44 protein-coding genes and 1 pseudogene are annotated in these 57,671 nt (G+C 45.5%); 40 read left to right on the forward strand and 5 right to left on the reverse strand.

Annotated features, from left to right (window positions below; translation table 11 throughout):
- Positions 1–274 precede the first annotated feature (274 nt).
- From BJR36_RS14225 to BJR36_RS14240, 4 genes are all read left to right on the forward strand, one after another.
- On the forward strand, positions 275–1,189 hold the full coding sequence (locus BJR36_RS14225; RefSeq protein ID WP_091235537.1) for a sugar phosphate isomerase/epimerase family protein: 915 nt from the start codon (positions 275–277) through the stop codon (positions 1,187–1,189).
- A 33-nt stretch (positions 1,190–1,222) separates the two neighbouring features.
- Positions 1,223–2,185, forward strand: coding sequence for an EFR1 family ferrodoxin (locus BJR36_RS14230; protein ID WP_091235538.1), 963 nt, complete (start codon positions 1,223–1,225; stop codon positions 2,183–2,185).
- A 155-nt stretch (positions 2,186–2,340) separates the two neighbouring features.
- The gene (locus BJR36_RS14235) at positions 2,341–3,291 is read left to right on the forward strand and encodes a flavodoxin family protein (RefSeq protein WP_091235540.1); all 951 of its coding nucleotides are present in this window, start codon (positions 2,341–2,343) and stop codon (positions 3,289–3,291) included.
- A gap of 52 nt (positions 3,292–3,343) precedes the next feature.
- Positions 3,344–3,538 (forward strand): DUF2798 domain-containing protein, encoded by a 195-nt coding sequence (locus BJR36_RS14240; protein ID WP_207648878.1) that lies wholly within the window; start codon positions 3,344–3,346, stop codon positions 3,536–3,538.
- A gap of 135 nt (positions 3,539–3,673) precedes the next feature.
- On the opposite strand, the gene BJR36_RS14245 is transcribed toward BJR36_RS14240, so the two are convergent.
- Positions 3,674–4,447, reverse strand: coding sequence for a MurR/RpiR family transcriptional regulator (locus BJR36_RS14245; RefSeq protein ID WP_091235543.1), 774 nt, complete (start codon positions 4,445–4,447; stop codon positions 3,674–3,676).
- Positions 4,448–4,787: 340 nt separating this feature from the next.
- Here BJR36_RS14245 and BJR36_RS14250 point away from each other — a divergent pair, with 340 nt between their 5' ends.
- Together BJR36_RS14250 and BJR36_RS14255 are read left to right on the forward strand one after the other, a co-directional pair.
- Complete coding sequence (locus tag BJR36_RS14250; protein ID WP_091235545.1) at positions 4,788–5,561, forward strand: hydroxypyruvate isomerase family protein; 774 nt, start codon at positions 4,788–4,790, stop codon at positions 5,559–5,561.
- A gap of 25 nt (positions 5,562–5,586) precedes the next feature.
- Positions 5,587–6,672 (forward strand): Gfo/Idh/MocA family protein, encoded by a 1,086-nt coding sequence (locus tag BJR36_RS14255; protein ID WP_091235546.1) that lies wholly within the window; start codon positions 5,587–5,589, stop codon positions 6,670–6,672.
- A gap of 126 nt (positions 6,673–6,798) precedes the next feature.
- Here BJR36_RS14255 and BJR36_RS14260 read toward each other — a convergent pair whose 3' ends face one another.
- Together BJR36_RS14260 and BJR36_RS14265 are read right to left on the reverse strand one after the other, a co-directional pair.
- On the reverse strand, positions 6,799–9,246 hold the full coding sequence (locus BJR36_RS14260) for a GH39 family glycosyl hydrolase (RefSeq protein WP_169823710.1): 2,448 nt from the start codon (positions 9,244–9,246) through the stop codon (positions 6,799–6,801).
- Positions 9,247–9,270: 24 nt separating this feature from the next.
- Positions 9,271–11,703: a GH39 family glycosyl hydrolase gene (locus tag BJR36_RS14265; protein WP_169823711.1), complete on the reverse strand. Its 2,433-nt coding sequence runs from the start codon at positions 11,701–11,703 to the stop codon at positions 9,271–9,273.
- A 233-nt stretch (positions 11,704–11,936) separates the two neighbouring features.
- Here BJR36_RS14265 and BJR36_RS14270 point away from each other — a divergent pair, with 233 nt between their 5' ends.
- The 4 genes from BJR36_RS14270 to BJR36_RS14285 all read left to right on the forward strand — a co-directional run bounded on the left by BJR36_RS14270 (position 11,937) and on the right by BJR36_RS14285 (position 17,374).
- Entirely contained in the window at positions 11,937–13,490 is a 1,554-nt protein-coding gene (locus tag BJR36_RS14270) for an extracellular solute-binding protein (protein ID WP_091235552.1), read from the forward strand.
- A gap of 155 nt (positions 13,491–13,645) precedes the next feature.
- Positions 13,646–15,022, forward strand: coding sequence for an ABC transporter permease subunit (locus tag BJR36_RS20975; RefSeq protein WP_330387940.1), 1,377 nt, complete (start codon positions 13,646–13,648; stop codon positions 15,020–15,022).
- A 15-nt stretch (positions 15,023–15,037) separates the two neighbouring features.
- Entirely contained in the window at positions 15,038–15,937 is a 900-nt protein-coding gene (locus BJR36_RS14280) for a carbohydrate ABC transporter permease (RefSeq protein WP_091235553.1), read from the forward strand.
- A gap of 42 nt (positions 15,938–15,979) precedes the next feature.
- The gene (locus tag BJR36_RS14285) at positions 15,980–17,374 is read left to right on the forward strand and encodes a C-glycoside deglycosidase beta subunit domain-containing protein (protein WP_091235554.1); all 1,395 of its coding nucleotides are present in this window, start codon (positions 15,980–15,982) and stop codon (positions 17,372–17,374) included.
- 97 nt (positions 17,375–17,471) lie between these two features.
- On the opposite strand, the gene BJR36_RS14290 is transcribed toward BJR36_RS14285, so the two are convergent.
- Complete coding sequence (locus tag BJR36_RS14290) at positions 17,472–18,149, reverse strand: TetR/AcrR family transcriptional regulator (protein WP_091235556.1); 678 nt, start codon at positions 18,147–18,149, stop codon at positions 17,472–17,474.
- Between the two features lie 267 nt (positions 18,150–18,416).
- Between BJR36_RS14290 and BJR36_RS14295 the strand changes: the two genes are divergently transcribed.
- The 4 genes from BJR36_RS14295 to BJR36_RS14310 all read left to right on the forward strand — a co-directional run bounded on the left by BJR36_RS14295 (position 18,417) and on the right by BJR36_RS14310 (position 24,273).
- Complete coding sequence (locus tag BJR36_RS14295; RefSeq protein ID WP_091235558.1) at positions 18,417–19,562, forward strand: iron-containing alcohol dehydrogenase family protein; 1,146 nt, start codon at positions 18,417–18,419, stop codon at positions 19,560–19,562.
- 78 nt (positions 19,563–19,640) lie between these two features.
- Positions 19,641–20,807: an MFS transporter gene (locus BJR36_RS14300; protein WP_091235560.1), complete on the forward strand. Its 1,167-nt coding sequence runs from the start codon at positions 19,641–19,643 to the stop codon at positions 20,805–20,807.
- 390 nt (positions 20,808–21,197) lie between these two features.
- The gene (locus tag BJR36_RS14305; protein WP_091235562.1) at positions 21,198–22,253 is read left to right on the forward strand and encodes an NAD(P)-dependent oxidoreductase; all 1,056 of its coding nucleotides are present in this window, start codon (positions 21,198–21,200) and stop codon (positions 22,251–22,253) included.
- Between the two features lie 61 nt (positions 22,254–22,314).
- A complete protein-coding gene (locus BJR36_RS14310) occupies positions 22,315–24,273 on the forward strand; it encodes an oxidoreductase (RefSeq protein ID WP_408605723.1) in 1,959 nt (652 codons plus the stop codon).
- A 172-nt stretch (positions 24,274–24,445) separates the two neighbouring features.
- On the opposite strand, the gene BJR36_RS14315 is transcribed toward BJR36_RS14310, so the two are convergent.
- On the reverse strand, positions 24,446–26,008 hold the full coding sequence (locus BJR36_RS14315; protein WP_207648879.1) for a xylulokinase: 1,563 nt from the start codon (positions 26,006–26,008) through the stop codon (positions 24,446–24,448).
- A gap of 590 nt (positions 26,009–26,598) precedes the next feature.
- On the opposite strand from BJR36_RS14315, the gene BJR36_RS21050 reads away from it, so the two are divergent.
- The 26 genes and pseudogenes from BJR36_RS21050 (at position 26,599) to BJR36_RS14445 (ending at position 57,667) form a co-directional block, all read left to right on the forward strand.
- The gene (locus tag BJR36_RS21050) at positions 26,599–27,645 is read left to right on the forward strand and encodes a zinc-binding dehydrogenase (protein ID WP_242875584.1); all 1,047 of its coding nucleotides are present in this window, start codon (positions 26,599–26,601) and stop codon (positions 27,643–27,645) included.
- Positions 27,646–27,777: 132 nt separating this feature from the next.
- Positions 27,778–29,649: a BglG family transcription antiterminator gene (locus BJR36_RS14325; protein WP_091235567.1), complete on the forward strand. Its 1,872-nt coding sequence runs from the start codon at positions 27,778–27,780 to the stop codon at positions 29,647–29,649.
- A 257-nt stretch (positions 29,650–29,906) separates the two neighbouring features.
- Positions 29,907–30,725 carry a Cof-type HAD-IIB family hydrolase gene (locus BJR36_RS14330; RefSeq protein WP_091235569.1) on the forward strand — a complete coding sequence of 273 codons (819 nt, stop codon included), beginning with the start codon at positions 29,907–29,909 and terminating at the stop codon, positions 30,723–30,725.
- 221 nt (positions 30,726–30,946) lie between these two features.
- Positions 30,947–31,585 (forward strand): class II aldolase/adducin family protein, encoded by a 639-nt coding sequence (locus tag BJR36_RS14335; RefSeq protein ID WP_091235571.1) that lies wholly within the window; start codon positions 30,947–30,949, stop codon positions 31,583–31,585.
- A 195-nt stretch (positions 31,586–31,780) separates the two neighbouring features.
- Positions 31,781–32,875, forward strand: a complete 1,095-nt coding sequence (locus BJR36_RS14340; protein ID WP_091235573.1) for a Gfo/Idh/MocA family protein — start codon at positions 31,781–31,783, stop codon at positions 32,873–32,875.
- A 24-nt stretch (positions 32,876–32,899) separates the two neighbouring features.
- Positions 32,900–33,355: a C-glycoside deglycosidase beta subunit domain-containing protein gene (locus tag BJR36_RS14345; protein ID WP_091235576.1), complete on the forward strand. Its 456-nt coding sequence runs from the start codon at positions 32,900–32,902 to the stop codon at positions 33,353–33,355.
- Positions 33,356–33,372: 17 nt separating this feature from the next.
- Complete coding sequence (locus BJR36_RS14350; RefSeq protein WP_091235578.1) at positions 33,373–34,416, forward strand: apurinic/apyrimidinic endonuclease family protein; 1,044 nt, start codon at positions 33,373–33,375, stop codon at positions 34,414–34,416.
- A gap of 23 nt (positions 34,417–34,439) precedes the next feature.
- Positions 34,440–35,927 carry a C-glycoside deglycosidase beta subunit domain-containing protein gene (locus BJR36_RS14355; RefSeq protein ID WP_091235580.1) on the forward strand — a complete coding sequence of 496 codons (1,488 nt, stop codon included), beginning with the start codon at positions 34,440–34,442 and terminating at the stop codon, positions 35,925–35,927.
- A gap of 117 nt (positions 35,928–36,044) precedes the next feature.
- The gene (locus BJR36_RS14360) at positions 36,045–36,440 is read left to right on the forward strand and encodes a C-glycoside deglycosidase beta subunit domain-containing protein (protein WP_091235581.1); all 396 of its coding nucleotides are present in this window, start codon (positions 36,045–36,047) and stop codon (positions 36,438–36,440) included.
- Positions 36,441–36,457: 17 nt separating this feature from the next.
- Positions 36,458–37,510: a sugar phosphate isomerase/epimerase family protein gene (locus BJR36_RS14365; protein WP_091235583.1), complete on the forward strand. Its 1,053-nt coding sequence runs from the start codon at positions 36,458–36,460 to the stop codon at positions 37,508–37,510.
- Positions 37,511–37,552: 42 nt separating this feature from the next.
- Positions 37,553–38,788 carry an MFS transporter gene (locus tag BJR36_RS14370; protein ID WP_091235585.1) on the forward strand — a complete coding sequence of 412 codons (1,236 nt, stop codon included), beginning with the start codon at positions 37,553–37,555 and terminating at the stop codon, positions 38,786–38,788.
- Between the two features lie 351 nt (positions 38,789–39,139).
- Positions 39,140–39,706 (forward strand): DUF6155 family protein, encoded by a 567-nt coding sequence (locus BJR36_RS14375; protein ID WP_091235587.1) that lies wholly within the window; start codon positions 39,140–39,142, stop codon positions 39,704–39,706.
- 973 nt (positions 39,707–40,679) lie between these two features.
- Positions 40,680–40,763, forward strand: a pseudogene (locus BJR36_RS21055) (SEC-C metal-binding domain-containing protein); the annotation flags it as partial.
- A 20-nt stretch (positions 40,764–40,783) separates the two neighbouring features.
- Positions 40,784–41,287 (forward strand): pyridoxamine 5'-phosphate oxidase family protein, encoded by a 504-nt coding sequence (locus tag BJR36_RS14385; RefSeq protein ID WP_091235591.1) that lies wholly within the window; start codon positions 40,784–40,786, stop codon positions 41,285–41,287.
- 510 nt (positions 41,288–41,797) lie between these two features.
- The gene (locus BJR36_RS14390) at positions 41,798–42,007 is read left to right on the forward strand and encodes a heavy-metal-associated domain-containing protein (protein WP_091235593.1); all 210 of its coding nucleotides are present in this window, start codon (positions 41,798–41,800) and stop codon (positions 42,005–42,007) included.
- Positions 42,008–42,111: 104 nt separating this feature from the next.
- Positions 42,112–44,364, forward strand: coding sequence for a heavy metal translocating P-type ATPase (locus BJR36_RS14395; protein WP_242875585.1), 2,253 nt, complete (start codon positions 42,112–42,114; stop codon positions 44,362–44,364).
- A 15-nt stretch (positions 44,365–44,379) separates the two neighbouring features.
- Positions 44,380–45,054 (forward strand): hypothetical protein, encoded by a 675-nt coding sequence (locus BJR36_RS14400; RefSeq protein ID WP_091235597.1) that lies wholly within the window; start codon positions 44,380–44,382, stop codon positions 45,052–45,054.
- A 75-nt stretch (positions 45,055–45,129) separates the two neighbouring features.
- Positions 45,130–46,782, forward strand: coding sequence for an urease accessory protein UreH domain-containing protein (locus BJR36_RS14405; protein ID WP_207648880.1), 1,653 nt, complete (start codon positions 45,130–45,132; stop codon positions 46,780–46,782).
- Between the two features lie 116 nt (positions 46,783–46,898).
- Entirely contained in the window at positions 46,899–47,603 is a 705-nt protein-coding gene (locus tag BJR36_RS14410; protein WP_091235599.1) for a response regulator transcription factor, read from the forward strand.
- Between the two features lie 28 nt (positions 47,604–47,631).
- Positions 47,632–49,071, forward strand: a complete 1,440-nt coding sequence (locus BJR36_RS14415; RefSeq protein ID WP_169823712.1) for a sensor histidine kinase — start codon at positions 47,632–47,634, stop codon at positions 49,069–49,071.
- 303 nt (positions 49,072–49,374) lie between these two features.
- A complete protein-coding gene (locus tag BJR36_RS14420) occupies positions 49,375–49,653 on the forward strand; it encodes a type II toxin-antitoxin system Phd/YefM family antitoxin (protein WP_091235604.1) in 279 nt (92 codons plus the stop codon).
- Entirely contained in the window at positions 49,650–49,961 is a 312-nt protein-coding gene (locus tag BJR36_RS14425) for a type II toxin-antitoxin system RelE/ParE family toxin (RefSeq protein WP_091235606.1), read from the forward strand. The genes BJR36_RS14420 and BJR36_RS14425 overlap by 4 nt, the downstream gene beginning before the upstream one ends.
- Before the next feature lie 188 nt (positions 49,962–50,149).
- A complete protein-coding gene (locus BJR36_RS14430) occupies positions 50,150–52,603 on the forward strand; it encodes a S24 family peptidase (protein WP_091235608.1) in 2,454 nt (817 codons plus the stop codon).
- A 318-nt stretch (positions 52,604–52,921) separates the two neighbouring features.
- The gene (locus BJR36_RS14435) at positions 52,922–53,917 is read left to right on the forward strand and encodes a LacI family DNA-binding transcriptional regulator (protein ID WP_091235611.1); all 996 of its coding nucleotides are present in this window, start codon (positions 52,922–52,924) and stop codon (positions 53,915–53,917) included.
- Between the two features lie 390 nt (positions 53,918–54,307).
- Positions 54,308–56,188, forward strand: coding sequence for a PTS sucrose transporter subunit IIABC (locus tag BJR36_RS14440; protein ID WP_091235613.1), 1,881 nt, complete (start codon positions 54,308–54,310; stop codon positions 56,186–56,188).
- A 63-nt stretch (positions 56,189–56,251) separates the two neighbouring features.
- Positions 56,252–57,667 carry a glycoside hydrolase family 32 protein gene (locus BJR36_RS14445; RefSeq protein ID WP_242875587.1) on the forward strand — a complete coding sequence of 472 codons (1,416 nt, stop codon included), beginning with the start codon at positions 56,252–56,254 and terminating at the stop codon, positions 57,665–57,667.
- Positions 57,668–57,671: the final 4 nt, after the last annotated feature.

Here is a 57,671-nt window from a genome sequence, read left to right on the forward strand (position 1 = left end):
TCTCGCTTAGATGAAGACGTAGTGGTACGTAAGGACGCAGAGTACGCGTCCTAAGTACCAACGTCTTCATAAAGCTGCTCATTGAATCATGTTTTTCATCACTGTTTGATTGCTGGCGAAGGTGTGAAAATTGACGACGCCGGACGTTACACAGGGGTTTGATACGCTAATGTAAAGTAAGAGTCAGAATTAAATTTATAATTAGAATTTGAATTAAAATCAGAATCAGAATTAGAGATAGAGATAGAGATAGAGATAGAACAGGAGGACGAATATGAAATTAGGGTTTGTAAGTGCAATATTGGATCAGAGCAGTTTTGAAGAAGTAATCGATACGGCGAGCGAACTTGGGTTCGGGTGCGTGGAGCTGGCGTGCTGGCCGCAGGGAAAGGCGGAACGCCGTTATGCGGGCGTGAGCCATATAAATGCAGATGATTTGAGCGAAGAAAAGATTGCGTATATCAATGACTACTGCGCAAAGAAAAATGTACAGATTTCTTCACTGGCATATTATCCCAACGCAATGGACGGGGATCTGGAAAAAAGGAATGCAGCGATTGAACATCTGAAAAAACTGATCGTGGCAAGCAGCCGCCTTGGAATCGGAATGGTGACCACTTTTATCGGCAGGGACCAGACGAAAACGGTGGAAGAAAATCTCGAACTGTTCAAGGAAATCTGGCCTCCGATCATTAAGCTGGCAGAAGAGCATAAGGTTAAGGTTGCGATCGAAAATTGTCCGATGCTGTTCGGAGCTGACCAGTGGCCGGGCGGTCAGAATCTTGCGACCACTCCGAAAATCTGGAAAGAGCTTTTCGCAATCATTCCAAGCGAATACTTTGGTTTGAATTATGATCCTTCTCATTTTGTATGGCAGATGATCGACTATATCAAACCGATCTATGAGTTCAAGGATAAGATTTTCCACGTGCATTATAAGGATATCAAGGTCTACAAAGACAAGCTTGATGAAGTGGGCATCATGGCATATCCGTTAAGCTTTATGTCACCAAAGCTTCCAGGCCTTGGAGACGTGGACTGGGGAAAATACGTAAGTGCGCTTACTGACATCGGTTATACAGGATGCACCTGCATCGAAGTCGAGGACAAAGCGTTTGAAGGATCCCAGGAAGCGGTTATGAACAGCCTTAAGCTCAGCAAAAAATATATGGAGCAGTTTGTAATTTAATTAGAAAGTCGCATTATCTAAGGAGATAAAGACATGAAAGTTCTGATAATATATTTTTCGCAGAGTGGAAATACAAAAAAAATCGCGCACTCCATCGCAGAGGGAGCGCGAGGAGCAGCTGAAGTTGTTGACATAAAAAGTATCAAGCATGTGAATTACGAGATGATGCAGGACTATGACCTGATTGGACTTGGAAGCCCTGTTTGGAAGGCGGATCCGCCTAACATCAGAAGATTTTATGAAAATGCACCGGACCAGAAGGGAAAACACATATTCTCCTTTGCGACTCATGGAACAATGCCGGGATTTTACTTCCCGGTTGTACTGCCTAATTTAAAGAAGGCTGGATTTACGGTTATCGGCAGTGCGAGATGGTATGGAAATGTCGTAATGCCTGGAATGCCGGAACCTTATTATACAGCAGGCCATCCAGATGAGCAGGATTGTGAAGAAGCGAAGGAATTCGGAAAAGAAATGGTATTGCGAAGCAGGAGGATTTCAGCAGGAGAGACAGGGCTGATTCCTCCAATGCCGAAAAATGATATTGACCCTGATCAGGCAGTCGCAATCGTAAATATGCTCTTGGAGTATGGAAATCCACAGGGGAAGATTATCAGGGATCCGGAGAAATGCATCTATCCAAAATGCAGCTGCTGTATGGATTACTGTACCATGGATTATATCGACTTAAGCTGCACTCCGCAGAAATTTGGCAGTGAAGGCTGCTGTTGTGATGATAATCACGAATGTGCCTGGTGCTTTATGATATGTCCGACCGGTGCTATCCGCCTGGATCCGGATGTTTATGAGCACATCAAACCATCAATTGGCGTGAGAAAAACATTGTTTGAAAAAATATTGAATGAAGCTGAAGAAAAGGGAGATTTTCGCAGACATGTGCCTGCAGATGAGGTCGGTTTCAATACCCCGTATGTAATTGCACATCAGAAACATCCATACTTCAGGGTTCCGCCAATGAATCAGAACGAAGATTAATGAAACAAAAGGCCGGGGGAGAGGAAATACGAAAGTAGTACCAGGAATCCGGCAGGATAATAGTAAAAAATAAAGTAAAATAAAAATCAAAAATAAAAATAAAACCAAAACCAAAATCAAAACAAACCACCAACACTACGAATGGAGAAAATAGCATGAAAATTTTAGGAATTTCGTTTGGAAGAAAAACGAAAAACGGCGATATCATGGTAAAGCATGCCTTAATGGAAGCACAGGCGGCAGGAGCTGAAGTAAAATTCATCAATACAATGAGTATGAAAATCGGACACTGTGTCGCATGCGGAGCCTGCAGCAGGGGAAGAGACAACGGAAAACAGATCAAATGTATTTTGAAAGATGATTATCTGGAACTTGAGGAAGCGATTTTAGATGCAGACGGTATTATCGTTGCAGCTCCGGTATATTCCATTGCGCCGACCGGACAGATGAAGAACTACATCGACCGTTTCGGAGCAGCCCATGACAGGGCGGCAGCGCTTGCTGAACAGGAAAAACGTATCCAGAAAGGCAATGTCGAACTTCTCGATCCACGCGTTCTTGCGGACAAATATGTAGCTTATATCTCAGTCGGCGGAGCAAAGACGCAGAACTGGGTATCCATGGGCCTTCCTAATATGCATATTTTCGGAATTTCTACTGTCATGAAGACGATCGGACAGATCGATGCCTACAATATGGGAACAATCGTGAGCCCTGTTTTAGATGACGATTTAATGGACAGAGTAGGAAAGTTAGGCAGACATATGGTCGACTCCGTTGGCAAACCGTATGACGAAGTGGAATGGATGGGAGAGGAAGGCGTATGCCCAGTATGCCATAACTCTTTGATTACAATCGGAAAAACAACAGATGTGGAATGCCCAATATGTGGAATCAGCGGAAAAATCGCTATCGAAAATGATGAAGTGAAGGTTACCTTCAGCGAAGCAGAGCAGAAGAGAGCGAGAAATACCCTGGCCGGATTAGATGAGCATTACCATGAAATCCAGAACTTCGTGGCTGAGATAGGGCCAAAAATTGAAAAGAACAAAGAAAAGTTAGGAATGATGTTAGGAAAATATGAAAAATTTGAATCTACATATTAAAATTTCCAGGCAGAAATATAATACGCTATACAACATGGCTGTCGGAGTATGTATGCCGCTGGTGATGAGTACATTCGTTACATTGGCCAATAATGGCCTCAATTCGGGATTTGGCATCTACTACCTGCGTACTTATATTGTATCGGTTGTAATGTCAGTTCCGGTCAGCATGGTCTTGATGCCTCTGCTTACCAAGATAATGAGATTAATGATTGTGGTTAAAGAAGCAGAATTGAATAAGCAGTAATGCAAGATGGAAAAAACGGGAACAGCCGCAAAATCAGTGATTGATTTTGCGGCTGTTCCCGTTTTGTACGATGACTTCAAGCTGTGCATATGTTCAGGGCGGACTTTAACGCATTGCCAAGTGAGACAGATACCCTTATAAATAGAGTTCGCGAAATCGTATCGACAATAGATTCAAATACATAGAGAAGCGGTAATCATCTATTATACCAAGTGCTCCCTCGAAACAATAAATGTCGTCCGCGTATTTTTGAAATAAAGGATAGTGTGCATCCGTTAAGATAAATAATTGAACATTCTTTTCTTTTATCCGCTTCAAGATGTCATTGACACTGACAGCATCCTGAACCACTGGAAGCGTCATAATGATAAGGTCTTCCGGTCCCAGTTTTTTGATATCCTCCATTTGCTCAAGCGGTGATGTTTTGATTTCTGTAGCATGTCCTGCCATAATAAGATCACCTTGAAAACGGTATTCTGAAAAAATAATACCATTTGTATAAAAATGGATATTCCTGCAGGAATGAATCCAGCTTGCGCGGCGGTCCAGTTCTGCTACATTTAATTCTGACTTCAGTAATTCAATCTGAGTACTCAGTAATTCCAGATATGCTGTGATTCCATCTTTGTATTTCGCCTTATCGTTAAAGGATATATACCGATTCAGAACTTCGTAGTTTTTTACAGAATCAACTAAATTACTTTTGAATTCCTGGAAACTGCGATATCCCAATTTTCTGCTCAATCTGCTGATTGTGGTCGGTGAAACATAGCATATCTCGGCAACCTCATAAATTGTGGCTGATTCCATTTTTTCCAGATTATTCAATATAATACCAACCACGTCGTGGTAAATGTTACTTTTATTACTGCTGTTATAGTAAATCTGCAATCCTTCTAATGCATGCATTATTCTTGAATACTCCTCTTATATAATTTTTTTGCGATTATACTTTTCGCTAAACAAACGCTTTGATTTATCAGACATTCAAAATATCGATATCTATATCATTATAACATCATATTCGCCATTTGCTAACCATTTTGTAACTATTTCGGACTACTGGACTAATGAACAGTTTCCATATTTTATCCATTATCAGGTGTCTCAGCCGAGAGCCGCCAAAAAAGTTTCTGATACAGAAACTAGTAAGCATGTAAGGCGACTGAAAATCCAGTTTCCGGTGTTACTATTAGTTTAGAAACAATAAGCTTGAGCTTTAGAAAGCAGGCTGATAAAGGAGGAATATATGAAATATTCGGTATGTATAGATGCGGTATTTATGAACAAAGGTTCTTTTGCCGATGCAATGAAAAAGGTAAAAGAGGCAGGCTATCAGGCTATCGAATTCTGGACCTGGTGGGATAAGGATATTGAAGAAATTCAGAGACTGCAGAAAGAACTTGGTCTTGAGGTAGCAACGTTTTGCACAAAATTTGTAAATCCAGGCGATAAGGAATTTCAGGAAGAATATCTGCAGGGATTAAAGGAAAGCATTGTGGTAATGAAAAAATTAAACTGTTCGACTTTGATTGCCCAGGCAGGCTGGGAGTTTGACAGCTTTTCAAAGGAAATCACCAAAAAACAGCATAGGGAAACTTTTTTGGATACCATGAGAAAGGCGGCAGAGATGGCGGAGAAAGAGAAAATAACATTGGTCATTGAACCGCTGAACCTGTTGGTGAATCATCCAGGATATCATCTTTCCACTTCAGAAGATGCTTTTGATGTAATCGACAGGATTGGCAGCAGCAATGTTAAAATCCTGTTTGATATTTATCATCAGCAGATTACAGAAGGAAATCTCATTCAGAATATAACGGGAAATATAAATAAGATTGGACATTTCCATGCTGCTGGCAATCCGGGAAGAAATGAAATTACAAAAGGTGAAATCAATTACCGTAACGTATTTGAGGCAATCGGGAGGACAGGATACGAAGGATATATTGGGCTTGAATATATGACGGATGATAATCCAGTGGCAGGGTTAATTGAAGCAAAAAATAAGATATTAATTTAATCGAAAAAAAGAAAGAGGTAGAAAAATGAAGGACAACAAAACGATTTACAAAGTAGGTTTAATCGGCTGTGGATGGATTGCCGAAGATAAGCATATTCCAGGTTTGATAGCAAACAAGGATGTGGAAATTACGGCCTTATGCGATCTTGATGTGGAAAAGGCAAAAAAACTGGCAGGATTGTTCGGCCTTGAAAAGGCGCAGGTATACTCGGACTATAAAAAATTGCTGACAGAAGCAGACACGGATATCATCCTTATTGCTACACCGAATCCGCTGCATTGCGAAATGACAGTGGCAGCATTAGGGGCTGGAAACCATGTTTTATGTGAAAAGCCAATGGCAACGACTAAGGCAGAATGCGAAGAAATGATTGCAGCGGCAAAAGCATCAGATCGAAAACTGACTGTCGGGTATCAGTGGAGATATCGTCCTGAGGCTCTCTACATTAAGGAAATGTGCGAAAAAGGGGAGCTTGGAGAAATCTATTATGCAAAAGCGCATGCTGCCCGCTACAGAGCAGTACCAAAGTGGGGGGAATATTTATCTGGAAAGAATGGTGGAGGTGTACTAATTGATGGAGCACCGCATGCACTTGACCTGACACTGTGGACAATGAATAATTATGAACCAGCCAGTGTAAAAGCCCACACTTACCACAAAATGGCACAGAAACCAGAAGGAAATATATGGGGTGGCTGGGCAGAAGATGAGTTTAAAGTGGAAGATTCCGGTTTTGCAATCATTACGATGAAAAATGGCGCGACAGTGTATCTGGAAGCGGCATGGTTGATTAATATGCTGAGTGGCGATATGAAGACAACCTTATGCGGAACGGAAGCAGGCGTCGATATGTTTAATGACGGAGGGGTCCGCATTAATGGTATTGCGCATGGGAAGCCTTATGTATCAGAACCGGATATGAGTATCCCCGGAGCACCGTTTGCCATAAGGCCTGTAGCGCCGATGTACCGCGAGACACAGGAATTCATCAAAGCTATCCGTGATGATGAAGAGCCATTTATCAAACCGGAAGAAGCAATGGTAGTAACACAGATTATTGAAGGGATATACGAATCAGCAAGAAGTGGGAAAGAAGTATTTTTTGAGTAAGAGAGAGTAGGATTTCTTTTGGCTCTTTATCAGTTTTGGCATGGCTTTTGGGAGCTGCGCCAAAGCGGATAAAGAGCCAGTTTTATGTTCAGCTGGCAGATGTTTTTTATGTACAAAGGCACAATACTATAACGTCCTCGAAATACTGATATAATCGACTTCATGGGGATCAAGCGTAATCGAAATCCTTATGTTTCCATCCTCACAGTTCGTATAAGCGATATCCTGTCTGGGAATGCAGATGCTTTTATAATATTCCGTCTCTGACTTCTGCAGGTTCAGCATCATATACAGAAGCTCTTCGGGAGTGGAATTCCCGTGATCGAGAATTTCCAGGCACTCATCCAGGAAGCTTCCGTGCTGACGGTTGAGGATATGGGTTCTGATCTTGTATCTTCCCTGGGGAAGGTTTGTCAGTTCAAACTGAAGATTGTTCGGTTCAGCCTCACTGAATACGGTGTAGGTGTTCCAGAAGCTGATTTTCTCACGGCAGTTGATGCAATAGTATTTGTTGTAGTGCACGTAATTGTAAGCAAGCAGCTGATACTGGTTGTCATAGGAAGAGGTCATGATATGGCCCGGTCCCTGGCTGATCAGCTCATTTCCCAGCCTGGACAAGAACTCGTAGGCGAAATAGGAAGGCTTTTTGATCCCGTAATTATCAATCAGCCCGATTCCTGCTGTATTATTTGGTCTGGGATCTACAAATTCATTGGAGATGTCCGTGAAGATCCAATAGCCGATGCCATCTGCATCATGGAGCAGATCCAACATATTCTTGCAGATAAAGGCTGCCTGAAAGGCAGAGTTGGGGACAAACACTTCCGGAGAGAGGTTGGAATTGCATTCTGTCACATAGAGTGGAAGGCGGGCTGGAAATGTCTGCCGGATAAGGCCTTTCATATGCTGGAATGTGCGTCTGAACCTGTTCGGATCAGGCGAGATAATCTGAAAATGCGTGTCGTCAGTACGGTCTTTTGGTCCTGTATTCATATTTGGCTCGTATGGAAACAGATAGATGGAAATGAAATCGGGGACAGTCTTTTTCCGGACAAAAGCATTCAGGATAGCAAGGAAATTCTCAATGGATCCGCTGGTATTGAATCCCGGTCCGCCCAGCCAGGCAGTGGGAAGGTATTTCTTTATGACTGCCTTATAGGACAGAAATTTATCCAGATATTCTTCAGGTGTTTCCAGCGGAACCAGATATTCGTCCTGTTCCGACCACAATTCGAATTTCCAGCGGGATACGTAATCAAGGCCAAAACGGTTGATGCTATGTTTTAGCAGGGCTTCCAATGCATCCAGCCTGTAGGAAAGTGCAGCGGATGCCTTTACCGGGTCTTCGACGGAATGCTCCTGTTCAAGATCGTAGGAAGTCTTATCCGGCTTATTCCCTAATTCTATAAAGGGACAGATATCGTTCCTGTAAAATAAATTGATGATATCATCAAAATTCGTGAAATCGTAAACGGCCATATCGGGAATGCGGTAGAAGATTTTTTCGGAAAATACATTCTGGAAGCGGGCATACTGGAAGTGAAAACGGCTCTGACATTCTAAAAAGATTTCATAAAAATTGTGGGACAATACATTCTGTGCCAGTCCGACATTTAAGATCTGGAGCCAGGGAGATTTCATAGGCTCCCTACGGGCGGTATCCATGGTGATCAGATGGACGCCGCTGCCTGACTGCTTTGCATCGATGACTGGGGAGAACAGGCTTTTCAAATCCGTTTCCTGCTTATAGGGTGCCGTATCACTGGAGTCTGAGGGCTTCATTATATTCTGGCGATATGCGCTGGGAGTGGTGTTGTAGAATTCCCTGAATACCTTATTGAAAGCCGTAGTGCTTGCAAAGCCGTTGTTGAAGGCAATCGTGGTGACGGAATGATCCGTTTCCTTCAGTTCTTCCAGGGCGTGCTCCAGACGCACCTGATTCAGATAGCGGCTGAAGGTCATGCCAAAATTCTGCCGGATGAATTTGGACAGATATTGGGGAGTAAGGAACATATGGTCTGCAAGCGTCTGCTGATTTAGCGGAAGGATATAATTGGTGTTGATATAATTGGAGATTTTTGCAATCCGTTCAGCATGATGGAGCTCGTTGCTGGAACTGTTTTCCGAGCTTATGGGAACCAGAAGATATTCGTTGACGCAGTCTATCAGGGCATATAAAAGGGAACACATCTGCAGATTGTTATCTTCTTTCTGATAAGCCATGATCATATCCGTAAGCAGATTCTTCAATTTCGCATAGTCGCTCTTTCGTCCGATGGAGGAATTGCATACAACCTGACAGCCCGGTCTGATCATGCTCTCGAAGAGGCTGCAGGTCAGGCTGACATCCAGGATCTGATTGTCTGAAATAGAATCAAATTTGTACCGGATGCCGGGATGAATCAGGATAATATCATCCTTTTCCAGGATGTATTTCCCATCGGCATCTTCCATGGATATGGTCCCGTTTAAGATCATGCGGAAATGGTACTGGTCAGAACTGTATTGAAGAAATCTTTTTATAGTGAGAAACCCCATATCAATCGAGGTTGCAACATGGGAAAACAGATACATAATAGCCTCCATTCTTTAATTCGGTTACAGATGAAAATCGATTTCAAATAAAATGATATTGTTGATGGTCAGGTGACAGGATAACTCTAAAGTATCGGAAACTTCAGCCTTCGATATCTTGAGGTCCGGGATGCTGATCTGCTTCAGATAATCAATCTCGTCATTGCTCAGATCCCTGGGCGTATCCATCCGGAGCCATTCGTGCAGGATATTTCCGTGGTTTTGATTGACAGTGCTCTGCCGTATCGTATAGGTGCCGTCACGGAGCCCGCTCAGGCGGAAAGTCAGATCAAGCGGAGGGAGGGGCTCAAATGCAGAAGAAGGATTCCTCAGTATTTCAAATTCTTTCGGGTTATTGCAGAAACGCTCGTTAAAATAGCTGTAATGATAAGCAAGGATCTGAAAACTCTGGTCGGATTCCGCAGTGATGATATAATGGTCTCCTTTGCCGATCAGGCGGTCACCAAGCTTCTTCAATAAGAAAAAAGCATAATAGCTTGGTTTTTTAATTCCGTTTCTGCTCATCAGCCCGTTTCCACCAAACAGGATATCTGCGGAATCCCCGTATTCGATGGAGATATCGGAGAAAGTCCAATATCCAAGCGCATCCACCGCAGAAAAGTTATCCAGGGTTTCCTTGACGATAAAGGCAGCCTGGTAGGTGGAGTCGTTGATGTAATTTCGGGAAGAGATATGGGTGCTGTATTCAGTCGCATACAGTTCCGGCTTTTCTGTGAAATGCCTGTTGATCAGAGCCCTGATCTGGCTGATGTATTTTTTGTAGAGATCTTTATCCTTTGAAAGCAATATGAACGGTGCACCGGATTCCGTAAACTTAGGGGTCTCCGGGCGGATGTAGGGGTACAGGTAGAAGGAGATGAAGTCGGGTGCCAGATGGCGCCTGATCAGTTCCCTGATCGTGGATTCCAGACAGGAGACCGGGATAAAGGTGTTGAATCCCGGACCTCCGACCTTTGCGGAAGGAACAAAGCTTTTTATCGTCTGGTATACAAACTGAAAACGCTCGGCATAGGCCTGAGGGGGTTCGATAATGGTCATGATGCTGTTGTATTCCATCCATAACTCGAACTTCCATAGAGAGACCTCCTGGAAACCGTAGCGGTTGATGCAGTTTTTCATCAGCACGGGAAGAAACTCTTTCATGCGCCGGTTATAATCCACCTGGCTCCGGTTCAGGGACAGCTCGTCGATATGCTGATGTTCTTTATACATGATATGTGAGCTGTTTCCAAGATCAAAAAGAGGATACATATGAATGGAACGAAGAAAATCGATAATCCGGAAAATCTTGAGCATGGAGTAGGTGGTCGTGCCTTCGGAACTGTAGCTGTCAATCAGGTCGAGGATGCCCTGGATCCTTCCATACCGGAAATGAAGTTCCGACTGAAGCCCTGTCAGATGCTCACGGAAAGACGGCTTTTCAAAATTCTGAGGAAAGCCCAGATTAATCAGTTCCATCCAGGTCGGACGAATTGGTTTTGACTTGGAAATGGTTTCTTCCACTACCACTTTGAGGGATGATTCGGCGATGGAATTGCCGCCGTCGGCTGCATGGATATTGTCGGTGATAAAATCCTTTGCAAGGGCAGGCTCACTGATCACAGCGTCCTGTTTCAAGTCGGAGGGCTGTCTGGAATCTTCCAGGTTCTTCCGGTATTCGGAAGGGCTGAGGTCGTATGTATGGAGGAAAAGCTTCTGGAAGGCCGACAGATTCGGAAATCCACAGGACAGTGCGATTATATTGGGCGGAATAGAGGTATATTGAAGCTGTTCCGCCGCGGCCAGGAGTCGGATCTGGTTCAGGCACTCGTAGAAGGTCAGGTTCAGGTGCTGCTTCATAAAACGGACCAGGTATTGAGGTGTAATTTCCATATAATCGGCGAGGTCCTGCAGTGCGATGGAAGTAGGGTAATTCTGATGGAGATAGGAGAGCAGCTTCTGAAGTTTTTTCTCCTGTTTATTTTTTGGCTGGTCGTGATCCGGTATGGGACCGACAAATTCGGTACTGATGTAATGGAACAGCTGGTAGATGCTGGACAGCAGATGGAACCGGTTTTCAGATAAGTCGCTGTAGTGTACAAGGGCAATCTGTGCAATATACATGCGCAGGACAGAATAGTCCCGGTCCGTGTCGGCAGCAGAGTTGCATACGATGCGTGGGTAGGATTCTGAAAACGCCTCCTTAAAGAACAGATAGTCAAAATGGAGTTCTAATATCAACGCAGAGGCTTCGCTTTCCAGATGATAGGGTTTATCGGGCAGAATCAGCAGGACATCCCTGTCTGAAAGATGAAACAGCTGATGATCCAGCGTTATGATGGCATTTCCGGTCAGCATACATAAGAATGTAACGGTCTGGGAGGCATAGTTTACCGGAGCTGTTAATTTATATACAATCGCCTTGCTATTGGACTGGTTTTTGGTTAAATGATACACTGGACACCTCGAATGTGGATTTTTAAAGTAAAAACAAATGAATATATAAACATTATAGGATGGAAATGTTAACATTACAACAAAATTATGAACCTTTTTGAAAGGTATTGGGCCGAAGCTCCTGAGACACGAAAAAACAGCCGGCAATCTGCATGGAACTGATTATGGATGACGGTGTCGGAGCAGCCCTGATTTACTATAATGGGAATATAAAAATTTAGGAGGTATCATTTATGAAAAAGTTTCAAAAGCTATTGGCGCTCCTTTTAGTGGCAGCCATGACAGTGACCATGTTAAGTGCGTGCGGCAATTCAGAGAAGGCGGATACGTCTGCTGATACTGAGGCAGAAACAGAAGCAGCTTCAGATGATGAAGAGATGGCTGAGATCAATGTCATGGTTTTATCCCTTGGAGCCATGGGAGAAGGCAAGACGGAAGTCGAGAACCAGATCAATGCGATTACCGAAAAGGAAATCAATACCCATGTAACCTTGAATTATGTGGAAGTCGGCTCTTATTCCGAACAGCTGAACCTGGCGATTACCGGAAATGAAAAAGTAGATCTCTGTATGACTACCCCGATTCCGGGTTCAAACTTCGTGACACTGACTGCAAACAATCAGCTGCTTCCTCTGAATGATCTGCTGGACGAGTATGGCAAGGAAATGCAGGATGTGGTTGGAGATCTGGTAAAAGGTACAACTGTAAAGGGAAATATCTATGCGGTACCTGCTTACAGAAACCTCGTATCAAGCACCTATATCATTGCAAGAAAAGACCTGCTTGAGAGCACACAGCAGCTTGATGCCTTTAACAACATGAAGACATGGACAGAATATGAGAATATCATGAAAGCCGTTACAGCAAACAATGACATAGCTGGTATCAGCAACACGGATGCCCAGGGAACAGTCATCTCAGTGTTACAGTCATTCCTTGATGCAGAAAACATCGCAGATGCTTCTTCCTATGACGGACTTGGCGATGGCTATAAGCTTATTGCATGCGACGAAGATGGAAAGGTATTCAACTATTTTGAATCAGATGAATACAAAACCATGATCGAAAGAGTAAACAACTGGTATGAAGAAGGCCTGGTATATAAAGATGCCGCTACTTCAGACCAGACAGGTGATGAATTAATGAAATCAAATGTTTCTTTCTCATTCGTTGGAATGGCCGAGATTGGTGTCGAGTCATCCAAAAAAGGAGCAACAGGATATGATGTGGCAGTGCAGAAGCTCAACACGGCACCGATTACGACGAACAGCTGTACAAAATTTGACTGGGCTGTTCCTGTAAGTGCAACAGAAAAAGAAGCAGCTGTCAAATTCCTGAACCTGATGTATACAAACAAAGATATCGCAAATCTCCTTGCCTGGGGTGTTGAAGGAAGAGATTATGTTGTAAAAGACGGTGTTGCAGCATTTCCTGAGGGCGTGACCCGTGATAACGTACAGTATCATACTGCAGACTTCCTGTATGGCAGCCAGTTCCTTGTATATCCATGGGAAGGTTCACCTGCAACCCTCAGAGAAGAAGCAGCAGCAGAGATGAAAGATGGCGGCGTGTCTCCTTACCTCGGATTCAGCTGCGATACGACAGTGATTTCAAATGAACTTGCAGCAATCAGCAATGTAATCAGTGAATATGCACCTACATTGGAAAGCGGAACAACAATCGAATATTATGATGATTTTATCAAGAGTTTAAAGGATGCCGGTGCGGATAAGGTTATCGCAGAATATCAGACGCAGCTTGATGCATGGCTGGCAGAACAGAAATAGTAACTATTCAGGACTACGTCCTTCATAGTCACATGTGAGACAGGGGTTCTGAACAGTTACCAGAAATAAACAGATAACACAGCGGCATATCAGGATAGTCCGGATATGCCGCAACAATTAAAAGGGATTGAAATTCATTCATAAAGGAGAATGTTATGGATTGCGTGAGAGGAGATAGGATTGTGGAAAATGGTAGTTTATTTCATACAGAAAAAAAGAGTAAAGTGCTTTTTGATCTGATTGCCGCAGCTTTGGTTGCGTTAGCAAGCTTTGTCGCTCCATTCGCGTCCTACATATATAAAGGAAATACTTATACGATTTCAGGTTTTGAACTGCTGTCAGGAAAAACGATCATGGGTGGAAAAGTGGTGATCGATTCCTCAACCGTATTGTGGATTGCGATTGTAACTGCCCTTCTGATGGCATTGACAGCCGTTCTTTTTCAGAAGATGAAAGCGAGATCCGGTGGAGTAAGCGTCCTGATGCTTGGTATCGTTATGGCAATATGTACGGCGATATTCTCGAACCAGGTGGGCGAGATCCTGGTGGATACCAAAAATCCGAAGATGGGCTATGGAGCGCTGATGCTCATGGCTGCAGGATTGTTTTCGGTCATCAGAGGCCTGCAAATTCTGTATAAGCTGAAGGTGTTGACGGCGCTTGACTTCATGGTGCTGCCCGGACTTTTATACATTCTGGTCAACAACTATCTGCCCATGGCGGGCATTGTGCTTGCTTTCAAAAAGATCAATTTTGCAGTCGGAATATGGGAAAGCGAATGGGTCGGATTTGCAAATTTCAAGTATCTGTTTGCGACAAAAGATGCATTTATCATCACACGAAACACGATTTTATATAACATCACATTTATCATAGTGGGAAATGTACTGGGCATCCTTGTGGGAATCTGTCTGAGCGAAATCTTTTCGAAAAAGCTTCAGAAGTTCTTTCAGACGACCATACTTCTGCCGCAGCTGATCTCCATGATCATAGTTGCTTATATCGTATACGGATTTTTAAGCAATGAATCCGGATGGATCAACAACACGATCTTTGCAAATGAAGAGACAGTCAATTTCTATGCATCAAAAGCATACTGGCCGTTTATCCTGGTTTTTGTAAACACATGGAAGGGCCTGGGATACAGTTCCATTATCTTCATGTCGTCAATCATCAGCATCGACAGAAACTTATATGAAGCATCCTATGTAGACGGATGCGGAAGATGGCAGCAGATCAAACACATAACACTGCCGCTTCTGAAACCGACTATCATCACCCTTGTCCTGATTCAGGTAGGCAGAATCTTCTACTCCGATTTCGGCCTGTTCTACCAGGTTCCGATGGATTCGGGAACCCTGTTTTCAGTGACGCAGACTATCGATACTTATGTGTACCGAAGCCTGATGAAGACCAACAACATATCCATGGCATCGGCTGCAAGTGCATTCCAGTCCGTGGTAGGATTCACGATTATTATGATATTCAATGGAATTGTCAGAAAAGTAAATAAAGAAGATGCTTTATTCTAGAGAGGAGGAACTAAGATGGAATCAGGTGTAAAAGGAGCAAACGAGAAGGTTTTCCAGACCATTATTACGGCATTTCTGTTTATTTTGGCCTTGCTGGCAATTCTTCCCTTCATGTTGCTGATCTCTTCTTCCTTGACGGAAGAAAAATCATTGTTGTCAGAAGGCTATAACTTTATTACGACGCATTTTAGTGCCTATGCGTATAAGTATCTGTTCCTGTCAAACGGAGCTAAGATTTTCAGATCCTACGGGATTACATTTTTCATAACGGTTGCCGGCACAGCTGTCAGCCTGATTATCGGGCCGCTGCTGGCATACCCAATGTCCAGGGCAGACTACCCGAGGCGGAAAATCGTCACGCTGCTTGTCGTATTTACCATGCTCTTCAACGGCGGGGTCGTACCATCCTATCTGATGTGGACCCAGATCTTCCATTTGAAGAATACAATCTGGGCTTTGGTATTTCCGAATCTGCTTTTTAACGGATTCTATATCATACTTTATAAAAACAATTTCAAAGCCAATATCCATCCCGCTTTGATTGAAGCGGCAAAAATCGATGGCGCCGGAGAGTTTTTCATCTACCGGAAAATCGTTCTTCCGTTATCTACGCCGATACTGGCTACGATCGGACTGATGGTCGGCCTGGGATACTGGAACGACTGGACAAACGGTCTGTACTATATCAGCGACAACAGGCTCTACAGCCTGCAGCTGCTGCTGAACAGCATCATTAACAATATCAGCGCGCTGGCAACCATGAGCACTTCGGCGACACTGGGCCAGAGCGACATGCCTGGAACAGGAATCCGTATGGCGATGGCTGTAATAGGGGTTATCCCGATTATCATCCTCTACCCGTTTTTCCAGAAATACTTCATCAAAGGAATCGCAATCGGCGGCGTAAAAGAGTAGGAGAGCGGATAGCCGTGAAGAAAGCACGGTAAGGAGGAAGCCATGTTCGAAAAACATATGATTTATGATGAGGGCTTTTGCAATGTAGAAAAGAACGGGGAAATAACAGGCTTCCAGGTAGGCGTCCGGATTACCTACTACAGGGGCGTATGCCTGGCGGTGGTAGATAATTTTGAAGTGACGGTGGACGGAGTGCACTACACAAAGGACCAGATGACCTTTACCGTGAAAAACACGGCCTATCGTTTTGAGGAGATGGTTGGAAGAACGGATATACGCTGGGATTTCGGAGAGGTCGCCTATTTGACCATCGCCCTTCCCGGCGGCCTGTCAGAAGGCGAACATATCGTCAGGGTGGCAGAAGATATCCGGGTGGTCTATGGCATGATGCCCATGCGTATGTCAAACCATGCAGAATTGGAAAAAAAGATACGGTTAAGAAGGCCACATAAATTGCAGGCGGATATTAGAAGAGGGGTTTCCTTATACAGCTACCAGCAGGAATACTACCTCAGGCAGATGGATCTGGAAGACTGCATAAAAGCCGTGGCAGACATGGGGGCGGACGGAATTGAACTTATTTCGGAAGCCATGATCCCCAATTTTCCGAACCCGCCCCAGTCCTGGGTTGACAGATGGTTCAGCCTGATGGACAAATACCATACAGTTCCTACCTGTTACGATGCCTTCATGGACGGACAGATTTATGACGGAGTCTCAATCACAGATGACGAAGCGGTCGGGATGATGGAAAGGGATATCAGGCTTGCTGCAAGGCTGGGATTCAAGACAATGCGCGTCCTTTGCGCAGTGCCGCTGCGCATCATTGAACGTGCCCTGCCCTGTGCGGAAAGATACAATATCATTATGGGAATCGAAGTCCATGCGCCGTTTAAACTAGGCACCCCATGGCTGGACGAATACATCGATTTCATAAGGAAGACGGGCACGAAACATTTTGGAATCATCCCAGACCTGGGAATTTTCGTGGAGCGTCCTGTACGCATCCTGGAACGAAAACACATCCGCCACGGAGCCACACCGGAAATCGTAGAATTTATAAGCAGAAGCTATACGGAACGCAGGACAAGAGAAGATATCCTGCCGGAAATCATGAAGATGAATCCGAATGAAGAAGACTTAAAGTGGGCAAAGGAAGCCTTCGACTATACCTATTGCGATCCTGAACTGCTGGCAAAATACATTCCGTATATTGTCCATATCCATGGAAAAATGTACGAAATGGAAGACGGAATCGAATACAGCATTCCGACAGACAAGGTCATCCGCGTTTTGAAAGAAAACGGCTGGAAAGGCTATATCAATACGGAGTATGAGGGACAGAGGCATTATCATGATATTCCGGACTGGGATGTGGACAGCGTAATGGAAGTCCGTGAACATCATAAGATGATGAAGAGGTATATAGAGGGATAGTGAATATTGGTACCTGACACCATAAATTTTTTTTTATGGTGTCAGGTACCATAAATTTTTTTTTATGGTGTCAGGTACCGCAGCAGCCCTTCCTTTATTAATCCTCCAGGAACTTCATCTTCACATCGAAATCCGGAGAGGTGAGACGTTTGTAAGTAAGGTAGTTTGCACCCACACGCATGGTGTTCAGCAGATTGATGACTTCCGGTATAGAAAGGAAATCATCTTTATCAGAGTCCAGCCAGGTTCTGGCTGCAAGGAAATGCAGCTCCAGGTATATTTTGGTGAAATGGGAGCGGAGAGGGTCATGGGGCATGCCGTCGTCATCCATCATATGCTCGATATGTTCATTCAAAATGTGTTTCAGTTTTTTGACGAAGTAGGTATCTCCGTGTTTTGGGTCCAGCAGGACAGCGATTGCCTTCTTATGTTCTTTGCAGAAATCGAACCAGGCAAACAGTGCCAATGGCGGAGCATAATCAAATTTCGCCTCGAATAGTTCCGGAGGCAGGGGGGTGTGCCTCTCTTTTTGCAGGACCGTATATCGGTGGGTAATATCAGCCAGCAGTGAAGCTTCAATCTGCTCCATGAGGTCATAGATATCATTATAATACTGATAGAAAGTGCCCCTGGTGATGTTTACGGAGCTGCAGATTTCCTTTACGGAAATTTTATCCCATTTTTTATGGAGAATCAGATCCAGATACGCATCTGTAATTCTTTGTTTTGTCTGTTCGGATTTGGTGGTTCTGATGCCGGCAGATGGTCCTGTCATTTTGTGCCTCCTATTGCGCTTTATATATATGTTGGGGTCAGAATGTATTTTGCCCCCCTAATAGCTTCGATTAAAAACATGAAAATCAGACAGAAATAATGAAAGTGTTCTGTTGTCTGTTCATGCAAACATTTAAAATTAAGATAGGCAAGTTCCCAGGGAAATTATACAATACCAGAATCATTTAAGCAAGAAAAACGGGAATGGGAAGGGCGCTCCAGCAGAGTTTCATCTATTTAGGGTTGTAAAAGAAAAGGAGGAAAAACAATGAGTTATCATTTTTTTGTGCAAAGCGATATCGTATTCGGGAAAGGGTCAGCAGGTGAACTTCCCGGCATAATAAAGAGCCATGGTCTGAAGAACGTCATGATGATCTACGACGAGGGAGTTAAGGCCGCAGGGATTGCGGAAAAAGTGTTGGAGCAGGTGGAAAAAGCAGATGTGAAAATCATCATTTTCGATAAGGTACTCCCGAATCCGTCCAACGAACTGGTGGAAGAAGCGGCTGTGCTTGCAAAAGAGGCAGGTGTTGACGGTTTTGTTGCAGTTGGCGGCGGAAGCAGCATAGACCTTGCAAAGGCAGTAAATGTGCTGATGACAAATCCAGGGACAATCGGCCAGTATGGCGGAATCGGGAATGTGAAGAATCCGGTTCTCCCATTGGTGGCGATCCCGACAACAGCCGGTACTTCCAGCGAAATCACCAATGTGGTTGCGTTGACGGATACACAGGCAGTATGCAAATACGTCATTATCGACAACAAGATCACGCCTACAAACGTGATCGCAGATCCGGAATTCACAAGGACGATGCCGGCCTCTGTAACGGCAGCAACGGGAATGGATGCGATTACTCATGCAGTGGAAAGCTATATTTCAAATATGGCAAATCCGTTGACAGAATACAATTCTTTAAAAGGACTGCAGGTTTTATATAAGAACCTTCCAAAGGCAGTAAAAGATGGTTCTGATATGGAGGCAAGGGAACAGATGATGCTTGGATGCATCATTGCGGGATATGGATTTTCAAATGCCAATCTGGGACTGGTTCATGGAATTGCCCATACCCTGAGCGCTCATTTTCACCTGGCCCACGGCATGGCGAACGCGACGATCCTTCCATATGTCATGGAATTCAATGCCAAAAGCTGTCCGGAAAAAATGGTGGAGCTGGCGAAAGCGATCGATCTGCCTGTAACTGGAAATATGGAAGAGGATCAGTATCTTCTGGCAAAGGAACTGAAGAAGCTTGCAGAGGATATTGGAATCAGGACCTTGTCAGAACAGGGAATCGAAGAAAAAGATCTGGATATGCTTGCTGACGACGTATTGAAAGAACCGGTACTGAACTTCAATCCACGCAATAATATTACAAAAGAGCAGATTCTGGATATTTTACATAAAGCGTTTTAAAGGCACAAGGTTACAGGCAGGTATCGAAGACAGATTGCGGATATCGCCGTTAACCGGAAGAGAAAGGAATTACATCAATTGAACAAAGAAAAGAAAATCAAAATCATAATTTCCATAGTCGCAATTTCCTTTATTCAGGGACTTCAGTACAGCGTCTCGCCGGTATTGGGGCAGATACAGTCTTATTATGCGGGAGTGGACATCAGCCTGGTACAGATGCTGGTTACAGCCCCTGCCCTGCTGGCAATGATTGTGGCGCTTGTATCGGGATGGCTGGTGCTGAAAATCAGCAAAAAGAAGCTGCTTGTTTTTGGGTGCCTGGTAGCGGGAATAGCCGGATTTCTGCCGTTCCTGTCGGACAGCTTTGAACTGCTGTTTTTTTCAAGGACATTTTACGGAGTCGGCCTGGGACTTGCATGTGCTTTGAATACGGCTGTAGTAGCAGAATTTTTTGAAGGCGATGAAAGGGTGACAGTCATGGGAATCCAGGCTTCCAGCATCGGAGCCGGCATGGTGGTCATCTCTACACTGGGCGGAAAACTCGGCGCCTACGGATTCAGGGCTTCTTATTTTATCAATATAGTTGGATTCCTTTCTATGGTTGTGATTGCGCTGCTGCTTCCGGATACGGGAAAGGCAAGAGTGTCGGGCAAGGATAAGATCAGATTGAATAAAAAGGTGTTTGCCGTATCTTTTATTGGGATAGTGGAAGTCCTGTTTCTGATGTCCTACACCACGAACATTGCCATGCACATCAGTGGAAAACTGGCGGGCGATACGATGGTGTCAGGAATACTGACAGGGGTTTTTGCGGCGGCACAGATCGTTATGGGACTCCTTCTGGGACGCGTGACGAAAATTTTTGGAAACTATTCGCTGCCGGCTGCGATGCTGAGCTTCTGCGCAGGTGCAGTTATCGTGATGTGTTTTCCGTCTAGCTACCTTGGGCTGATTATCGGAGCTGTCTTTTGCGGATTTTCCCAGGGAATGTTTGTCCCCCAGGCAATGTGCGAGGTGTCAAATGCTGTAAAACCGGTGGCGGCAGCCATGGCGGCAGCGATTTTTACCTGTGCCCTGTGCATTGGGCAGCTGCTGTCTCCGATCGTACTGAACGCAGCATCAAAATTATTTTTTGGAAATGTGACGACCACTTATGTATTCCTGATTGCGGCAATCGGAATGGGTATAGCCGGAATACTCGTTAGTATTCGTCAATTTGCACAAGGTTCTGCAATGAGGACGTGATGTAAAACATGTTCATTCGCAGCGCGCTCTCGCTTAGATGAAGACGTAGTGGTACGTAAGGCCGCAAAGTACGCGGCCTAAGTACCAACGTCTTCATAAAGCTGCTCATTGAATCATGTTTTGCATCACTGAGTGTCAGAGGGCGGTGTGCAAATTGACGAAGCCGAGGTTTACGATGTGCTTTTGACACTCTAACCAAATTTTGTGACTATTCAGGACTGCGTCCTTCATAGTCACAGATGATGCACACGAATTGCAAAATCAGCAATTGGGAGCACACATGTCTCGGATTTCTATGCGAATTCAGCACAAAACACCTCGAGAGACAGGGATTCTGAACAGTTATCAAATTTTTATACTAATAAATATCAAATAATGGAGGTTTTTAAAATGAAAAAGAAATTAGCGTTATGCACACCGATTCCAGAAAAACAGATGGAATTGATCAAAGAATATTGTGACATTACTATATGTGGTGAATTAAAGCATGGAAAAGGAAATGTGACGGAAGAACAGACAAAGGAAGAATGCATGGGAAATGAGCTCGTTGTCCTTGGCGATGAATATGCCGGAGCAGATACGATTAAGGCATGGGCAGAAGCGGGAATGAAATTCATGGGAGTTGCAAAGGGGACACCTGCAACGGTGGATCATGATGCGATTGCAGAAGTGGGCCTGGAGCTCTCCTACACGCCTGGAAGGAACCGCGTGGCGGTTGCGGAATTCAATATCGGCCTTATGCTTGCAGCGGCAAGAAGAATCACCCTCAGCAGCACAGGACTGCAGAAAGGGGAGCATCTCGGGGAGCCTGTAGCGGATATCTATGATGTGCCGGATGTCAAGAATGTAATCTGGGGACCGCTTGACGAAAACCATCCTTTCATCGATTACGGCATCGGATTCGAGCTGTACGGAAAGACTCTTGGTATCGCCGGATACGGAGCAATCGGAAGAGAAGTCGCAGTAAGAGCCAAGGCATTTGGCATGGAGATCATTGCTTACGATCCATACTGCCCGGCAGAAAAGATCGAGGCGGACGGAGCGAAATCTGTGGATCTGGACACGATGTTAAGCCAGAGCGACATGGTCAGTATCCACCTGCCGGTCATTCCAGCAACAAAGGGAATGGTAAATAAAGACTGGTTCGCAAAAATGAAACCGACGGCATATGTCATCAATACAGCAAGAGCATGGGTAATTGAGCAGAAGGATTTTGTGGAAGCGCTGCAGAACAAGACAATCGCAGGTGCTGCAATCGACGTGTTCTGGCAGGAACCAGTTCCAGCCAACCATCCACTGCTATCCATGAGAAATGTAACACTGACCCCTCATATGGCGGGCCTTACTACAGATGTAGACGGCTGGTCAGGAACGATGATGGGAGACGAGGTAACTGCTTATCTGAAAGGCGAACCCAGAAAATATATCTGGAAGGTTCAGAAGTAAAAGCTGTGCGGCACCGGGCTACTGAAAAGCTGCTAAAAGAGTGATTTTTATAGGAGATGGAATGATGAAAGGGAAAGAAAAATATCCACATATATTTTCCCCAATTCGAATTGGGAATATCAGATTGAAAAACAGGATCATCGCAGCGCCTACCAGCCCGAGCATGATTACGACGGATGGACATTTTACGCCGGAGATGATCGCATATCTGGAGGAAAAAGCGCTGGGCGGTGCAAGTGTAGTAACTTATGGGGAATCGATCGTGCATTCCGCGACGGGAAAATCCCACAACAAGCAGCTGCAGCTGGATTCTTTCGGTGTAAAGCAGGGAATGGCCCAGGCTGCAAGGGCCATCCATAACGCAGGGGCTTATGCCAATATCCAGCTTTCCCACGGCGGGAAATACGGCGGCTTAACAAGCGTCGGGGGCGAGCATGGCTGCTCGGACGTTGCCTATGGACCGAGCCCAGAGACTACCCCAGCCGGAGAAGTGCAGGAAATGCCCAGGGAACTGATTCTGGAAATCATAGAATCCTACAGGGCCGGAGCCAGACTCTGTAAAGACTGCGGATTCGATATGGTTCAGGTCCATGCAGCCCATGGCTGGCTCTTTTCCCAGTTCCTGTCCCCTGTCATGAATCAGAGAACGGATGAGTTCGGCGGATCCCTGGAAAACCGCGCAAGGTTCCTCCTTATGGTGCTTGACGCTGTAAGGGACGGCGTGGGCCCAAGATTCCCTATTGAAATCAGGCTTTCCGGAGATGATCTTACGGACAGCGGACTGGGATTGGAAGATTGTATTGAAGTGGCAAAAATGGTGGATGACAAGGTGGATTTGTTCAACATTTCCTGCGGAAACCACGAGGATCCAGACATGTTCTGCAGGACCCATCCGTCTGCATTCTTCCCAAGAGGCGTGAACGTCTATCTGGCGGCAGAAATCAAGAAGCATGTGAAGACACCGGTGGCCAGTGTAGGCTCCCTGAAGGATCCTGAACAGATAGAAGAAATCATCGCAACAGGGCAGGCGGATATCGTGGAAATCGGACGCGCTCTGCTTGCGGATCCTTATCTTCCAAAGAAGGCATTGGAAGGAAATGCGGAAGATATTACGCCTTGCCTGAGATGCTATGAATGCTTCGGCGAAACCTCCAGGAGCGAAACCGTAAAATGTGCGGTAAATCCGACAATGGGGCAGCAGCTTTCAGAGAAGTGCGGCAGGAAAGATCCTGAAAGAAGGAAGAAAGTTCTCGTTGCAGGCGGAGGTCCGGCGGGAATGGAGGCAGCGATAACTGCGGCCAATAGAGGACATGATGTAACCCTGGTAGAAAAAGCAGGAAAATTAGGAGGGAACCTTCATCCGGCAGGAGCTGCCGACTTCAAGAAAGATATTGCCGATTTCTGCAGGGTTTTGATCAAGAGGGTAGAAGAAGCAGGCGTGAAAGTCGTTCTGAATACGGAAGTGACAGAAGCGTACATCAGGGAATTTGCACCGGACGTCCTGTTTGTTGCAATCGGTTCGAATGAACTGGTACCTCCGATCAAAGGAATAGATCTTCCCAATGTAATCATGGCAATTGATGCGGAACTGCACCCGGAGAAGCTCGGGAAAAAAGTCGTGATCATGGGAGGCGGCCTGGTTGGAAGCGAGGCAGCAATTTCATTCAGCCATGAAGGCAAAGAATGCTCCATCATAGAAATGAAAGGCAAAGTAGCCGAAGAGGTGAATTCCTTCTACAGAGGCGGCCTGATGGTAGAGGTTGAGAAGTCTGCATCCATCTATTTAAATACGACCGTGAAGGAAATCCTGCCGACTGGCGTATTATGCCAGAGGGATGGCAAGGAATTCATCGTGGAGGCGGATTCCGTTGTCTGCGCACTGGGATTCAGGGCGCCCTATGATAAAGTAGATTCGTTCTGCGATCTGGCAGACGAGTATTACATTATTGGCGACTGCAAGAATGTAGGACAGATCTATCAGGCGGTGAACAGCGCCTATTATGCAGCGCAACTGGTTTAAGTCAGATAGCAGCGCGTTTTGCGGGGTATATCTGAACCGCAGGCAGCAGCCTTACTTATAGTTTCGCAAATATAGAAGAAGAGTGGTCTGCAGTTTGCAGACCACTCTTCTTTCGGTAAGCAGGGAAAATTGGAAGGGACCAGGCATTCGGCCTGGTCCCTTCCAATTATAATTATTTCTGTATGTGTGCCATGGTCTCTTTCAGTTTTATTAAATCTGAATCCAAATGCTGATACATATCGATATAGAGTGGATACATCTGATCGTATACATCAGCCCATTCCTCCACAGGCTGGATGATTTCCTTTACCTGGATCAGTTTGCTGATGGTTTCCGTAAGGTCTGGGAACACTCCGACTGCATGGCCGGCAATCAGCGTATCGCCAAAAGGAACGTCACCTGATTTTTCATCCAGAATGTAGACCGGCATGCGGAGCATGGAGGCTTTGATCTGGCACCAGACACGGCTCTTCGAACCGCCTCCGGTGATGCGCAGGCAGTCTGCTTTTGCTCCGGTATCTTTGATTGTCGTCATGACATGGCGGAGGGCAAATGCAGTTCCTTCAAATACAGAACGGATGATGTCCTTGCGCTCGGTATCCAGAGACAATCCGATGAACATGCCTTTCGCATGGGAATTCCACAAAGGAGCCCGTTCGCCTAACAGATACGGGAAATAGATCAGTCCGCCGCTTCCTGGTTCTGATTCGGCAGCCAGCTGATTGAGATGCTCATAAACGTTGATGTTGTGCAGGGCGGCATAATCCTGCTCCGCCTTGCCGAAGGTGTCCAGATACCATTTGATGGATGCGCCGCTTGTATTGATCGGTGCGTCGAAGATATAAGGCATTCCGGTAATGGAGCAGGGTTTTGTTACAACCGGAAGGTCTGACTGGCTTGGTTTGTCATGCCCCACAAAAACAAGGGAAGTGGTTCCGGAAGATTCCCCGGCTTCCCCGATTTGGCTCAGGCCTGTGGCATACATGGACGCCATGGCATCGCTGGCCCCTGCAACGACGGGAATCCCGCTGACCAGTCCGGTTTCGGCGGCTGCGCTCGCTGTAACAGAACCGATGATTTCATGGACGGCTTTTGGCTGCGGCAGTATGGAATTCAGATCGACACCGATTACATCAGAGATTTCATCAGACCATTTCAAAGTATTGATATCAAGACACTGGCATCTTGCAGCCTGGTCGATATCCATAGTCATCTGACCGGTTAGTTTAAAATTCAGATAGGAGCTTGCCTGCATAATCCGGTAAGTCTTTGCGAAAAGTTCCGGCTCATTCTTTTTGAACCAGAGAATCTTATTCGGTAAAAATGCCACATCCGGCTGGGCACCGATGATAGAGACATATCTGTCAAAGCCGATGGTATCGATGATATACTGCAGTTCACCGGCAGAGCGTGCGTCCATCCAGATCAGGGCGTTTCTCAAAGGATTTCCTTCCCTGTCCAGCGGAAGCATGGTCACCGTCTGGGAACTGATGGAGATGCCCCGGATTTTTCTGACGATTTCAGGACCTGCCTGTTCTGTGACTGCACGCAGGATCTCTGCTGTATGTTCCCACCAGGCTCCAGGATCCTGCTCCACCATGCCCGGACCCGGAAAAATCAGCGAATTTGCTCTGGAAGCGGATGAGACGACAGTTCCGTGCTCATCCATGATGATTGCCTTTACATTTGTAGTTCCAAGGTCAATCCCAAGCAGATAGTTTTCAATATTACGCATGTATCATGTTCCTCCACATTTGTTTATTTAAAAGATAGTCAGCTGTTAAATAACAATCATGAGCACAATGATATAATCCTATATTTATGATAACAGAATCAGTAGAAATGCTCAAAAAGATATTTGCCGTTAGGAAGAGGAAATTCACTATCAGGAGTAGCGCGTCAAAAGCCCATTTACAGAATGGTATTCGTCAATTTGCACAAGTTTTAATAATGAGGACGTGATGCAAAACATGTTTATTCGCAGCGCGCTCTCGCTTAGATGAAGACGTAGTGGTACGTAAGGTCGCAAAATACGCGGCCCAAGTACCAATGTCTTCATAAAGCTGCTCATTAAATCATGTTTTGTATCACTGCATGATAGGTATCGAATGTGCAAATTGACGAAGCCGAACGTTACAAGAGGGCTTTTGACGCGCTAATCTTATCAGGGCAAAACGGAATTTTTTCCTTTATGTAGTGGCAATTAACGGTTTGAACCGGAAAAAAGAATTGCCTATACTTAGGGCAGAAATTGAAAAGTTTGATGTAGCTGTTCAGAAAATAGCCTGAATGGTTACGGTTTGATTTGAAAGGAGCATAAAAGATATGAAAATGAAAGCGGCAATGATGTACGGACCAAGCGACATTCGTGTAGAAATGGTGGAGAAGCCAGCTTGTCCAAAGGACGGTCTGATTTTAAAAATAATGGCGGTAGGATTATGTGGATCGGATATCCGTAACCTGACCTGCGATTCCAGAAAAGGAAAATATCCGTTTATATACGGCCATGAAATTGTAGGTATTGTAGATGAAATAGGTCCAGAAGAAACAAAATATAAAGTGGGTGACAGATTATTCCTCTTCCCGGGCACATACTGTATGGAATGTGACGACTGTATCAGCGGTCACAGCGAAAACTGTACGAATGTGGAAAAAGGAATTGCAGGAACAGGCGGATTCGCACAGTATGTTGCGGTACCGGCAAGAAAGATCGAACTGGGCGGCATCTATGAAATTCCGGAAGATGTAAGCTTTGAAGCGGCAAGCCTTGGAGAGCCGTTAACATCGGTATATGCCTGTGAGGAGAATGTAGGCGTCGGATATCCTGATACACTGGTAATCATCGGGGCAGGTCCGATTGGATGCTTTATGGCTCAGCTGGCGAAAATCAGAGGGGCCCAGAAGATCATCATGATTGATATCAACGATATACGTTTGAAAATGGCAAAGGATTTTGGCGTGGACGACACTATCAACAGCGCAAAAGAAGATCCTATAGAAGCAGTGAAAAAGCTGACAAATGGATTGGGAGCAGACAAAGTAATCTCTGCAAATCCCTCGAATGCGGCACAGGCACAGAGTATTTTTATGGTTAAAAAAGGCGGCCTGGTCGTATTCTTTGGCGGAGTTCCGAAAGGATCCCTGACGGAATTGGATACAAATTACATCCACTACAATAATATCTGGATCAAAGGACATTTTGGAGCTTCCTACATCCAGTCGAAAAGAGCATATGAACTGGCAATTTCAGATGCTTTCCCAACAGAAAAATTCATCACGCATAAACTGTCGTTAAGCAGGATCAATGAAGGGATCGAGCTGACAAGGACAGGCGAGGCGATCAAGGTCGTGCTGCTTCCCCAGGAAGATTAAGTGTTATGGGTTACTGCACGCTCAGTGAAAAGTAATACGCGAATCCTGATCCGGCAGGGAGCCTCCGTTAGCAAGTGTATATGGCCTGGAATCATGCTATAATAGGGGCATGATTTTAGCACGGAGGATACTATGGAAGAATACAAATTACATACAAGGCAGAGGAAGCTTCTTTACCTTTTAAACTGCAGGCATGGCATTGCAAATGGCAAAGAGCTTTCTGCAAAATTAGGCGTATCCGAAAGAACGCTCCGCAATGATATCGCAGCGGTCAACGAGGCGATGGAGGCATACGGATTACAGATAAAAGCAGTTCCTGGAAAAGGATATTATCTTCAGATGGAAGACCGTAAGGTGCTGCACGAACTGTTTTCAGGAAAAGAGAATATCCAGACAAAAGAAGACCGTATCAGGTATCTGATCATGAAGCTGGTGCAGAGCGAAGAAGGGTGCGACCTGCGGGATCTGGAAGACGATATGTTTATCAGCAGGACGACCCTGGAAAACGATATCAAAGAAATCAGGCTGCGGATTACGGAGAATAAGCCGTATCTGAACATGCACCGCAAAGGAAACTTTGTAAGTCTGGACAATGACGAAATCAAGAAGCGGAACATTCTGATCCGTCTCTATTGCGAAAACTGGGATTACGATTCCAGAGACGGAATCGTGTTGAAAGACGATGTCATCAATCAGGAAATTCTGAATCAGATCAGGACGGAAATGAAAGAAATTCTGAAAAAACATGAGATTGAACTGGATGATTTCGGATTGATTTATCTGATTCTGGCGATTGCAGTCTCCTATTCCAGGATGCTGGAAGATTACAGGCTGGATGCGTCAGACCGTATCTGCACGGAGCGGTCAGTCTGCGAAGCGGTCAGGGAGCTGATGGACAGGCTGCAGATATTATGGGAGCTGGAAATCGGAGAACCTGAATACGGGTGGATCGCAGCAATACTGGAGCAGCTGGTCCTGCTGAATTTCAATACCTATACAAAAGAAGAAGCAGCCAGCAGAACAGACCTCAGATGCAGCCAGCTGGTGGAGCAGCTATCAGGTGAAATGAAGGAAAGGTATCATCTGGATTTTTCACAGGATGACAGGCTTTATGCCGCTATGCTCATCCACGTACAGGCCTTGATGAACAGCATGATATCCGTTCAGATGCAGAGCCGGTATCTGATGGAAGAGCTTAAGATGCAGCATCCGTTCTTAGGTGATGTTTCCCATTATCTTTGCAGGCGTCTGGAGCAATTGTGCGATTTGAAGCTGGATCAGGAGGAAGAGAATTACCTGCTCCCCATGCTGATCACCGCCCAGGGTAAATTGCTTGAGAACCTGCGTGGAAAAGGGATCAAAACAGTGGTGGTCAGCCATCTGAACGCCAGTCTCACCTACTATCTGATGGACAGGATACAGAAGATGTACGCTGGGAAAGTGGAGCTGGAAGGACCGTTCCCGATCTATGACAGGGATAACATCGACAAGGTGCATCCGGCTCTTATCATCACGACTGTGCAGATGGATGTATTCCGACAATTTGACACACCGGTCATAACGGTTTCTCCGCTGATAGACGAGAAAGATCAGAAGAAAATAGAACAGCATATTCAGAAGGCGGAATCCGAATATCTGTATCCGAAGCTTCCGAATGCACAGGAAGCCTATTTCCGCAAGGATCTGATTCTTCAGATTGAGCGGAAGGCAGACCTGACAGAAGTGCTGTCAATTATGGAAGAGAACCTGAGAGGAAACATGTATGTCAGCGATGAAGTACAGCTTGACTTGAAACGATGCTACTATGCGCTGCTGAAGAACGATACGTTATTCCTGTATGTGATTGGGGATAAGGCGCAGAAGACCATAGCCAGTGTTGCAGAATGCAGATATACGGTAGTTTGGAAGCAGATGCGGAACATCAGGAAAATTATGCTGATGGTCATCAATGAAGAAGAACGTTGTTATCTGGGAAGCTTCTATCAGATGGCGATGGATCTGTAAAGGAAAAGGCGGATTTGCACAAGTTTGTATAATGAGGACGTGATACAAAACATGTTCATTCGCAGCGCGCTCTCGCTTAGATGAAGACGTAGTGGTACGTAGGGCCGCAGAATACGCGGCCCAAATACCAACGTCTTCATAAAGCTGCTCATTAAACAATGTTTTGTATCACTGCGTGTCAGATGGCGGATGTGCAAATTGACGAAGCCACTTTGTTCTAAAATGTGATATAGGAAAAAGAGAGAGAAGGAAACAGGATGGGCAAGATTATTTTTTTGGATATAGATGGAACAATTAGGGATTTCGATGGATATGTTCCCGATTCTGCTGTAGAGGTGATCCGACAGGCAAGAAAGAATGGACACCAGGTGTGCATCAGCACAGGCAGGCCGTATTGCCAGATTGAGGATCGGATAAAGAAAATCGGATTTGATGGGATTATATCCGGATCAGGAAGTTATGTGGAATATGAAGGGAATTGTTTAAGCCAGAAGTATTTTTCGATGCCACTATACAAATCGATTTGCAGGTATCTCCTGGAAAGGAACTGCGTGATCGAGCTGCAGACCTATAAAGAAAGCTGTATTCTCAGAGAACAGGTGGAAGCATTCCAAAATATCGGGGAGAGGATCCAGAAAAAACTCGGAGAACAGGCGCGTAAAGTGGTGCATATGCCGCAGATTGTGGAATCGGAAGAAGAAATGGTTAACGTTGAAAAGATTCTGTTTTTCAGCAATGATCTTTCTAACGAAAAACTGACAGAGGATTGGAACGGACTTCTCCATGTAGTGCCTGTCAGCATCCCGAATCCGGAGAAATGGGGAGGAGAAATCACTCCAATAGGGATCAATAAAGCGGAGGGAATCCGCAGCATTCTGGAAGCAGGCAGATTCAGTGAATCGGACGTCGTTGCAATTGGAGATAGCGAGAACGATATCGAGATGATTCGATTGGCATCGGTTGGGATTGCAATGGGAAATGGAACATCAAGAGTAAAGGAAGAAGCCGATATGATTACGGATTCGCTTAGAGAAGACGGAATAAAAAAGGCATTTCGAAAATTGGGAATAGTGTAGCTGTAATTAACGGCAAGGAGAATGTGGAAACAAAAAAGAAAATGCATAAATTGAACATTTTAAAAGAAACTGTCATGTCAATTCACATAAGAAACGAATATACTTTATTTGAAAGATAGTCAAAAGATAGTCAAAAGCACAGTCAGCATAATTAGTTTTATGTACAATAGGTTATTATTCAGTAATCAAGTAATAGCATAACAGGAAGGATGAAACGAATCATGAAGTATGAAAAAATCAGAAAACAGGTATTAGAGGCAATTTTAGAGGCAGTGGATTCAGGGTTGATCAAAGGAACCTCTGGCAACATTGCATTAAAAGATGACGAGGAAGATGTAATCGCAATTACGCCAAGCGGAATCGCGTATAAGACAATGAAAGCAGAAGATATCGCAATCGTTGATATGAATGGAAAATGGCTGGACGGTCCGTATAAACCATCTTCAGAAGCACCGATGCATACAGCAGTCATAAGAGCAAGAAAAGACGTAAAGGCAACCGTTCATACACATGGAATGTTTGCAACGATCATGGCAATGGGAGACGAAGAGTTACAGCCTACAACTCCTCCACAGTCAGAATTCGTACCTGTAAAAGTAGTACCATTCACAATGCCTGGAAGCAAGGATCTCGCTCAGATCGTTGTAGATACCCTTGGCGATGGAAGAGCAGTTCTGTTAAAGAATCACGGAATGTTCTGCTGTGGAAAAGATATCAAGGCAGCGATGGCAGCCACTGTCTATACAGAAGAAATGGCAACAACAGCATACTATGCTAAATTGTTAGGTACATTCAATCCGATGCCGGAAGAAGCAATCCTGAAAATGAAGGAATTGATTGCAGCTGACCAGGCAGTATAACAGCCTGAAAGCATTGATTTTAATGAGAGAGAACAATTTTTCGAATAGAGAAATTGTTCTTTTTTTTTACAGCAAAAAAGCGAGAATGAAATTATGTCGAAAATGACTGTGATAACAGTAAGAATTAGACTGTGGCCGCAAGCGGCAGATTATATAATAGAACTATCAATAAAATTGAATTCGGAGGATGAAAGAATGAAAAAAGTTAAAATCGGTATTGTTGGATGCGGCGGCATCGCGAATCAGAAACATCTGCCTTCCCTGAAGGCCTGTGGCGGAAAAAATGAAATCGTTGCGTTCTGCGACATCATAGAAGAAAGAGCAGTCAAGGCTGCGGAAAAATACGGAACACCGGATGCAAAGATCTATACGGATTACCTGGAATTCATGAAAAATGAAGAAATCGAAGCTGTCCATGTATGTACGCCTAATGTGTCCCATTCACCAATCACGGTAGCGGCACTCCAGGCAGGAAAACATGTTATCTGCGAGAAGCCGATGGCGCACTGCACTGCAGACGCCCAGAAGATGATGGATGCGTGGAAAGAGTCCGGCAAGAAATTCACAATCGGGTACCAGAACAGGTTCCGCGATGATACGACAGCATTAAGCAAAGCCTGCCAAAATGGCAAGCTCGGTGATATTTATTTCGCAAAGGCCCATGCAATAAGGCGCAGGGCAGTACCTACATGGGGCGTATTCCCTGATAAATCACTGCAGGGCGGCGGACCACTGATCGATATCGGAACACATGCACTCGATATCACCCTGTGGATGATGGACAACTACAAGCCGGTATCCGTAACGGGTTCGGTATTCAACAAGATGAGGGACAAATTTGAAGGAAACGTGTTCGGACCATGGGATCCGGAAACATTTGAAGTAGAAGATTCGGCATTCGGATTTGTAAAGATGGAAAATGGAGCGACCGTATTTGTAGAAGCATCCTGGAACCTGAATGTACTGGAGTCAAAGGAAGCATCCACAACCTTATGCGGAACGGAAGCTGGCGCACACATCAACCACGGAGGCAGTTTTGCAAAAGACGAGCTGATCTATAACTATATTGAAAATGACCAGCAGATGCAGTCCACGATTTCACCGAAGGCCCAGGTAGATTTCTTCGAAGGAGGCGCTTCCGCAGAAGGCATCCGTGAAGCAGACCAGTGGCTCGATGCGATTATTGAAGACAAAGAACCTCTGGTACAGCCGGAACAGGCATTTGTGGTAACACAGATTCTCGAAGCCATCTACAAATCTGCAGAAGAAGGAAAAGAAATCAAATTGTAATCGTGAAGGAAAGGTGGAAGAGAAATGTTCGATCGCTTTTTAATCAGAAAAGACAGCCTGGAGAATGTGGTTTCAGGCGGTGAAGTGACAGGCTTTAAATTTGCAGTGCGCATAGCCGATTACCGCGGCTGCTTCCTGTCCCTGCACAATGGATATTATGTCGAATGCGACGGAGAGCAGTATCCCGTAAGCCTTCAGAAATTTGAAATCAACAACAGACCACCCAGAAGTTTTGAAGAAATCAGGAAATGCGTATGGGAACATTGGGATTATGACGATGAGGGATTTCTCTACATCGAAAAGAAAGGCGGCCTGCTGCCAGGCAGACATACAATCGGAATCCAGCAGTCCGTTCTTGCACAGTACGGATATATGCCATGGGACGAGGAATGGGTGAAAAACCCTCCTGTACCGGGAAAAGGATCAGGAGCAGGAAAAACGGCAGCAATCTGTAAATTTGAACTTGAGCTGCAGGCATAACGGAGGTGAAGAAGGCTATGGGAATAAAAAGAGGAGTATCACTATACAGCTATCAGCAGGAACAGTTTTTCAGGAGAATGAACTGGAAGGATATGATCCGCGAAGTGCATGACAATCTGCATGCAGACGGCATCGAGATCATTGACGAGGCAATCATCCGCAATTATCCGTTTCCGTCAGAACAGTTCATCTATGACTGGAACAACGAAATGGCAAGGTATAACATGAAAGCCGTCACCATGGATGTCTATTTGGATGTTCATCAGTTCCGCGACCATGTCATGAACCACAGGGAAGCGGCAGAACGTCTGAAAAATGATATCAGGCTGGCGGCAAGGATGGGCTTTGAAAACGTACGATGCCTGTGCCTTGTCCCGACAGAGGTCATTGAAATGGCCATTCCAACAGCTGAAAAGTATAACGTCAGAATTGGAAAGGAAATTCATTTTCCACTGCCGATCAGACCCGGCGTGAAGCCGGCTAAGATCGATCCTGTGTTGGATCCGAGAATGGCAGAGCAGATCATCGACCTGGTACAGAGGACTGGAACGAAACATGTGGGGCTGGTGCCGGACTTCGGCATCTTCCAGCATTCGCCTACCGATCTCGCAGTTGATTACTATAAGCGTCACGAGAATCCGGACATGGTCGACTTCATTTTGGAAAAAGGAAGAGACTACGAAATCGATGATATCCTGAAGATGCTGGATGAAAAATTCCCGGGCCATACCATGAATTTCATGAGCATGGGTACCATCGTCATAAAAGAGTCGAGCGCAAGGCCTGAGGATCTGAAGGAAATCGTTCCTTATATCGTAAGCATGCATGGAAAATTCTACCACATGACGGAAATCGAAGGAAAACCGGGCCAGTATGAAGACAAGGCCATTGAATATGCAAAACCGATCCAGTATCTGAAAGAATGCGGATTTGACGGATATATCAATTCAGAGTTTGAGGGACAGAGATACCGTCAGGATGGAAGTGAAGAAGATATGATCGACGAAGTGGAACAGGTCAGAAGGCACCATGAAATGTTAAGCAGATTGATCGGGAAATAAATAAAGGGAAGGAAGTCACAACGATGTCTACAGAATATATGAAATTGGGCTTTGAAAATCTCGTGTTGGATGAAAACAATTTTTATAATGTCAAAATCGGCGGCAATACGGTCGGATTCAACCTTGGTTTAAGGATCAATTATTACCGGAGCCTGCCGCTGTCATGTCTGGAAAAACTGAATGTTACCGTTGACGGCCAGCTGATACCGCAGCATCTGATGCTTCTGTTCATAAACGGGAAGAAATTCTCTATGCAGCAGGTGCCGCAGCTGTTTGCCGAATGCTGGGGGATCAGGGAAACCGCAGACCTGGTCATCTATAACAGCGGCCTGCCGGACGGGGAACATCAGGTTGACGTCGAGATGATTTTCCGATGCCCATACATGCAGTTTGCACCCCGGGTCTACGGAAAGATAGACAGCTCTGCTTCAAAGAAGATGGTGCTGAAACAGGGGCCGTCTGAAATAAAGAGGACGATGCCCCTGCCGAATCTGGATGTGGAACCGGTAGGCGGACAGTCTATGGGCGGCATCGATTTTGCCGTGTCGCTGTACGGATTTACCGAACGGTTCATAGCTGATGATGGTTATGGATTTGAAGAAATGTTCAAGGACCTGAACCGCGTAGGAATCAGGAAATTTGAAATTGTCGGAGCGCAGATGTTTTCGTCATATCCTTATGTGACAGACGGAGAAATCGAAGAGCTGCTTTCCCTTGCACGAAAGTATGGGGTAGAGCCCTTCAGCTACGGCGGATATGCAGATGTGGGAAAATTCTCAGACCACGATATGAGCGATGAAGAGATGATGAATGAACTGGTCTTTGAGATGATGACGGCAAGACGGCTAGGCTGTTCCTATATGCGGGCGCCATCATTTCCGGCAAGACTCTGGCCAATGGTCGATATGTTTGCCAGGATTTATGATTTGAAGGTCGGTTACGAAATCCATGCGCCGGAACGTCCGGGGGACAGCCATATCCAGGAGCTGGCGAAGGTATTCAAAGAGCTGAATTCTGCCCATGTTGGATTTATTCCGGATTTCGGCAGCTATATCGAAAGGCCGAACCAGCTTTCCTATGACCGTTTCCTGGAAATGGGAGCAAAAAGCGAGCTGCTTGATTTTATTATCGAGAACCGATGGGCCGGATATACCTTTGCCACGATTTGCGAAAAACTGTCCTCAATGGGTGGCGGAAATGCGGAAAAAGCCGCAGCCGCAGACTGGTTCGGATTCATGTCTTTTGCACCTGCAGATCTTGACGGATTCAGATCAATCATGCCATATGCCCTGTATTTCCATGGGAAATTCTATCATATAGGAGAAGATTGCGTTGAAACCACAATTCCTTATGAAGAACTGTTCAGGATCATCCTGGATTCCGGATTTAAGGGGACAGTCCTGACGGAATATGAAGGCCATGCATTTTACCGGAATGATGCCGTTGAGCAGATCGAACGCCACCTGATCATGGAGAAGAATATTTTGGAAAAGCTACAGGGTATTTCATAAGCGATAGAAGTTTGCGAAACTGAAGATAATATTGTAACCGTTCAGTAGTCCTGAATAGCTGCATCATAGTTATATAACGATAAGAGGGCTGGGACAACCAGCCAGGGAGGAAATAAAATGTTTGCAAGAAATATGTTTAAGCCGGACGGATTCAGGAACACCTATGCCGACGGACAGGCAGTCGGATTCCAGTTTGACTGCAAGGTACAGTATTACAGAGGAATTACGTTATCCATCGTGCGCGATATAAAAGTAGAGGTAGACGGAGTGGAGTATCCGAGGGAAAACATCCGTTTTTCCATAAAAGGTGAAACCTTTACCCTGGATGAAATGAGAACCGTGATCGACCATGAACTTCGCTGGGAGTTTGGAAAATGGGCTACCGTCATCGTCCTGAAAGAGGGCGGACTGGAACAGGGAAAACATCACATTAAGTCAACTCAGATCATTGCACCATCCTACATGCCACATATTCTGGAGCATGCAGGCGACTATGATTTTGAGATTGCCTAGGGGGAGGATATAACAAAATGAACTATAATATCAAAAGAAGCGTTTCTCTTTATAGCTATCAGGAAGAATATTATCTTGGAAAACTGGATCTGGAAGGCTGCATCCGTGAAGCTGCGAAAGCAGGGGCAACAGGGATTGAACTCCTGGCAGAGCAGATGATGCCCAATTTTCCTTACGTGACACCGGAGTTCAAGGAACAGTGGTTTGGCTGGATGGATAAGTATGGCACAGAGCCTACCTGTTATGATGCGTTCCTGGAAAATAAGATCTACGACAACAGGACGCTTACCTTAAGAGAACAGGTCAGGATGATGGAAAGGGATATCAAGATAGCAGGCGAACTCGGATTCAAGACCCTGAGGACCCTTTGCTCAACGCCAATGGATGTCATCAAAGGCAGCCTGGACTGCGCAGCAAAAGAAGACGTGAAGATCTGTATCGAAGTCCATTCCCCATTCTCCCTCAACTCGGGCTGGGCAGACGGATATATGGATATGATTCTCGGAACAGGAACAAAGCATTTCGGATTCATGCCTGATTTTGGAATTTTCTGCAAGAAGATTCCAGATGTCCTGACAGCAAAGGCATTGAGGCAGGGAGCAAGTCCTGAATGCGTGAAAATCGTCAATGACGCATTTGCAAACAGGGTCGAAAAAGGCTTTACAAAGATCAAATACGATACAAACCTCGGACGCGCCCATGGTGAATATGTGAAAGCAAATGGAATGCCTGAGCTGATGGAGGCAATCGAAAAGGCAGGCGGCAATGCGGCTGATATGAATTACGCACGTGCTTCCTTCAATTATACATGGTGCGATCCGCAGGATATCATAGACAATATCCAGTACATCTACCATACCCATGCAAAATGCTACAACACGAATGCAGAGTATGAAGAAACTTCTATTCCTCTCAAGGAAGTAATCGCTGCCTATAAGAAAGCCGGGTACACAGGCTATTTAAGCACTGAATATGAAGGAAACAGCCTGCTGAATGATGCATTTGAGGTAGACAGCATAGAGCAGGTCAGACGTCATCAGGAAGCCATGAGAAGGGCGATTGAGGATTAACGGAAAGCAGGATCTGCCAGCCATGCAAAAAGGAGAACGATTATGACAAACGAAACGACTATGAACCATACGGCAGTGGAAAAAGTGTGGAACAGATATTTTATCCTGCTCTTTTCAATCTGCGTATGCTCTGGAATATGTATGCAGATTTTTAATTCCATTGCCATTCTTTATGTTAAAAGCCTGGGAGGAAGTACGGCTATAGCAGGGATTGTCGTTGCAATGGCAACTCTTACATCGGTCATCGGAGCCTTTTTCTTCGGAAGGTTGATCGACATGAAAGGGCGCCAGCAGTTTATCCTTTGGGGATTGATCTTTATGGTGATGGCGGTCGTTGCCTTCAAGCTACTGCCTTTTTTGGCGATTCTGCCGATTCTGAGTCTGGTGCAGGGAGCAGGAAACACAGCAAGCATGATTGGCATGTCCGCTGCAGTCACAGATGTCGTACCGAAAGACAGACTGGGAGAGGGTGTTGGCTACTTTGGCCTGACGCAGGCACTGACTACTGCAATCGGGCCATCCCTGGGGATTGCGCTCATTTCGGAAAACAGGTTCGATTCTGTATTCTATGTGGCAGCGACAGTTGCTGGTCTTGGAATTATCTGCGCATTATTCTGTGATTATGAAAAAAAGGGCTTCGGTTCATTTCAAAAAATACAGACAGTAAAGGAATCATCTGAAGCTGGCGAAGCGGCTGAATCAGGCAAAGAGTATGCGGGGATCAGGAAGTATATTGAAGTGGGGGCTTTGCCGGCCTTTATCACACAATTCCTGCTGTTCGTAAGCTGTACGTTCAATCTCAGCTACATCGGTTTTTTTGCAAAAGATCAGGGTATCGAAAATGTCTGGGCCTTTTTCACCATGTCTGCAATTGGAATGTTGATCGCCCGCCTGTTTACGAGCCGGCTCGTTGATAGCGTTGCGCCCCTTAAATTATTGGTGCCAGGGCTCTTAATAGGAGGTTCAAGCTATATTGTGCTGATTTTTACACCTCAGTTCAATCAGCTGATCGGGGCATCAGGTATGCTTTATGGGCTGTCTCTGGGTATTGTGACTCCGGTACTGAATGCTCTGGCAATCTGGAATTCACCAGAAAACAGAAGAGGTGCAGCAAGCGCCACGTATTCCCTGTCAGTTACGATGGGAATTGGAATAGGGGGATTGCTGCTTGGAATATTGATTGATTTGATCGGATTTCAATTTACATTGCTGGCATGTGTCGGGCTCGTAGGTCTTTCTATATTGTGTTCTGTATATTTTTTTCGGGAAAAAGGCTGATAAATGACATAAACGTACCGCCAGCTTCGAGAACAGGTTATTACCGCCATTGAAGGCGAGGAAAAACGGACAAAACTGTTATTATTTATGCAGTTGTTGATGGAAGACAAGAATATAGAAATTTGATTTAATAATATCAGCTGTAAGGGCATACCAGTTAATGGGGTGCTCTTTTTTTTAGTGTGCCCGGCGGGCCAAATTCTAATTTCGTTTGAAAAGCAAATTGTTTGATTACAGTTTTTTGGATATAATAAGAATAAGGGTTATCATTCAGGATCACGACCTTAATAGCCACAAGCACTGCCTGAATGGAAATAGAATAGAAATAAATATAACCAGAAAGGATCCAGTATGGCAACTAAAATGAAAATTACGGATTTGAAAAAGGTCTTGAAAAATGCCGATAAAGACGAATTAGAGATGCTGATATGTGAACTTTATAAAAAAGATGGTTTCGCAGAAATTCTGATTAATTGCAAATTATTTGGAGATGAATTTGAAAAGCAGATATTAACGGAATATAAAGATAAAATGGAAATGATATTCTTTCCTAATAATTTATCGAGAGGTTTTTCACTTTCAGGAGCAAAAAAATTGATTGCTGACTATAAAAAGATATCCAATAATTCACAATATCTATTAGATTTAACGCTTTATTACGTAGAGTGCGGCACGGATTTCACAAACAGTTTTGGTGATATTGACATGCCGTTTTATAACAGCTTAATGAGTGTGTTTGATAAGTTCACCGAAGAACTTTATAAACAGGATGATGAAAAAATGTATTTATTATTCAAAGACCGGCTGGCAAGGCTGTCCAATGATGTGGGTTCTATCGGATGGGGCTATTGTGACTATATGCAGGAAGAAATTTTAAATTTGGAATGTTTCTTTATGGAGGAAGAAGATAATGACTAATTTACGTTTGAAAAAAGAGATGATAGATGCAGTGAATAATCAGATAAAGGCAAATGAGCCACCATGTACAAAACGCATATTTATGCAGTTGCAGGAGCAGGGGTGCACAAAAAATGAAGCAAAAGAAATGATTGCAGCCGTATTGCTGGGAGAGATGTATGAAATTCTTAAAGAAGGGAGACCTTTTGATGAAAAGAAGTATGAAAGAGAATTACAAGAACTTGTGGAAGATGACTTTATATTTGATGACGTAATGCAAGAATTGGAAGATGCGTCTGACACTATATTGCAAGCAAACATTAACGTATATGAGGCGATTTTCGAGAGGAAACCCACAGAAGCCATCAGAATTTTCATGGACGTATGGGATGATATCAAGAAGTTTGTGAAAGATAACTTTTATAAGCAGGATTCGAAAGGAAATATTATTAAACCTGAACTTATAGATATAGACGATGAGACGGATTTCAAATACGAATTGTTTAACTGGCTGCAGGATATGGAAATGGAATTTCATAATTCCAGACTGTATGAAGAAAGAATTCAGTTTTGCCAGGAGGTAATGGATTTATTTGCCTGGAAAGAAGATTCAGCGGATAATTATAAATCAGCAATCGGAGAAGCGCTTAATGATCTGAAACGGTACAACGAATGTGATGAGTGGTTTGAGAATTGGTTAAAAGAAGAACCAGATAATATAAGCTGCATAAATACTTATATACAGTGCGTTTCCGGGAGAGAGGATTGGGAAAAGGCAAAGCAGCTGACTGAGAAATATATCGGAACCTCTATTGAGTTTAATGGTGAGAATGAAATCTTATTATATCGGGCTCTGGATGTCTATGAAGGACTTGGTGAAACGGAAAAAGCGAAACAGTACCAGGAGAAAATAGATGAATACCTGAAGTGGTTTAAAAAAAACAGGAAGTTTGATGAGGATGATTATGCCGAACCAGTATATTTTAGCCAGCCGATCGTTAAGGAGAAAAAGACATATCCGAATGATCCCTGTCCATGCGGCAGTGGCAAAAAATATAAAAAATGCTGTGGCAAATAATTTTAGAAAGAGGTAATGATATGTTTAGAGAAATGAGACGAAAAAACCAGGTTTTATCACCGGAGGAGAGCATTGCAGTGCTTAAGAAAGGAACATCGGGAGTTTTAGCCGTGCACGGAGATGATGACTATCCATATGCGGTCCCCCTGAGTTATGTTTACCATGATTCGAAAATTTACTTTCACTGTGCGAAAACAGGCCATAAGATAGATGGGATATCAAGAAACAGCAAAGTGTCATTTTGTGTCATCGACCAGGACCAGATCGTTCCGGAAGAATATACGACCTACTTCCGAAGCGTCATTGCTTTCGGGAAAGCGCGTATTTTAGAGGATGAAGCTGAAAAAAGAGCAGCCCTTGAAAAATTAGCCGAAAGATATTCGCCAGAGCAGGAGCAGGGACGTTTGCAGGAAATAGATAAGCTGTTCAAGCAGGTATGCCTTGTTGAACTTGCGATTGACCACCTGACAGGTAAGGAAGCGATAGAACTGGTGAGAAAAAAGGAGCTTCATGGATGTGTATGAAAAAATAGTTACAAGTAAAGGCGTACAGGATAAAGCGGTTGAGCGGTTAACGAAGTTCAAAGAGCGTATGATAAGGAATATAGATTATTATCAGGATAATGATATGATACGTACTAATTTTGAGTTTTTGAAATTGTTATTTACAACTGGCATCTAAATATGTAAAATAATGTTACATAAAAAAACGATTTCGTTTTGCAAGGGCTGTGCTGAAAAGTATAGCTCTATTTTTATTTTAAGTGGTTAATAATATTTTAGAATATACCGATTAATTGGTCTGGATAAATCAGACCAATAATGAAGTTAGTCCGTATAAGGGCACTCCAGTTAATGGAGTGCTCTTTTTTTATTCCCCAGGAAATTTTTTTGTCTCCATAAAATCTCCACAAAGACCCGTTAGGATATATTCATAAAGGATTATGTCCTGAAGATCCAAAAAGGAAAAAGAACAGGCCGACATGAAATCATGTCCGCCCTGGTTATAAAAATTATAAAAGAGGAGAGATGTTTATGCCAATCAAAACAGTAAAACTATATGTAGAAGGAATGTCCTGTAGCCACTGCGAGAAAGCAGTAAAGGAAGCCCTGATCAGTAAGAACGGCGTGCTTAATGCCGAGGTCGATCTGATCGGGAAAACGGCAACGGTCAGATTTGAAACGGATCTTACGAATGAAGAAGTATTGATCGAAGCAATTGAAGAAGCAGGATACATTGTTTAGAACCCATGTCCCGCTTGTGGCTATTCAGGATTGTGTCCCTCATAGTTACAAGCGGGAGACTTTGCGGTTTAGGAAGAGATAAAGTTAATGGAAGGAGAATAAGCATGCAGAAAGAAAATCTTCAGATCGGCGGAATGACATGTGCGGCATGCGCAAGCAGAGTGGAAAAGGTGGTCTTGAAACTGGAAGGAGTATCGGAAGCCTCGGTAAATTTTGCCACGGAAAAACTTGTGGTGCAGTATAATCCGGAGCTGCTGCAGATAGATAAAATCAAGCAAACAATTGAAAACGCAGGATATCACGCATTGGAAATAAAGGCAAAAGCGGCCGTTGATACGGATCAGATACAGAAACAGAAGGAGATACGGACCTTGTGGACCAAATTTACAGTTTCCGTTATTTTCTGTATCCCGTTGCTGTACCTGGCGATGGGAGCCATGATCTGGTGGCTGGGATTTCCGATTCCGGAGATGCTGAAACCGATGCAGTATCCACTGAATTATGCGATTGCGCAGATTCTGCTGACAGCACCGATCCTGATTGCAGGAAACCGGTTCTATTCCGTAGGATTTAAGGCAATCCTGAACAGGAGCCCCAACATGGATTCCCTTATAGCCATGGGAACGACCGCGGCGGTCCTTTACAGCCTCTATTCGACCTTCAAGATAGCAGGCGGCGAATTCGGCTACGTAGAAGATCTGTATTTTGAAACGGCAGGCGTTATCATAACCCTGATTCTCCTTGGAAAATCCCTGGAGGCCGTTTCAAAAGGAAAGACATCTGAAGCCATTAAGAAGCTTATGGGACTTGCGCCGAAAAAGGCGATCATCATACGAGATGGAAAAGAAGTGGAAGTGCAGATCGATGCGGTAGAGGTGGATGACCTCATCCTGGTAAGGCCGGGAGAAAAGATTCCGGTGGATGGCATCGTAGAGGAGGGACTTACCTCCATTGACGAATCCATGCTGACCGGTGAGAGCATCCCCGTTGAGAAAAAGCAGGGTGACAAGGTATATGCGGCTAGCATCAACAAGAACGGCTCCGTTCGATTCCGGGCAACGAAAGTCGGAAGCGACACGGCCCTTGCCCAGATCATCAAGCTGGTGGAGGAAGCCCAGGGAGGCAAGGCTCCGATTGCCCAGATGGCGGATATCGTGTCAGGGTATTTCGTGCCGGCTGTTTTCCTGATTGCCCTGGTTGCAGCTGCAGCATGGCTGATCAGCGGCGAGTCAGTTGTATTTTCCTTAACAATCTTCATCTCGGTGCTGGTAATCGCATGCCCCTGCGCCCTGGGACTGGCAACCCCGACAGCCATCATGGTCGGGACAGGAAAGGGAGCGGAGTATGGAATCCTGATCAAGGGAGGAGCCGTGCTGGAGACCACCCATAAAATAAACACCATCGTATTCGACAAGACAGGGACGATCACGGAAGGAAAGCCGGAGGTGACGGATATCCTGACCGTAGGCGGCATCACGAAGCAGAGGCTTCTGCAGATAGCCGCATCAGCAGAAAAGAATTCAGAACATCCACTTGGCGAAGCAATCGTGCGCGGTGCGGCAAAAGAAAACCTGGAATGCATCAGGCTTGACAGCTTCGAAGCAATACCGGGATATGGAATCCAGGTGTTTGCGGAAGGCAGGGGGATACTTCTGGGGAACAAAAAATTAATGGCAGACAGGGGAATCCGGCTCGAAGCCCTTGAGAAGGATTCTGCCAGACTGGCATCAGAAGGAAAAACCCCCATGTATATTGCGATTGACGAAGAAGCGGCCGGCATCATAGCGGTTGCGGACGTGGTGAAAAAGAGCAGTGCCAGGGCGATAAAGAAGCTCCATGAAATGGGAATTGAGGTTGCGATGATTACCGGCGACAACAAAAAAACTGCGGAGGCAATCGCAAGACAGGTAGGAATCGACAGAGTTCTGGCGGAGGTGCTTCCTCATGATAAATCCAACGAAGTAAAGAAACTGCAGTCAGAGGGCAGGATTGTGGCCATGGTCGGAGATGGAATCAATGATGCACCGGCCCTTGCCCAGGCAGATATCGGAATCGCCATCGGCTCGGGAACGGATGTCGCCATGGAATCGGCTGATATCGTACTGATGAAGAGCGACCTGATGGACGTTCCGGCCGCAATCCAGCTGAGCAAGAGCACGATCAGGAACATCAAGCAGAACCTGTTCTGGGCATTCGGCTACAATGTGCTCGGGATTCCCGTCGCAGCGGGACTGCTCCATGCCTTTGGTGGTCCGGAGCTGAACCCGATGTTCGCTGCCGCTGCCATGTCCCTCAGTTCCGTTTCCGTTCTGACGAACGCATTGAGGCTGAAGAGGTTCAAACCTGAAAAAATATGAAAGCAGGAGATATCAATGAAAAGAAAATTATTAATAACTGCATGTTCTCTGGTTGCGGCTATATCGCTGTCCGCCTGCCAGCAGACGGATGTAATAGGCACGGTGGCAAAGGAATCCTTTGCAGAAATCCTGGAAACCGTACCGGAACAGGTTGAGGCAGATGAGGAAAACGGCGGCTGGTCCCTCAGCGCACCGGATGATTCGGCAAGATTTATCTGGAGCCGTGATTACAGCAAAAGCCCGGTTCATGACGTGATGATTGAATTTGATGCCCAGCCCTTTATAGAAGCGGGACTTGACACATCAAAGCTTCCGGAGGGAATTGCCTTTGATGACATGATCATGCTCGGGACTAAGCTTGGAAATGATGAATTGAAATACAGCAAAGAAGCGGATCCGGAAGCTTCCTTCAACAAGATTGCCGAACTTTACCGAAAATCGATCGGCTATCACGAAGCCCTGGATCATTACGGAGTCGACCTAGGGGACGGGAACAAGTTCGAATGGGCAAAGGATATAGGAACCAATGACAAGGATATGGTATTCGTAGTCGATCCTGAAATCTTCATCGAAGCGGGCGTTGATCCCGACAAGGTGGAAGGCTGGGTCTATGCTTCAGTTGAGATGATGGACGATAAGGGGAAAAAGGTGGAAGAGAAGAAGCTGCTGAAGCCTTTTGACCTGCAATAAGCGCAACTACTCGGGACTGGGGTTTTGAATAGTTACCAGGACTGCGTCCTTTAATCTTTCTGGGAGGAATAAATCATGGAAAAAAATATAACGAAAAAAGCGCTCAGGCTTGAGGGGATGACATGCACCTCCTGTGAAATGAGGATTGAAAACGAACTCAGGAAAACAGAGGGCGTTCGGGAAGCAAAAGCAAGCTACAAGACCCAGATACTGGCTGTATCCTATGATGAAGCACGGATCAGGCTGAAGGATATCATAAAAGCCATCGAGGCACTGGGTTATGATGTGAAGGGGGAAGTCCGGGAATCGGAAATCCCGGGAAGCAGCAAAGATGTAAAAAGCGCAAAAAGTCCCAGAAGCGCAAAGAGCGCAAAAAGCACATCGGACAAGAAAAGCGGAACCGGAGCAGAAAGCAATGCGGAAAAGAATCCCAATCACCAGCTTGTCATAATTGGAATCCTGATACTGGGCTTGTATCTGATTATCAAAAACACAATTGGTTTCAATTTCATACCTGAAGTCAGCCCTAATATGGGATATGCAGTACTATTCGCTGTGGGGCTTCTCACATCCCTGCACTGCGTGGCCATGTGCGGCGGAATCAATCTTTCAGTATGCATATCCGGCGTATCCAGTGTATCTGGCGGGCAGGACAGCAGCAGATTTTCAAAGCTTGCACCAAGCTTTCTGTATAACACAGGAAGAGTGGTTTCCTACACGGTAATCGGCGGGATTGTGGGAGCGCTGGGTTCTGTCTTCAGCATCTCCAATGCCGGGAGTGCCTTTATCTCCATTTTAGCCGGCATTTTCATGGTAATCATGGGACTGAACATGCTGAACATCTTCCCCAGGCTAAGAAAGCTGAATCCCCATATGCCAAAGGCGTTTGCGGGAAAAATCCACAGCGGGAAGAAAAACAAGGGGCCCTTTGTGGTCGGACTGTTAAACGGACTGATGCCCTGCGGCCCCCTTCAGGCAATGCAGCTGTATGCCCTTGGAACCGGAAGCTTTGTGGCAGGCGCGCTGTCCATGTTCGCATTCAGCCTTGGAACCGTGCCGCTTTTATTTGCATTCGGCGCAGTCAGCTCGTTTCTGAGCGCCAGGTTCACTAAAAAAATGCTGAAAGCGAGCGCGATGCTGGTTATCGTGCTGGGATTTGCAATGGTCAGCAGGGGATTTGCTTTTGCAGGCATCGCCGCAGCTCCGTCACCTGTAGGTACGGCCGCTACAGAAAACTCAGATGCAAATACCGCTCAGGTCAGTGGAGAAGTGCAGGAAATCGAGACCGTTCTGGAACCGGGAAGCTACCCGCCGCTTACCGTGCAGGCTGGAATCCCGGTGAAGTGGACGATTCTTGCAGAACCGGGAAGCCTGAACGGCTGCAACAATAAAATCGTGATGCCGGAATATGGAATAGAACAGAAACTTTACGAAGGCGAAAATGTGATTACCTTCATCCCGGAGGAAACAGGAAGATTCGGATACAGCTGCTGGATGGGAATGATCAGAAGCAGCATTACGGTAACGGAAGGCACCCAGGGAGATAATGGGGCCGCTGGAAATGAAGGCACAACAGATCCAGAAGGCGCAGCAGATGCAGAAGGCACAACAGATGCAGAAGGCGCAGCAGATGCAGAGGGCACAGCAGATACAGAAGATCCAGCAGGTGCAGAAACACCGGCGGAAATCGAGAACACGGGACTTCCCGCCGGCTGCTGCGATTTATAGATACAAAGAGTTCCTGGTTTCTGCAGGCATCAAGGGCGGTTACTTACCGGATAGTTCCCTCTGTGTATTCGAAAAAGCATATGTTATAATGACGGTATACAGGGAGGAAAATGGACATGGCAGAAACCAGAAAAAAAGTACTTGTTGTCGACGACGAACCTAAAATAGTGGAGGCGGTCGCGGCTTATCTTGAGAAAAACGGATATGAGCCTGTGGCTGCCTATGACGGGGAGCAGGCTCTGTCGCTGTTTGAAAAAATAAATCCGGATCTGGTTATCCTTGATCTGATGCTGCCAAAAATAACTGGCGAAGAGGTATGCAAGGCAATCAGAAGGATGTCCAGAGTCCCCATCATCATGCTCACGGCAAAGATAGAGGAAGACGAAAAAATCAATGGCCTGAATATCGGAGCGGATGACTATGTGACAAAACCGTTCAGCCCCCGCGAACTGATAGCAAGGGTAAACAGCCTGCTCAGACGCTCTGATGAGGGTGTCTCTCCCCTCTTTTCCAGAATGAGCTGGAACGACGGTGATCTGGAAGTGGACCTTCAGGCACATGAAGTCCGGAAGGCAGGAGAACTCATAAACCTTACGCCGAATGAATTCAAACTATTGTGTGTAATGATCAAATATCCCAGAAAGACCTTTACCAGGGAGGAACTGATCGAGACAACCTTCGGAGCCGATTACGACGGCTTCGACAGGACCATAGATTCCCATATAAAAAACCTGAGAAGCAAGATTGAAGATGATACGGCTAATCCGAACTATATCGTTACTGTCCGGGGAATCGGCTACAAATTCGGAGAAACCAGGTAACCGGAAAAGAAGATGTGCAGATGCGACTATGAAGGATATAGTCCTGAATCGTTACAGAAAGGGAAAGGATACCGTGAAAATAAATCTGAGTCTGAAAACAAAACTAACCATATCCTATGTCCTGTTCTCACTGCTGCTGGTCATTTCGCTTTTAGTGGCATCCAATTATTTTCTGGAGCAGAAGTTCCAAAGCTATATTGTGGAAAAGCAGGAACGGAAAAACCAGGACATCGTCAATCTGGTCAGGGACCAGTTCGGTGATGATGGAGAAGCTCCTGACGGAAAAGTCCTGGAAAACATCGGGAGCACGGCAGTCTCACAGGGAATCATACTGATGGTCAATGATCCGGAGGGGAAGGAACTGTTCTGTATGAGCAACCTGAACGGCCAGATGTGCGACAGCATGATTGAAAGCATGCGCACCTACATGACAAGTATCTATCCTCATTTCAAGGGCGAATATGTCCAGAAGGAATATGATATCGTCAGGGATGGAGTCAAACTGGGAACGGCGACCCTGGGATACTATGGCCCTTTTTATTACAACGATGAGGATGTGCAGTTTCTGGAAGTATTAAACAGAATATTTATCGGCGTAGCAGTCATATCCTTGGCAGCAGCGGCTGCTCTGGGATTTTTCATGGCAGACAGGATAGCGAAACCGATAAAGAAAGTGATAGACAAGACCAGACAGATAGAATCCGGCGACTATGCCGACAGGCTGACCCTGCCTTCCAGGACAAAGGAAATCAGCCAGCTGATCTACAGTGTCAATGCCCTGGCAGATAGCCTTGAGCGGCAGCAGGCATCCAAAAAACGCATGGCAAGAGACTATGCTCACGAATTCCGTACGCCGCTGGCTACGCTGCAGGCGAATCTGGAAGCCATGATCGACGGCATCTGGGAACCTACCGAAGAAAGGCTGGAAAGCTGCCGTGAAGAGATCCTGAGGCTGACCCGGATGATAGCCGAGATAGACAGGCTGGTAAAGATCGAAGATGACAGCCTGGTGCTTCATAAAACGGAGTTCGATCTGGCGGGCCTCGCAGGACAGACAGCCCAGAACTTCAAGGCGGATCTGGCGGCAAAAAGCATCAGGCTCGAGACAAGTCTCGACAGCTTTGAACTCCATGCGGATAAGGATAAGATTGTCCAGGTCCTGATCAACCTGCTGTCGAACGCGGTCAAATATACCGACGATGGAGGTCAAATCAGAATTCAGGTCAGGAAATCAAAAAACAGGGCAGAACTGATCATTTCCGATACCGGAATCGGAATCGCAGAAGAAGACCTGCCGAACATTTTTGAACATCTTTACCGGACGGACAAATCCAGAAACCGCAGCACAGGCGGCTCAGGAATTGGTCTCTCCATTGCAAAGGCGATTGTGGAGGCGCATGGAGGTACCATAACAGCGAAAAGCGTACCAGGTACCGGAAGCGAATTTACGGTCAGCCTGCCCTTGTAGGCGGGGGATGTGTCGTTTAGAAAAGTTAGAGTGTTTGATACTCCTCATTGTCTGTCCGGATTATGAGGAGTATTTTTTTGCCGCTCTAAAAAAGATTAGTCAAAAAATTTTCCGCATACGAAAAAGGATCGGAATTTAAACGAAATGCGGCTGATTTTTAATTTAGCCGCATTTCGTTTAAATTTTCTTGTAATAAAACAAAATCATGGAAGTTCATAATAAGCGGAAGCGTTCTGAGTTGATGACATAGACGAATTATGATATAATATGACTATGTAAAAACATGAGAAAGTGGGTGCTTTTATGAAGACAGTAATCAGACCGTCAGCAGATTTAAGAAACCATTACAGTGAGATTTCAAGACAATGTCATGAGAGCAGAGAGCCTGTTATTATTACTGTAAACGGAAGAGGGGATACGGCAATTCTTGGATTGCAGGAATATGATCAGATGAAAGCAGAACTTGATTTGTTGCGAAATCTGGCTGAAGCAGAAGATGATGTTACAAATGGGAGAGTTGCGCCAATACAAAGTACGTTTGATGATATACGATCGTTATTGATGGCGAGGAAGAATGGATGAAATACAATATCATACGAACGGACAAAGCAGATCAACAGTTAAGGGATATTCTTTTTTACATTGCGGATGATTCAGGTGATGTGGAGATAGCACTCGTGTATCTGAACAAGATAGAGGCTGCGATTAACAGATTACAGGAGTTCCCTTTGTCGGGAAGTATACCAAGATATGCAATTTTGCGTAAACAGAGCTACCGGGTGTTGATAGTGGAAAGACATCTGATTTTCTATAAAATCAAGGAAGCGGACAAAACAGTTATTATTTATGCAGTTGTTGATGGAAGGCAAGAATATAAGAATTTGATTTAGTAATATCAGTTGTAAGGGCATTCCGGCTAAGTGGGTGCTCTTTTTTTATGATTATCCTGCCTTTGTAGGCGGAGGCTCCTGAGCAGATAAAAAAACAGGTGTCAAATACTATACTTCTGATTGTATAAATGTTACAATTTATTTGCAATTATACAGTGAATTTAATTGTATTGGAGGGGGTATAAATCATGCAGCTGAATATGGAACAAAAAAAGCTGATCAACAACACAGTTATGGGGCATTCGGTCCTCAAAGGCGTTGCAGGCTCCGGAAAAACCACGGTGGCCATAAATAGAATACCATTTTTACTGAACAATTATTGTATGGAGGAGTCCGACCATGTACTCATGGTAACATTCAACAAGAGTCTGACGCGGTATATTGAATATATCTATAAAGATATCGAGGAGGATGTACAGCTCAGCATATTCGAAAATCTTAAGTCAGAGGACAGAGTTACGATCACCAATATCGACAAACTGATCTTTTCATATTTCTTAATGTACAATAAGAAAAATAAAATAAAACGGGATATTACAACGGAACAACAGCAGCAGAATATCCTGAAGAACTGCATCTGCGAGCTGAAAGATACCTACAGGGATATCAAGGTTGTTGATCTGAAGAACCTGGTTTTCCTGAAGAAGGAGATTGCCTGGATTAAAGCTTGTAATTTTTCGGACCTGGAGGTTTATCAGAGTGTCGACCGGCTCGGAAGGACCAGCGTCAATAACTCGGAAGGGCCGCAGAAACTTTTAAAGAATTCAAGGACAAGGCAGGCCATTTTTGAAATCATGCAGCTTTATAATAAAAAGCTGGCAGAAGCGAAACTGTGCGATTTCGAGGATGTCTCCCTGAGTGCATTGGAATATATAAGGACTGATCCGGTTGAAAAATACACGCACATTGTCATTGATGAGAGTCAGGATCTGTCAAAGACGCAGCTTGAATGCCTTATGGCGCTGTATGGTTCGGAGAAGGAATACAGCAGCATCATGTTCGTGTCGGATATTGCACAGAGCATTTACCCTACATCCTGGATGATTAAGGGGAGAAACTATACAAGCCTCGGGCTTGATATGACAGGTAAAAGCAGTTCGCTGGCGAAGAATTACAGGACTACGACCCAGATTGCGCAGGCAGCCTACAGTTTGATTGAAAATGATGCGGATATTGTCGAGGATAATAATTATGTCAAACCATCCCTGATTGACAGGCAGGGCACGTACCCTGTATTGAAAGGTTTCCCGATGCTGGGCCGGGAGCTTCAGTATGTGAAGGATCTTATTCAGGAGAAACTGAGCAGCAAATTTTCCTACCGTGACATCGCGATCGTAGCGAGGACAAAGAGGCTTCTGGAAGAAGCGGACAGGGTACTTGGCAGCGATGTCCCTCACAGCCTCTTCAATGCAAGAGAAAGCATTGATTTTGCAGCAGAAAACGTGAAACTTTTGACGATGCATTCTATAAAAGGGCTGGAATTCAAGGTGGTTATCCTGATTGGATTGTCTGACAAGGTGATACCGAATCAGGCAGCTGTTCTGGAAAGTGAGGATCCGGCCCTGATAAATACCATGGAGAGAAAACTCCTCTATGTCGGCATGACGAGGGCTACGGAAAGGCTTTATATGAGTTTACATGGGGAACCATCCAAATTCTTAAGGGACATCGACGGGACTTTCCTGAAACTGCAGGACAGCTCGCTGATAAGGAATTATTACAGATTGCCGGTTCAGGAGTATCTGTTTATGGACAGGATACCGGACCCTTATGGCAAGGAAGAGCAGGTACGACAGTGGCTCATCAGGGAGCTCATGGGGATATATAAATATCCGGTTTCCCTGATCAATATCGAGTACAGGCTCCAGGCTTTTTCCCAGACGGGATATGTGGATGTCGTTGTCTGTATCAACAGGAATAACCAGATGCTGCCATACATAATAGTAGAGCTCAAGCAGCGCGGGTATGAGCTGGAAAGCGCAATCGGGCAGGTGAAATCCTATATGGCAGTGATTCCTTCATGCTGCTATGCGATTGTAAGCAACGGCGATGAATTCCATGTCTACAACAGGAACAATGAACAGGTTGATGATATTCCGATGTTCGACAATTCAATGTTGCCGACGAGCGTCAAGAACTACAAATATGTGGATATTAACAGGAATGTTGAGCACAAGTTCATGATGGACAGCGAGAATACTTCTGAGATAGTGGTTGAGGAGTATGGACAGGAAATAACGCTGAAAGGCAACAGGCTTGTGAAAATCCCTGTCTTTACTTCTATTGCAGCAGGCGCGCCCATTGAACTGGTCGATGAGATGACGGATGTCAGGTATATGCCATATGACTGGCTGGCAAACCATCTTGAAACATTCATGCTGAAGGTAAGAGGCGATTCCATGGTAAATGCCAGAATCGATGACGGTGATTATATCCTGATCCAGAAACAGGCGTCAGCAGATAACGGCCAGATCGTCGCAGTTGAGGTGGACGGCAATACGACCCTGAAGAGGCTCAGGATGATGGGCAGCATGGTCCTGCTTATACCGGAGAACCAGGAATATGAGCCGATTGCCGTCAGTGCGGATCAGGTCAGGATTATCGGTGTTGCTGTGGGTGTTGTGAAGAAAGTTATAGGGTAACTGTTCAGCAAGGTGTTTTTATGCTGATTTTGCATAAAAACCCGAGTTCTGCGTGCATCAAATTGCCATTTTTGTAATTTGTGTGCATCAAATGTGAATATGAAGGACGGAGTCCTGAATAGTTACGTTGCAGGAATGGCATAGTGCCGGCTAAGGGAGGACTGAACCAGAGAATACGGGAAGAGGTATTTGACGGATTTTCATAAAGAGGCCGATTGAAAACCCCGCCCGAATATGATACGATGAAATCGATTCCACATATTATGTGAGGCAGACTCACATGGAACCAGATTCCAGTTGTATAAAGGAGGCACCATTTTGAACATAAATGAAATTGCGAACCTGGCGGGGGTATCCAGGGCAACCGTTTCCAGATACCTGAACAACGGCTATGTCAGCCAGGACAAAAAGGAAAAGATCCAGAAGGTAATTGCGCAGACAGGATACCAGCCGTCGGCCTATGCAAAGACCCTTCGCACGAAAAAGACACATCTGATCGGCGTAATCATCCCGAAAATCAATTCGGATTCCATCAGCAGGATGGTGGCGGGAATCAGCGATGTGCTTGCAGAAGCCGGATATCAGCTGCTGCTTGCCAATACGAATAACGATGAAAAAGAAGAACTGAAGTACCTCTCGGTCTTCAAACAGAACAACATAGACGGAATTATCCTGCTGGGAACGGTCATAACGAAGGAGCACCGCAAGGCGTTCAAGGAACTGGAGGTTCCGATTGTCATTCTCGGGCAGCAGGTGGACGGCTATTCCTGCGTCTATTATGATGACTTCAACGCGGCCAGGGAGCTGGCGGAAATGCTTCTGGAGACCGGGAAAAAGATTGGATACATCGGGGTCACCCAGAAGGATGAAGCGGTCGGAAAGCGACGGAGGGAAGGCTTCCTTGCGGCGCTGCAGGAAAAGGATGCCCTGGACGGGAACGAGGCCTACAGCGAGGCGGAATTCGACATGGAATCCGGCTGCGAGAAGGCGAAAGAGCTTCTTGGTAAGCATCCGGAGCTGGACACGATCTTCTGCGCGACGGACACGATTGCCATTGGTGCCATGAACTGCCTGAAGGAACAGGGAAAACGGATTCCGCAGGACGTGCAGATTGCCGGTATGGGGGATTCGAGGCTGGCTATGGTGACGACGCCGAAGCTTACGACTGTCCATTATTTTTACAAATCCTGCGGAATGGAAGCCGCGAAGATGCTGCTGTCCCAGGTGCAGGGCGACCGGGTGCGCAAGGAAGTAAAGATGGGATATGAGATCGTGGTCCATGATTCCACAAGACAGAGGAAAAGTCGAGACTAAGATACAGACAGAGACAGGAATAAAGACAAGAATAAAGACAGATAAAAAACAGTGAGGGCTGCTCCGAAAGGGGTGGTCCTTTTGTGAAACGTTACTGTTCACTCTGTGACCAGTAACACGGTGCGCGATGCACAGAAATGGTGCTAAGCACAGCATCAGCGCTGCATTTGATTGTTGCCCTGCACCCAAATAGTCAAAATGTATAAAAAAGAATATTTGTAATTGGTGGTTTTGTCGATTTACAACAGAACCGTGAGGTGGTATCATCACAATATGAGAACGATATCACATAGACAACGACGGAAATACATGAATGACTCGAAATATAAAAGGTTATCGATGTGAGAATGATACCGTAAATCAAATAGTTGTTAGGAGGAGTGATTGGGAATGGATTACGCAGTAGTTGCAGCAAAAGTTCTGAAGAACATCGGGGGAAAAGAAAATGTCATATCCGCGGCACATTGTGCCACAAGGCTTCGTCTCGTGATTGCAGACAACAAGAAATGCAGCAAGACGGAAATTGAAAATATTGATGGGGTGAAAGGCGTCTTCGAGGCGGCCGGACAGCTTCAGATTATTTTCGGGACAGGCATCGTCAATAAGGTCTATGAGGAGTTCATAGGGGCAGCCGGAATATCCGGATCAAGCAAGGAGCAGGTGAAGCAGGCTGCGGCGGCAAAGCAGAATGTGTTCAAGAGGATGATCAAGACACTGGGCGACGTGTTCGTTCCAATTATTCCGGCAATCGTGGCGAGCGGTCTGCTGATGGGACTCCTTGGAGGACTGAGCAGTTTATTCCCTTCCATTTCTGAGTCAGGCACCTATGCGGTATTGAATCTGTTCAGCAATGCGGCTTTTGTATTTCTGCCGATACTGATCGCAGTAAGCGCTGCTAAGGCATTCGGCGCAAACCAGTACCTCGGCGCAGTCATCGGGATGATCATGATCCATCCGGCCCTGGTGAATGCATGGGCCGTAGCGGGAATGCCTGCATCGGATATCCCTTCCGTGCCTGTATGGTTCGGGCTGTATGAGATCAATCTGACAGGCTACCAGGGACATGTAATTCCGGTCGTAATCGCTGTCTGGATCATGTCTGTAATCGAAAAGAAACTGCATAAGATCGTACCTGATATGATTGATCTGTTCGTGACGCCCCTTGTGACTGTCATGGCAACCGGATACCTGACCCTGACCATGATCGGACCTGTATTTTCCATGCTGGAGAACTACGTCCTGTCAGGAGCAAAAATTCTGATCGCCCTTCCCCTTGGAATTGGAGGAGCAATCGCCGGAGCCTTTTACGCACCTACAGTAGTGGCAGGCGTCCATCATATGTACAATGCGCTGGAAGCCGGGCTGTTAAGTACTGATGGCGTCAATACATGGATGCCGATCGCGACAGCTGCAAATGTGGCACAGGGTGCGGCGGCGCTGGCTGTGGCCTTCAAAACAAAGAGCAGAAAAACAAAATCCATGGCATTTCCGGCTTCCCTCTCCGCATTTTTAGGAATCACGGAACCGGCTATCTTCGGCGTCAACATCAGATATGGAACTCCGTTTATCGCAGGCTGCATCGGCGGCGCGCTGGGCGGTCTGGCAGCCGGTATTTTTGGAATCGGTGCAACGGCATACGGAATCACCGGGCTTTTCGGCTTCCTCATCACGACAAATTACACCCTGCAGTATGCAGTGGTCATCCTGGTTTCATCTGCAGTGGCATTTTCTACATCCTGGATCCTTTACAGGGAGAAGGAGAAAAGCTTTTCTGCAGCAGAGAACTATGTGGCAGAAGAGGGATTAAAGGAATCAGTAGAGAACGGAACGATATACAGCCCTATTGAAGGGAATGCAATCAGGCTTTCAGAAGTAAAGGATGAGACCTTTGCAGGCGAAGTGCTTGGAGGCGGCTTTGCCATAGTTCCTACAACAGGAAAAGTTGTGGCACCATGCAATGGTACAGTAGAAACCCTGTTTGAGACAAAGCATGCAATCGGTATCAAGACCGAAGACGGAGCAGAGGTTCTGATCCATATCGGTATCAACACGGTGGAACTGAAAGGGAAATTTTACAAAGCATATATATCGGAAGGGGAAAAAGTGTCTGCCGGACAGCTTCTGATGGAATTCGATATCGAAGGAATCAAGGCGGCAGGCTATGATGTGACGACTCCGGTCATCATAACGAATTCCGATGATTATGCAGAAATCAGCCAGGTCAGGACAGGAAGCATCAGGCAGATGGAGAAAGCGCTGACCTACGCATAGAAAAAAGATAGCCAGTCACTAGAAAGGGGTAATGGAAGTATGAGCAGTGTTCCGAAGAAGGACATGAAAGAAATGATAACGCAGTATGAACAGCAGAACAGCAGGCGCGTGTCGGAAGATCCGTGGCGCTGCGGATTCCATCTGATGCCAGTCGTGGGATGGCTGAACGATCCCAACGGACTGTGCCATTTCAAAGGCGAATACCATATATTTTTCCAGTATGCGCCTATGTTCCCTTCCGACAGCCTGAAGGCCTGGGGGCACTACAGCGGAAAAGATCTTCTGCATCTGCAATACGAAGGGGCTGCCATACTTCCAGATACCGCCTATGATCAGGACGGAGCCTATTCCGGAACCGCCCTGGTTGAAGATGGGAAGATGTACCTGTTCTATACTGGAAATGTGAAAAGAGACGGAGACTACGATTATATCCTTTCCGGCAGGGAGTCCAATACGATGCTGATTTCCAGCGAGGACGGCATCAACTTCAGCGAAAAGAAATGCATCCTGGATAATGGCGATTATCCGCCTGACTACAGCTGCCATATCCGGGATCCTAAGGTCTGGAGGGAAAACGGCAGACATTATCTGGCACTTGGAGGCAGAACGAAGAAGGACAAGGGCACAGTCCTGCTCTACCAGTCCGTAAAGCCCGGCGATTTTGAATATTGGGAACTGGTCAATGAGATTACCACGGAAGATACATTTGGATACATGTGGGAATGCCCGGATTTCTTCCGGCTGAACGGTAAAATGGTGCTTTCCGTATGTCCGCAGGGCCTCGAAGCGGAGGAGACCAGATTCCAGAACGTCTACCAGTCAGGATGGTTTCTCCCGGAAGGCGATATCGGGGGAGAATACCGGTTGGAAACCTTCACGGAATGGGACATGGGATTTGACTTTTACGCCCCGCAGACGTTTGTGGACGATAAGGGGCGCACCATCCTCATAGGCTGGGCCGGAGTCCCGGATGCCGGCTTTGAAGAACCGACGGTGGAGAGAGGATGGGTCCACCTGCTGACCGTGCCCAGGGAACTGACAGAAAGAAATGGGAAGATATACCAGTGGCCAGTGGCGGAGCTGGATCAGATGCGCGGGGAAAAGCGGAACGTTCCGGAAGGCGTGTGGACAGCAAATCCCGGCGGCAGATTCGACTGGATCATTCAAAACAGCAAGAGGGCCGATTTTGAAGTCTGGATTTCTGAGGAATTGAAGATCGCCTATTCCGGCGGCCATGTCACCATGGAATTTACCGGAGACATGGGAGCTGGAAGAACTGTGAGGAAGGCGGAATGCCATAACCTGAACCAGATGCGGATACTTGCGGACAGCTCCATCCTGGAGGTCTACATCAACGGCGGAGAACTGGTCATGACCACCCGGATATTCCCGAAGGACATGGATTATAAAGTAATGCTTGTAGTGAACTGTTTGGTACCTGACACCATAAACAATTCTTTATGGTACCTGACACCATAAACTG

This window comes from Anaerobium acetethylicum, assembly GCF_900096945.1.
Classification (GTDB): Bacteria; Bacillota; Clostridia; order Lachnospirales; family Lachnospiraceae; genus Anaerobium; species Anaerobium acetethylicum.

Excerpts from the sequence above, each read along its gene's own strand:
- BJR36_RS14225 (WP_091235537.1), top strand. The coding sequence starts at position 275 with ATGAAATTAGGGTTTGTAAGTGCAATATTGGATCAGAGCAGTTTTGAA.
- BJR36_RS14230 (WP_091235538.1), top strand. The coding sequence starts at position 1,223 with ATGAAAGTTCTGATAATATATTTTTCGCAGAGTGGAAATACAAAAAAA.
- BJR36_RS14235 (WP_091235540.1), top strand. The coding sequence starts at position 2,341 with ATGAAAATTTTAGGAATTTCGTTTGGAAGAAAAACGAAAAACGGCGAT.
- BJR36_RS14240 (WP_207648878.1), top strand. The coding sequence starts at position 3,344 with ATGCCGCTGGTGATGAGTACATTCGTTACATTGGCCAATAATGGCCTC.
- BJR36_RS14245 (WP_091235543.1), bottom strand. The coding sequence starts at position 4,447 with ATGCATGCATTAGAAGGATTGCAGATTTACTATAACAGCAGTAATAAA.
- BJR36_RS14250 (WP_091235545.1), top strand. The coding sequence starts at position 4,788 with ATGAAATATTCGGTATGTATAGATGCGGTATTTATGAACAAAGGTTCT.
- BJR36_RS14255 (WP_091235546.1), top strand. The coding sequence starts at position 5,587 with ATGAAGGACAACAAAACGATTTACAAAGTAGGTTTAATCGGCTGTGGA.
- BJR36_RS14260 (WP_169823710.1), bottom strand. The coding sequence starts at position 9,246 with ATGTATCTGTTTTCCCATGTTGCAACCTCGATTGATATGGGGTTTCTC.
- BJR36_RS14270 (WP_091235552.1), top strand. The coding sequence starts at position 11,937 with ATGAAAAAGTTTCAAAAGCTATTGGCGCTCCTTTTAGTGGCAGCCATG.
- BJR36_RS20975 (WP_330387940.1), top strand. The coding sequence starts at position 13,646 with ATGGATTGCGTGAGAGGAGATAGGATTGTGGAAAATGGTAGTTTATTT.
- BJR36_RS14280 (WP_091235553.1), top strand. The coding sequence starts at position 15,038 with ATGGAATCAGGTGTAAAAGGAGCAAACGAGAAGGTTTTCCAGACCATT.
- BJR36_RS14285 (WP_091235554.1), top strand. The coding sequence starts at position 15,980 with ATGTTCGAAAAACATATGATTTATGATGAGGGCTTTTGCAATGTAGAA.
- BJR36_RS14290 (WP_091235556.1), bottom strand. The coding sequence starts at position 18,149 with ATGACAGGACCATCTGCCGGCATCAGAACCACCAAATCCGAACAGACA.
- BJR36_RS14295 (WP_091235558.1), top strand. The coding sequence starts at position 18,417 with ATGAGTTATCATTTTTTTGTGCAAAGCGATATCGTATTCGGGAAAGGG.
- BJR36_RS14305 (WP_091235562.1), top strand. The coding sequence starts at position 21,198 with ATGAAAAAGAAATTAGCGTTATGCACACCGATTCCAGAAAAACAGATG.
- BJR36_RS14310 (WP_408605723.1), top strand. The coding sequence starts at position 22,315 with ATGATGAAAGGGAAAGAAAAATATCCACATATATTTTCCCCAATTCGA.
- BJR36_RS14315 (WP_207648879.1), bottom strand. The coding sequence starts at position 26,008 with ATGCGTAATATTGAAAACTATCTGCTTGGGATTGACCTTGGAACTACA.
- BJR36_RS21050 (WP_242875584.1), top strand. The coding sequence starts at position 26,599 with ATGAAAATGAAAGCGGCAATGATGTACGGACCAAGCGACATTCGTGTA.
- BJR36_RS14325 (WP_091235567.1), top strand. The coding sequence starts at position 27,778 with ATGGAAGAATACAAATTACATACAAGGCAGAGGAAGCTTCTTTACCTT.
- BJR36_RS14330 (WP_091235569.1), top strand. The coding sequence starts at position 29,907 with ATGGGCAAGATTATTTTTTTGGATATAGATGGAACAATTAGGGATTTC.
- BJR36_RS14335 (WP_091235571.1), top strand. The coding sequence starts at position 30,947 with ATGAAGTATGAAAAAATCAGAAAACAGGTATTAGAGGCAATTTTAGAG.
- BJR36_RS14340 (WP_091235573.1), top strand. The coding sequence starts at position 31,781 with ATGAAAAAAGTTAAAATCGGTATTGTTGGATGCGGCGGCATCGCGAAT.
- BJR36_RS14345 (WP_091235576.1), top strand. The coding sequence starts at position 32,900 with ATGTTCGATCGCTTTTTAATCAGAAAAGACAGCCTGGAGAATGTGGTT.
- BJR36_RS14350 (WP_091235578.1), top strand. The coding sequence starts at position 33,373 with ATGGGAATAAAAAGAGGAGTATCACTATACAGCTATCAGCAGGAACAG.
- BJR36_RS14355 (WP_091235580.1), top strand. The coding sequence starts at position 34,440 with ATGTCTACAGAATATATGAAATTGGGCTTTGAAAATCTCGTGTTGGAT.
- BJR36_RS14360 (WP_091235581.1), top strand. The coding sequence starts at position 36,045 with ATGTTTGCAAGAAATATGTTTAAGCCGGACGGATTCAGGAACACCTAT.
- BJR36_RS14365 (WP_091235583.1), top strand. The coding sequence starts at position 36,458 with ATGAACTATAATATCAAAAGAAGCGTTTCTCTTTATAGCTATCAGGAA.
- BJR36_RS14370 (WP_091235585.1), top strand. The coding sequence starts at position 37,553 with ATGACAAACGAAACGACTATGAACCATACGGCAGTGGAAAAAGTGTGG.
- BJR36_RS14375 (WP_091235587.1), top strand. The coding sequence starts at position 39,140 with ATGGCAACTAAAATGAAAATTACGGATTTGAAAAAGGTCTTGAAAAAT.
- BJR36_RS14385 (WP_091235591.1), top strand. The coding sequence starts at position 40,784 with ATGTTTAGAGAAATGAGACGAAAAAACCAGGTTTTATCACCGGAGGAG.
- BJR36_RS14390 (WP_091235593.1), top strand. The coding sequence starts at position 41,798 with ATGCCAATCAAAACAGTAAAACTATATGTAGAAGGAATGTCCTGTAGC.
- BJR36_RS14395 (WP_242875585.1), top strand. The coding sequence starts at position 42,112 with ATGCAGAAAGAAAATCTTCAGATCGGCGGAATGACATGTGCGGCATGC.
- BJR36_RS14400 (WP_091235597.1), top strand. The coding sequence starts at position 44,380 with ATGAAAAGAAAATTATTAATAACTGCATGTTCTCTGGTTGCGGCTATA.
- BJR36_RS14405 (WP_207648880.1), top strand. The coding sequence starts at position 45,130 with ATGGAAAAAAATATAACGAAAAAAGCGCTCAGGCTTGAGGGGATGACA.
- BJR36_RS14410 (WP_091235599.1), top strand. The coding sequence starts at position 46,899 with ATGGCAGAAACCAGAAAAAAAGTACTTGTTGTCGACGACGAACCTAAA.
- BJR36_RS14415 (WP_169823712.1), top strand. The coding sequence starts at position 47,632 with ATGAAGGATATAGTCCTGAATCGTTACAGAAAGGGAAAGGATACCGTG.
- BJR36_RS14420 (WP_091235604.1), top strand. The coding sequence starts at position 49,375 with ATGAAGACAGTAATCAGACCGTCAGCAGATTTAAGAAACCATTACAGT.
- BJR36_RS14425 (WP_091235606.1), top strand. The coding sequence starts at position 49,650 with ATGAAATACAATATCATACGAACGGACAAAGCAGATCAACAGTTAAGG.
- BJR36_RS14430 (WP_091235608.1), top strand. The coding sequence starts at position 50,150 with ATGCAGCTGAATATGGAACAAAAAAAGCTGATCAACAACACAGTTATG.
- BJR36_RS14440 (WP_091235613.1), top strand. The coding sequence starts at position 54,308 with ATGGATTACGCAGTAGTTGCAGCAAAAGTTCTGAAGAACATCGGGGGA.
- BJR36_RS14445 (WP_242875587.1), top strand. The coding sequence starts at position 56,252 with ATGAAAGAAATGATAACGCAGTATGAACAGCAGAACAGCAGGCGCGTG.